Origin of the sequence: Actinophytocola xinjiangensis, assembly GCF_001921215.1 — a bacterium.
GTDB lineage: Bacteria > Actinomycetota > Actinomycetes > Mycobacteriales > Pseudonocardiaceae > Actinophytocola > Actinophytocola xinjiangensis.
Genome location: NZ_MSIF01000003.1, coordinates 459,529 through 514,981 on the forward strand (window position 1 = coordinate 459,529; position 55,453 = coordinate 514,981).

Below are 55,453 nucleotides of genomic sequence, written 5' to 3' on the forward strand. Positions count from 1 at the left end.
CAGGCCTGGCGGGTGCCGGTGCGCAGCACGTCGGCGGCGGCGAGCAGGGCGTCGCGGTGCTCACCCTCGGGCGGGGCGCCGTCGAGCACGACCAGACCGCCGGTCTCCCGGACGAGGGTGGCCGCGGCCAGGGCGGCGGCCGTCGGCTGCCGGAGCTGGATGACCGCGCACCGCGCGGCACGCAGGGTCGGCGCGGCCGAGGCGACGTCGTCCTCGGTGAGCTGGACCTCGGGGGGCAGGTGTTCGAGGTAGTGCCAGTCGCCGTGTGCGTCGGGGACGTCGACGGTCAGGCCGGTGGTGGCGCCCTCGCGGCGCACGACCGGCTCGACGTCCACGCCGTCGCGCCGGGCCCGGTTGAGCAGCGTGGCCGCGACGTGGTCGTCGCCGACGACCCCGAGCAGCGAGACCGGCAGGCCGAGCTGGGCCAGCGCCACGGCGATGTTGGCGCCCTTGCCGCCGAGCACCTCGCGGCGTCGCAACACGCGCGCGGTCTCGCGGGCGCCGGGTAACGCGTCGACCGACAGCACCAGGTCCCTGGAGATCTGCCCGACCACGACGGTGCTCGACATGGACCGGGGAGTACCCCCGATCGGGGGACTCACACCTCGCGCAGCTCCAGACAGTGCACGGGCTGGTCGCGCGGGGTCGGCAGGTCCACCACGACCGTGTCACCCCGGCTCGCCCAGTGCAGCGGTCGGCCGTGGCCGAGCAGCCGGACCCGGTGATCCCGCCGCAGCGGCGGCAGGTCGGCGGCCGGCAGCGTGACCGTCGTGCCGGGACGACCGAGCAGGAACACGTACACCCGTTCGCCGGAGTCCCTGGTGGTGTACCGGGTCTCCAGGCCATCGGCCGTCCGGCCGCGCTGGACCCGCCACGCCCGGGTGCCGTGGATCCCCTCGCCGTTGACCGACAGCCAGCGGCCCAGGCCGCGCAGCAGGGCGGTCTGGGTGTCGTCGATGGTGCCGTCGGCGCGCGGGCCGACGTTGAGCAGCAGGTTGCCCCAGTGCGCGACGGTGTCGACGAACAGGGTGACCAGCTCGTCGAGGGTCAGGTAGTCCTCGGCCGGCTCGTTGGTGTTGTAGCCGAAGGACAGGCCGCAGCCCCGGGTGTTCTCCCACTTGTGGTCCGGGCCCTGGCCGGTGTCGTGGTCGTACTCCTGGGTGTAGAAGTCGCCGTGCTGGCTCCTGACCTGGCCGAGACGGTCGTTGACCAGCACCCCGTCGCCGCGCGCGGCGGCCCGGTTGTAGTACCAGGCGACGAGTTCCCGGGTCCCGAAGTCCTCGGCGGTGGCCATCCAGTCGCCGTCGAGCCAGAGCATCTCGGTGCCGATGTCCTCCACCAGCTCACGCACCTGCGGCCGCAGCCACTCGCGCAGGTACTTCTCGCTCAGGTAGCCCGGGTGCGGGGCGTCGTACTCGGGCGCGTAGTAGTTGAGCAGCTGGTGGTAGGAGGGCGCGTAGTGCAGGCCCCTGGCGCGTACCGCGTCGCCGAGTTCGCGCAGGATGTCGCGCCGGGGGCCCATCGTGGCGCTGTTCCAGGTGGTGGTTGCGGTGTCCCACAACGGGAAGCCGTCGTGGTGGACGCCGACGGGGACGACGTAGCCGGCACCGGCGGCGGCGAACAGGTCGGTCCACTGCGCCGGGTCCCAGCGCTGGGCACGGAACATCGGGATGAAGTCGCGGTAGGCGAAGCCGGCGCCGTAGGTCTGCCGGTGGTAGGCGTGGGTGGGGTTGTTCGGGTCACGCATCCGGCTCGGGTACCACTCGGCGTACTCGCCGCGCGGGGCCCAGGCCGGCACGGAGAAGATCCCCCAGTGGACGAAGATCCCGAGCTTCGCGTCGTCGAACCAGGACGGCGGCCGATGGCCCCCCAGCGACTCCCAGGTCGGCTCGTACGGTCCACTGTGGACTAATGCCTGGGCTCTGAGCGGGGACGACGTACCCAGTCCGGCCGCGGCCAGCGGCGCGGCCGCCGATCCGGCGAGCAGACTCCGACGGGTGATCCGCTGGCTTCCGAGCACGAGGCACTCCCATCGCCGAGCCGATGTTCGCCTGATCCACCCATGCTAACGCCCAGCACTTGATCCGTTACCAAATATCGGTCAGACTACGCCGGGTCGGGCAGCCTCTACGGGAGAGAAACGTGGGATTAGCCGCCCGACTCGCGGGTTTCGTGCTGGCCGTCTGCCTGATCACCTCCACCGCCGCCACCGTGTCCTCGGCCAGCACCATCGGCGGTGACCTGTCGGTGCGCGCGCTGTCCACCCGCGCGAACCTGGTCAGCGGCGGCGACGTCCTGCTCCGCGTGCAGGTCCCCCGGCTGGTCGAACCGGTGCAGGTCACCGTGACCGCCGGCGGCCGCGACGTCACCAGCGCCTTCACCCGCAGCGGCAACGCCATGACCGGTCTGGTCACCGATCTGCCCGTCGGCACCACGATGGTCACCGCCAAGGCCGACCGGGGGCGGCTGACCGCCAACCTCGCGGTCACCAACCACCCGATCACCGGACCGGTCCTGTCCGGGCCGCACCAGCGCCCGTTCCTGTGCTCCACCACCGAGTTCCGCGTGCCGGTGGTCGGCGCGCCGCTGATCGGCCCGCTCGACGAGGACTGCTCGGCGGCGACCCGCGTGGACTACGTGTACCGCTCCACCGCCGGGCACTACCGGGCGCTGCCCGACCCGACCGCACGGCCGGCGGACCTGGCACGCACCACCAACAGCGAGGGCCGCACGGTCAACTACGTGGTGCGGATCGAGACCGGCACGGTCAACCGGGGCGTCTACGAACTGGCCCTGCTGCACGACCCGGTCGTCGACCCCGCCCCCGGCCCGCTGGCCCGCCCGGCCGGCTGGAACGAGCGGCTGATCTTCAGCTACGGCGGCGGCTGCCGCGCCGGCTACCACCAGGGCGCCGGGACGGTCACGTTCCCGCCGCCCGGCGGCCAACTGCCCGCGGTGCCCAGCCCGCTGACCGACGCGTGGCTCTCCCGGGGCTACGCCGTCGCGGTGTCCAGCCTGGCGGTGCTCAACACCACCTGCAACGACGTGATCGCCACCGAGACGACGATGATGCTCAAGGAGCGGTTCGCCGAGCGCTACGGCGTGCCCCGGCACACCATCGGCTACGGCCCGTCCGGCGGTTCGATGATCCAGCAGCTGACCGCGCAGAACTATCCCGGCGTGCTCGACGGCCTGCTGCCCAGCGAGAGCTTCCCGGACACCCTCGTCCAGCTGACGTCCACATCGGACTGTGCGCTGCTGCTGCGGGCGTTCGCGGCGGCCACCGAACCGTGGACCACCGCGCAACGCACCGCCGTCGCCGGCTGGGGCTCGCCCGACCACTGCGCCGACCCGTTCAGCGGCGACTGGGGGCGGGCGTTCCTGGCGACCACGGTCACCGAGCCGACCTGGAGCGGGTGCGCGGTCGACGTCCCGGTGTCGCTGGTCTACGACCCGGTCACCAACCCCGACGGCGCGCGCTGCACCTACCAGGACAACGCGGTCAACATCTACGGCCGTGACCCGGCGACCGGCTTCGCGCGCCGGCCGCTGGACAACACCGGTGTGCAGTACGGGCTCGACGCGTTCAACGCCGGCACGATCAGCGCCGAGCAGTTCGTCGAGCTCAACGAGCGCGCCGGCGGCTACGACCAGGACGGCAACCTGATGGCGGCCAGGACCGCCGGCAGCGTGGAGGCGGTCACCACCGCGTACCGCACCGGCCGGGTCAACAGCGGCGCGAACCTCGACAGCGTCCCGATCGTCGACTTCCGCACCTACCTCGACGACCGCCCCGACCCGCACGACATCGTGCGCGGCGACACCATGCGCGCGCGGCTGCTGGCCACCAACGGCTCGGCCGCCAACCACGTCATGCTCACCACGTCACCGTCGACCGCCGGGGCCGGCCGGCCCAGCGCCGTGGGCATCGAGGCGCTGCTCCTGCTCGACCAGTGGCTCAGCGCCGTGTCCGCCGACCAGAGCGCCGACCCGCTCGCGGTGAAGGTGGCCCGCAACCGCCCGGCCGCCGCCGTCGACGCCTGCTACACCACCGCCGGCACCCGGGTCACCGACCAGGCCCAGTGCCGCCAGCTCTACCCCCGCCACGAGAACCCGCGCCTGGCCGCCGGCGAGCCGCTGACCAACGACGTGCTGATGTGCGCCCGCAAGCCGCTCGCCGCCGCCGACTACGTCCAGCCGCTGACCGCCGACCAGCTCCAGCGGCTGGAGACCGTGTTCCCGGGCGGGGTCTGCGACTACGACCAGCCGGGCGTCGGACAGCAGCCGCTGGCCGGGACCTGGCTGAGGTACTGACGCCGGTACTGACGCCGGCACGGCGGTCGACCGGCTAGCGTGCTCACCGTGATCTCCTCTCAGGACGTGCCGATGGGCGACGGGCGGGTGGTCCGCGCCTACGCCAGCGGACCGGCGGGCGACGGGCCGGTCGTGGTGTGGCACCACGGGTCGCCGCAGACCGGGGTGTTGCTGGCGCCGCTGCTGGACGCGGCGGCCGGGCGCGGGATACGGCTGGTGTCGTTCGCGCGGCCCGGGTACGGCGGCTCCACCCGGCGCGCAGGTCGCACCGTGGCGGCGGTGGCCGGCGACGTGTCCCGCGTGGCGGACGCGTTCGGCGTCGGCCGGTACGCGGTGATGGGGGCGTCCGGCGGTGGGCCACACGCGCTCGGCTGCGCCGCCGCCGACCACGAACGGGTGACGGCAGCGGTGTCCCTGGCCGGGCTGGCGCCGTTCACCGACGAGTTCGACTGGTTCGGCGGCATGGTCGGCCACGGCGGCCTGCTGGCCGCGACCAAGGGCGCCGAGGCCAGGTTCCGCCACGCCGACTCCGCCGAGTTCGACGAGAACAGCTTCACCGACGCCGACCGCTCGGCCCTCGCCGGCGAGTGGGCGGCGCTGGGCACCGACGCGCAACTGGCCGGTGACGACGTCGAGGGCCACGTCGACGACGACCTGGCGTTCGTGACACCGTGGGGTTTCGACATCTCGGCGGTCACCGCCCCGACCCTGGTGGTGCAGGGCGGCCAGGACCGCGTCGTCCCGCCGGCCCACGCCACCTGGCTGACCGAGCACCTCCCCCGGGCCACGCTGTGGCGACGGCCGCCGGACGGCCACGTCTCGGTCCTGCGCGCGGTCGGCGAGGCGCTCGACTGGCTGCCCCGCTGAGTTCCTACTGGGCCACCGCCCCCACGATGCAGCCGAACGCGGCGAGGCCGAGGATCGTACGACCGTAGTGGAACCGTCGCCACACGACCCGAAGCCGCGCGGCGCCCTCGGGCGTGTCCCCCTCCGCCCGGCGCCGGAACCGCGCGTTGATCGGCTCGGCGACGACCAGCGAACTCACGATGATCACCCCGAGCAGCACCACCGCGACCCAGGTCAGCGTGGCCGGGCGACCCACGCTGTTGAGCGCGTACAACAACGCCCCGACGCAGGTCAACGCGCCCAGGATCGGCAACATCGGATCAACCCTGGCCAACGAACGACGAAAGTCGACGGCGTACTGGTCGACCGGCATCCGCCGCCACAGACTCGTCCGCTCAACGGCCACCACGAGGATGCCCCCCGCGAACAGACCACCGGCGGCGAGCATCAGCCAGGAACCGAGCAGGACCAGCGTCATAGGTCCATCGAACGGGGCATCTCGGGCGCCGGCAACGATCCTCGGCCAGGGTTCCAGACCTTCTCGACCAGGCCACGGGCCCACCCCGTAGCTATCCTGGCCCGATGGTGGACAGCCCGTTCGCTTGGCCCGAGGTGACCTCGGCGGCGGTGATCGCGGTACCGGTGTTGTTGGTCGCACTGTTGGTGGTCGCTGTCGGCAGCCGAAAACGCCTGCTGGCGGCACAGCGAGAACAACGCGACGAACTGACCCGCCTCCGCCAGGACCTGGCACGGCTGTCTCCTGGCCCGTCGCGGGTACCCCGAATCGGGGCCGAGGACCCGGTGTTCCAGATCGGCGAACGCGTCGCGATCGTGGACGGGCCGCACAGCGGGGACCAGGGGACGGTGGTGGACACGCCGGAGTGGGTCCGGCAGGGGTTCGTCTGTGTGGAGCTGGTTCGGGAGCGGGGGCGCAGGTTCATGCCGGTCGCCAAACTGTCTCGTTTGGACGAACCGGTCGGCTGATCCGCTAACGCATGTGCAGGCCGCCGTTGGCGTCCCAGCAGACACCGGTGATGGTGGCGGCGTGGGGGGAGGCCAGCAGGGCGACCATGTGGGCGATGAGGGTGGGGTCGCCCAGTGTGCCAAGCGGGATTCGGCTGGTGAAGGAATCCAGGTTGTCCTCGCCGATGATGGCGCGGACCATGGGGGTGTCCTGGGGGCCCGGGGAGATGGCGTTGACCGTGACGCCGTACGGGGCCAGTTCCCTGGCGAAGACCTTGGTGGCGGCCAGCACCGCTCCCTTGGACGCGGCGTAGTGACCGCCGGTCGCGGTGCCGCCGTTCTGGCCGGCGAGCGACGCGAGGTTGATGATGCGGCCACCGCCCTGGGCGGCCAGGTGGGCGCCGAAGATCTGGGAGGCGTAGAAGGTTCCGGACAGGTTCACGGCCATCACGTCGTCCAGGTCCTCCTGGGTGATGTCCATCAACGGTTTCGCCTGGGTGCGGGCGGCGTTGTTGACCAGCACGTGAACGGCGCCGAAGTCGGTGAGGACGGCCGACAGGAGGGCCTTGAGGGCCTCGCGGTCGCGGACGTCCACGGGGTACCCGCGGGCGTTCGGGCCCAGCTCGGCGGCCAGGGTCGCCGCTCTGGCACTGTCCACATCGGCCACCGCCACCCGGTGGCCCTCGGTGTGGAGGTGGCGGACGATGACCTCGCCCAGGCCGTTGGCGCCGCCGGTGACCACGGCCACTCGGGGGGTCACAGGAGGAATCCCGCCGCCGGGACGGGGGCGTCGCTGTTGATCAGCTGGATCACCTTCCTGGTGATGCGGTCCGCGTCCGGGCCCTCGGGGGACAGCCGGATGTGGTGGGTGACGTCGGCGGCCCACAGGTCGTGGCGGGATCGCTTGTAGGCCACCAGGATCTGGGCCGAGCGCAGCACGACCCCGGTGTCGGACACCGACTCCGGGACGAAGCGGGACACCGTTCGCACCGTGCGTGCGGCGTCGACCGCCGCTATCGCGTAGCCCTCGGTCAGCCGGCTCACCCTCAGGCGGCGCATCCGCGCGTCGTCGTAGACCATGTTGAGGGTGTTGGCGTGGTCGGTGGTGTCCGGGTCGATCGGGATGACGTAGAGGGCCTCCTCGGTGTAGAGGGCGTTCCAGCTCTCGTACTCGCGGCGGTCCAGCAACTCGGCCTCGCGCCAGGTCAGGGCGATCGCCCTCGACACCCTGGGGTCCTCACTCATCGGACATCAGCTGCTTCCACATGCGGTACGACGCGCGCATCCCCGTCTCGTCGGTGACGTGGGACGTTGGCCAGCCCTCGCCGTCGCGGGACTCGCGGGACAGGCCACGGTTGACCATGATCGGCAGGTCCGGAACGGCCTGGGCGCCGCGCTGGACGCGGTCCCAGCCCTCGGCGTCGTCGGGGGTGCCGAACCCGAAGGGGCCCTGGAAGTGTTCGTGGATGCGCAGGCGTTCGCGGTTGAGGGCGTCCAGCTCCGGCGGGCCGTCCGGGCCGATCGCGATGTGCTCCACCACCGTCTCGTCGACGGCGACCGGGCGCAGGACACGGAAGAACGAGCCGGACATCGCCACGTTGGGGAACAGGTTGAGGTTGAAACCCGTGCCGTGCACGGAACGGACCAGCCGGCGGACCTCGTCGTCGGGGAAGGTCCGCGACAGGTCCTCGACGAGCGGCGCGAACCGGGCGGGCAGCGGCTCGGTGCCGTCGTCGACCGCCAGGTCGGAGCGGTCGGGCACCATGCGCATGACGCTGTGGCCGTTGCCGAGGTCGTGGGTGACCGCGTCCTGATCAGTCATGAACGACATCATGTTCGCCGTCTCGGCGTCCACCGACGCCATCCACGATCGGTGCACGATCGGGAAATGGTAACCGTCGGTGGTGTTCTCCAGCTGGATCTTCCAGTTCCCCCGGTAGGTGAACCGGTGACGGCCGAGGACCTTGATCGGGAACCCACCGCCCTGGAGCATGAACCGGTCGATCCACCCGGCCGCGTCGCCGAGGAACTCGCGCAGCGGCACGGCACCGGGGTCGAAGGTCGCGAAGATCATCCCGCCGTGGGACTCGGTGCGCAGCGTCACCAGCGGCAGGTCGGCCTTCTCCAGCACACCCTCGTAGCCCGTCGGGTACGGCACGCCGCGCAATGTTCCGTCCAGGCCGTAGGACCAGGCGTGGTACGGACAGGTGAAGCCGTTGGCCCGACCGTTCTGCCGCTCGCACAGGCTCGCGCCCCGGTGCCGGCAGCGGTTCACCAGCGTGTGCAGGTCCCCGGCCCGGTCCCGGGTGACGATCACCGGCTGGGTGCCGACGTGGGTCGAGCGGAACGTACCGGGGCCGGGCAGCTCGCTCTCGTGCGCCACCCAGACCCAGGTCCGTTCGAAGATCCTGGTCAGCTCCCCGGCGAAGATCGCCGGGTCGGTGTAGAGGCTCCCGGCGACCCGGTCGCCGGACACCAGCTCACCCGGCCAGGTCATGGCGCGGTCCCGGGCAGGGTGACGTCCTCACGGACGGTGAGAGCACGGCCGATGCGGGCCTCGATCTTGGCGAAGCGCCACAGCTTCACCTCGGTGTCACCAACCTGGGTGGTGCGGAACAGGTTGCAGGCGGCCTTGACGGTCTCCTGGGTGTCGACGTCGGCCAGCAGGTAGCAGGTCCACGGCCAGCCGTCGGACGGGCCGACCATGTGCGAGTCGTCGTCCATGTCACCGATGAACTCCACCCCGGGCAGCGCCTTGAGCTGGTCCATCATCGAGACGAACGCCTGCCACACGTGACCGGTGGTGATGCCGCCGGCGGGCAGGTCGAAGAAGTTCTGGTTGATGCCGATGCAGAACAGCACCCGGAGCATGCGGTCTCCTCACGAAAGAGCGGGTCAGCGGAAACCGGGCGAGGTGGGCGGCAGGCCCATCAGCACCGCGCCGGCCGAGTCGTACATCTGCGGGCCGAGGAACGCGTGCTGCTTGGGCACCAGCGCGTCACCCAGCAGCCGCTGCAACGGGTGCTGGGTGAAGATCGGCGCGGTACCCGAGATCTCGACCAGCCGGCCGACCACGTCCGATGACGTCCTCGCCAGGTGCGCCGAGGCCAGCCGCAGGTGGGCGTTGCTCTCGTCGCTGACCGGGTCGCCGGCCAGCACGGTCTCCCACGCCTGCCCGGTGACCTCGTAGAACCAGGCGCGCGCCGAGCGCAGCGACGCCTCCGCGGCGGCGATCTCGGCGCGGTAGTAGGGCCGGTCGGCCAGCTTGGGCGCGCCGGTGACCCCGGCGTAGCCGGCCCCGACCTCCTCGGCGTGGTCCAGCGCCGCCCGCGCGACCCCGGCGCCGACGACCGCCAGCACCTGGGAGGCGTAGGCCAGCGCCGGGTAGCGGTAGAGCGGCTCGTCGATCGTCGGCTCGCCGCCACGGATGAACGTCCACTCGCGGGCCACCTCGACGTCCCGCACGACCAGGTCGAACGAGCCGGTGCCGCGCATGCCGACGACGTCCCAGTCGCGAACGATCTCGACCTGGTCGGGCGGCAGCACCGCGGTCCTCGGCTTGCCGGCGCTGGACTCGTCGCCGCCGATGCCCACACCGAGCAGGTCCGCCGCGACACAGCCGCTGGCGAACTTCCAGTGGCCGTTGACCAGGTACCCGCGCTCGGTCGGCGTGGCCGGCTGGACCGGGAACAGGCCGCCGGCGAACACCACGTCCGGCCCGTCGCGGTACATCGTCGCCTGGGTCTCCCGCGGCAGGGCAGCCAGGTAGACCAGCGAGGAGCCGAAGCTGGCGACCCAGCCGGTCGAGCCGTCGACCACCGAGATCCGCTCGATCATGTCCAGGAAGGTGGCGGGTGGCAGCGGGTCGCCGCCGAACTTCGCGGGCGTCGACGCCCGGTAGATCCCGAGTTCCTTCAGCCGGTCGACGAAGTCCCTCGGCACGTGTCGCTGCTCGTTGAACTCCCCCCGTCGCTGCTTGAGCTCGGCCAGCACGTCGTCGAACATCTCTGCTCCTCGTCGGTCCCGGGGCGGCCCCCGACGCTACGAAGACCTTACGGAAAAGCGAATCGGTACTGTCCGCCCGCCGCGTAGTGGATTTCTTCAGTACGCGCCACCCCCACCCCGCCCCTACCCTGACGAGGTGCAGGTCGACCCGCGCGCGCCGGAACTCACCACGGACGACTTCGTGGCGATGATGAACGCCACCCGCCTGTGCGTGCTGCTGCACGACGCGGTCACCAAGAAGATCCTGTGGGCCAACCCGGCGGCCTGCGAGATGCTCGGCTGGAGCGTCACCGAGCTGCGCCCACTCAAGGCCAACGACATGAGCAGCTCCGCCCAGCAGTACAGCCGGGTCATCGGGCGGGCGTGGCTGCAGGAGGCCGTGGAGAAGGGCGCCAGCCGCATCGAGTGGCACTACCGCAGCAAGGCCGGCCGGGTCATCCCGACCGACGCGCTGGCCGTGCGGGTCGAGCTGGCCCACGGCCCGGCGGTGATGGTCCAGTTCCGTGACATCGAGCGGGAACAGGAGATCGAGCACGAGCTGGCGATGACCACCTCCTACGTCGACGCGCTCGCCAGGCACACCTCGACCGTGGCGCTGATGCTCGACGCGGCCGGCGAGCTGCGGTTCGCGACCGACACCGCCGTCGAGCTGATCGGCGCGACGCTCAACGAGCCGCTGGGGCGGCTGACCGACCTCGGCCGGCTGCGGTTGGCCGGCCGGCCCGCGACCTGGCCACAGGTGCTCGCGCTGGCGGCGCCGGTGACCGCCGTGCAGTTGGAGATCCCGCGCGCCGACGGTGACCCGGTGTGGCTGGAGGGCAGTCTGGAACGGCTCACCGAACCGGACGGCGACGCGCTGCTGATGATCCTGCACGACGTGTCCGACCGGGTGCAGGACTCCGTGCGCCGCGAACGCGAGCTGCACCAGGAGAACTACCTGGCCCGCTACACGGCGATGGGCGACATGGCGATGGCGATCGCCCACGAGCTCGGCCAGCCGCTGTCGGCCGCCGGGAACTACCTGGCCGGGGTGCGCACCCGGGCCGGGGCGCTGGCGGGAGCGGACGACCTGGCCCACGGTCTGGACAGCGCGGTCCGCCAGATCGAGCGGGCCAGCACGATCGTCGACTCGGTGCGCGCGTTCGTCGGGCACCTGGAGCACGTGCGGCAGGTCGTCGACCTCAACGAGGTGGTCGAGGAGTGCCTGTACTTCGTGCGGCTGCGGGCGGCTCCGCTGCGGGTCAGGGTGGTGGCGCGGCTGCACCCGGGGGCGGTGGCGGTGCGCTGCGAGCGGGTGCTCACCGGCCAGGTGGTGCTCAACCTGTGCTTCAACGCGATCGACGAGCTGGCGGTGTGCGACCCGCGGCGCCGGGAGCTGACCATCACCACCTCGCGTGAGCCCGACGCCGGGGTGCTCACGGTCGACGACCGGGGGCGGGGCCTGTCGCACGACCCGTTCGCCGAGTCGTTCACCGCCAAGGAACACGGCAGCGGCATCGGGCTGGCGTTGAGCTACCGGATCATCACCCGCCAGCACGGCCGGATCTGGGCCGGGCGGCGCGAGGAGGGCGGCTCGCGGTTCGGCTTCGCGCTGCCGCTCGCGGAGGGACCGTGAGAACCATCCTGACCTGCTACAACGACACCCACGGGTACGGGTGGCGGCACGTGGACCTGTTCGTCTACGACGCGGCCGGGCACGAGGTGGACTGGGTCCACTGGGAGGTCGGCGCGGACGGACCGGAGGCGGCGGACGCGGTCACCGCCGAGGTGGAGCCGCTGCTGCGGCGGACCTCTCCGTGGCGGCACGGGGTCAGCGCCAGCGGCATGGACTACTGGGAGGCGGACGCGGAGTGGGTGGCGGCATGACCGACCTGTGGCGGCCGTGGCCGTTACGCGAAACCGAGAACGCGCTGGTCAGGTCGCGGACGCGGATCGCGGGGACCGAGGCGCGGCTGCGGGCGTGGGTGGAGCACGCGCCGGCCGCCGGGATCGCGCGGGGCGTTCCGCTTGGCGTCAAGGACATCGTCGACGTCGCCGGGCTGGCGACGCGCTGCGGCACGCCGCTGCGGGCCGATGCCGCGCCGGCCGAGGCCGACGCGGCGATCGTGGCGGCGTGGCGGCGGGCGGGGGCGGTGCCCGTCGGCAAGACCGTGACCACCGAGTTCGCGTACTTCTCCCCCGGCCCGACCCGCAACCCGGCCGCGCCAGGGCACACCCCCGGCGGGTCCTCCAGCGGCTCGGCGGCCGCGGTGGCGTCCGGGCAGGTGCCGCTGGCGACCGGGTCGCAGACCGCCGGGTCGGTCACCCGGCCGGCGGCGTTCTGCGGTGTGGCGTCGCTGGTGCTCAGCCACGGCCGGTTCCCGATGGACGGGGTCGTCGGCCTGAGCCCGAGCCTGGACAGCCACGGGGTGTTCGCCGCCGGGGTGGACGACCTGGCGCTGGCCTGGTCGATGCTGTCCGGCGAGCCCCCTCCGGCGCAGGGCCCGCCCCGGCTGCTGGTGTGGACGGCCGGGCCGCTGGGGGTCGTGCACCCGGCGATGGCCGGGGCGCTGGCCGCCGCGCGGACCCGGCTGGCCGAGGCCGGTGCCGTGGTCGACGACTTCGGCGAGGAGGACCTGGTCGCCGCGCTGGCGACGGCGCACCCGGTGGTGATGGCCTACGAGGCCGCCCGGGAACGGGCCGCCGAACTCGCGGTCGCCGACCGGCTCAGCGAGCAGCTCGCCGGGCTGCTGCGCACCGGCGCCGCGACCACCGACGACGAGTACCGGGCGGCGCGGACGGTGATCGCCGACGCCGCGCCGAGGATCGCCGGGCTGCTGGCCGGCTACGACGCCGTGCTGGGACCGGCCGCGCCCGGCCCGGCGCCGGCGGGGCTGACCGCCACCGGGGACCCGGTGCTGAGCCGGCCGTGGCAGGCGCTCGGGTTGCCGGCGGTCGGGGTTCCCGGCGCGCGCGACGCGGCCGGGCTGCCGCTGGGGTTGCAGCTCGTCGGGCCGGCGCGCGGGGAGGCCGGCCTGCTGGCCACCGGGTGCTGGGTGGCGGAGGCCCTCAGACCGTGATGCGGTGCAGCAGGATGTCGCGCACCAGCGTGCCGAGGCTCTCGGCGTCGGTCTTGGCCTTGATCCGGGCGCGGTGCACGTCGATGGTGCGCACGCTCGCGCCGAGCCGGCGGGCGATGAGCTGGCTGGGCTGACCGTCCACCACCAGCGCCAGCACCTCGCGTTCGCGCTGGGTCAGTGACTCGACGCGCAGCAGGACCTCGCGGCGGCGGGCGTGGTCGGCGAAGCGGCGGCGGGCCCGCTCCAGCTGGGCCTGGACGACGTCGATCATCCGCTGCGGCTGGTAGGGCTTCTCCAGGAAGTCGACCGCGCCGTGGGTCATCGCCCGCACCGACATGGGGATGTCGCCGTGCGCCGAGCAGAACACCACCGGCGCCGGGTAGTCCAGCTCGATCAGCCGCTCCTGGAGCTGGAAACCGCTGACCCCCGGCATGCGCACGTCGACGATCACCACGGCCGGCTCGGCGGGGTCGAACTCGGCGAGGAAGGTCGGCGCGTCCGGGTAGGTGAGGGCGGCCACGCCGACACTGTCCAACAGGAACACCAGCGACTGCCGCAGGTCCTCGTCGTCGTCGACGATGTGCACCACCGGGTCGGTCATGGCCCCATCAACACCGAGGTGGACGGGACGTGGCTGGGCCACCTCGGCGGCAGCGGCGCGACGAGCACGTTCTCCGTGCGGGTACGGGTGATCCGCCAGGTGTCGCCGACCGCGCGGAAGGTGTTGCACAGGCGGCTCGACCGCAGCACCCCGGTGCCGTCGGCGAACAGCCACGGTTGCATGTGGACCCACTGCCCGGTCGCCCGGTCGCCGTCGACGTGGATCTGCTCGGCGGTGAGGTAGTGGACGTTGAGCACCAGCGCGGGGTCCCGCTCGGTGCTCCAGAACGCCGCGAAGTGCTCACGGATCGCCGCCGCGCCCTCGGCCCGGCCGAACTGCCCGTCGTAGTACTCCCCCACGCCCTCCCAGACGGCGTCCTCGGTGTACAGCTCCATGATCAGGTCGACGCGGTGCTCGTCGTCCCGGACACCGAACTCGGGGCACGGTGTGTCGCACAGGAACATGTAGCGGGCCTGCACGCGGCGGATCTCGGCCTCCGCCTCCAGGACCGCGATCCGGCTGGCCAGCGCGGCGAACTCCCTGGTCCGGCGCGGCGAACGGAACCTCATGGGCAGACCCTACGCCCCGCCAACTTCCTCCTATCGGGTGTAACCGGGCCAGTCGATCACGCGCTACTGTCGCGGAGGGGAACAGGAATTCAGGGGAGTACGACCCTGCGGTATCTCCCGGGAACGCGATGACCGGGATGTGATCGGGTTGGTTCGTCCGGGAACGGCCTCGGCCGGGGTCGCGTCGTGAACATCGCGACGCTGGAGACACGCGTACGGTTCGACCGGTCGCTCGCGCCCGGCTCCGACCACGAGCACCGCACCCTCGACCAGGTGCAGGACGTCATCGGACGGCTGGCCCCGGCCTGGTCGGTCGGCGCCCGGGTCTGTGGGACCGCCGACCACACCCCGGTCCGTCTGGAGGACCCGGGCAGTCTCGCGGCGATCGTCGAGTCCAGGACGCGAGCGGACTTCGGGTTCCACGACGGCGCGGTGGAGCTGCGCGGCGCGACCCGCGAGATCGTCGTGCATGTCCGGGTCCACGACCACCCGGTGCGCGCCGTCGACGGCCGGCTGCCCATGCCCAACGGCGTCACCATCCAGTTCCCCCGCCGGTGCGTGGAAGGCCGGCGGGCCACCGAGTTCGCGCTGGACCTGCTGCACGGGCTGACCGCGACCCGGCCGCTGTGGGGGGCGGTGCACACCGACGAGGAGTACACCGCCCGGGGCGGTGAGCCGGACTTCGGCCGCTGCCTGCCCGGCCTGTTCGCGGTGAACTACCTCGACGAACGCTACGTCGACCTGGTCGGCGCCGACCGGTTCGGGGGGCTGGAGGGTCTGCGGTGGACCGAGTCCGGGCTGGTCCTGCCGGTCGCCGACCCGATCCGCTGGGAGACGTGCGCCGGCAGCTACGAGTCGGTGTTCGACGCACTGGGCCGGTCGTTGTTCTTCGACCCCGCCCGGCCCGACGCCCCGACGATCGCTCCTGTGTGGAAACGGCCCAACTCGCGGTCCGGGCGGCACTAGGCTGCGCGGAATGGACGACAGGACCATTCTCGACGTCATCGACGAGGAGCGGCTGGACGCGTTCGTCGACGCGGTGAACGAGGGCCTCGGCCAGTTCGGCGCCGACAACCAGGACGTGTTCGACGCCGTCGACCTGGCCGCCGGCTCGCCGTACGTCGAAGTGCTGACCTTCCCCACCCTGCCGCTGGCGCTGGCCTGCGTCGACCGGCCGGAGTCGGAGTGGGAGGACATCTGCCGCCAGCTCGTCCACGCCTGGGTCGACGGCACCGACCAGCGCGCGTGGATGACCGCCCAGCCCTTCGCCGAGGTCGCCGGCCTGCTGCGGCCGTGGCTGTCCCACAAACGCAAGGTCACCTTCCAGGGCGACCCCGACGGGCCAGAGCAGCCCTGGAGCGAGGAGCTGCTTCCCGGCTGCTGGCTGAGCCTGTTCCTGGACGCGCCGAGCGCGTCGCCGGAGTTCCCGGAGTACCCGGAGTTCGTACCCAACAAGGCGGTCGCGGCCTGGGGCGTGTCCTACGAGCAACTGCTGGACGCCACCCGCGACCGGCTGCGCACCCAGCCGCGTCCGCAGTGGCGCTCCGCGCGCTACCCGCACCCCGAGCAGGGCTACGAGATCGAGATGTACTCCCTGACGGAGCCGGAGGAGGCCGACCCGGTCGCGGCCGCCTGGCAGCTGGTGCTGGCCGAGGTCGCGCCGAAACCGCTGGTGCCGGACACGCTCATCGCCTCCCCTGTCCGGGACGTGCTGATGCTGTCCTACCCGGACCCCGAGCTGACCATCGAGCAACGGCGCGCGGTGTTCGACGGCTGGGCCGACCGCCTGTGGGGCGAGGAGGACCACACCGGCCGCCGCGTCCAGGGCTGGACGCTGCGGGTCGACCCCGACGACCACTGGCGCGTCATGGACGACGCTCACCAGCCGCCGGCGTGACCGCCGAACGGTGGTCCGAGACGCCCGCATCCTGACACAGACCCGCCACCATGTGGCAAGTGCTCCCACATCGCGGATCTCGTTGACAGCGTTCGGGGATCCCGGTGCGATGGAACCGTGCGCCCGACCACCCTCCTGCCAGGCACCACCCTGGTCGTCCAGCTGAGCATCGACCTGCCGGCCACCCCGGACGGGTTGAGCGCACTGGCCGACGTGCTGCACACCGTCAGCGCGTTACCCGGCGCGGCGGTCTCCCCCGCGCCACCGCACCTCCCCCCGCAGTCCACACAGGACATACCGGCGTCCAGGGACGGGTGGCTGCATATCCGGCCCAGCTCCCGGACGGTCCTGCGCGACGGCGAACCGCTGGACCTGACCCGCCTCGAGTACGACCTGCTGGAGTTCCTGGCCGCCCGACCCAACCAGGTGCACCGCCGGGGCGCGCTGATGACGCAGGTGTGGGGCGTGGCCGAGGTACGCGGCAGCCGCACGGTCGACGTGCACGTCCGGCGGCTGCGCGACAAGCTCGGGCCGTACCGGTCGGTCATCGCGACCGTCCGGGGCGTCGGCTACCGGTTCGACGAGACCCATCCGGTCATCCTGGATCCCGGACCCTCCACAGTGGAGCGCCGGCGGACGGGTCACTGACGGTCCCGACCGGCCGGTCGCCGTGTGTGCGAGGATTCCGGCGTGACCGACGCGCCCTCACCGCCGCCGCGCTCCGGCGCCCAGAGTGTCGAACGCGCCCTGAGCGTGCTGCGCTGCGTCGAGGGCGAGGACGACGGGGTGGGGGTCACCGAACTCGCCCAGCGGACCGGGCTCACCCCGAGCACCGCGCACCGGCTGGCCCGCGCGCTCACCGAGGCCGGCGTGCTCTCCCAGGACCCGAGGACCGAGCGCTACCAGCTGGGTCCGGCGCTGGTCGTACTGGGCCGCAAGGCCGAGCAGCGCCTGGGCTACCGGCAGGCGCTGCCGCTGCTGGAGGAGCTGGCGGAGGCCACCGGCGAGTCGATCAACCTCGGTATCCGGGCGGGCGACGAGGTCCGGGTGGTGCTCGACGTGGCGTCGCGCCAGCCGCTGCGGTTCTCCCAGGAGGCCGGCAGCCGGGTGCCGATGCACGTGTCGGCCATGGGCAAGTGCCTGCTCGCCAACAGCGGCGACATCGACGGGCAGATCACCGAGCTCGGCGACCTCGTCCGGGCGACCCACCGCACGATCACCGACCGGGACCAGCTGCGCGCGGAACTGGAGCTGGTGCGCGAACGCGGCTGGGCGCTCAACGACGAGGAACGCAACCCCGGGGTCCGGGCGATCGCCGCCCCCGTGCTGCGGCCGGGCGGCGGCGTGATCGGCGCGGTCGCGATCCAGGGCCCGACCGTGCGGGTCACCGACGACCGGCTGCCGGAGCTGGCCGAGCTGCTGGACAAGGCCACCCACCGGATCGCGGCGCTGCTCGACGCCCGGTGATCAGGTGATCGCCAGTGATCCGCCCCTGATCACCGGCAGGCCGGCCTGCTTCCACGCGCGGAACCCGCCGATCAGGTCGGTCGCCAGCGGCAGGCCGAGCGAGCGCAGGTCGCGGGCGGCGAGGCTGGAGGCGTAGCCCTCGTTGCAGAACACGATCACCTGGTCGTCGGCCGACACCTCGGGGACGCGGTCCGGGCCGTCCGGGTCAAGGCGCCACTCCAGCACGATCCGCTCGATCACCAGCGCGCCCGGGATCTCGCCCTCGGCCAGCCGGTTGTGGTAAGGGCGGATGTCCACCAGCAGCGCGCCCCGGCGCTGGAGCGTCACCGCGTCGTGCACGTAGACCCGGTCCAGCTCGGCGCGGGCGGTGGCGAGCAGTCCCTGGACGTTCACGTCGTCGCTCCGTTCAGGTCGGCCAGGCTCCGGTACTCGCGGGTGGGGACCAGCGGCGGCGAGTACGCGTGCACGCTCAGCGCCGCCTCGATCCCGGTGTTGGCCACGACGTGCGCGCGGCCGGCGCCGAACGCGACCGTCTCCCCGGTCCGCCGCTCCCCGCGCTGGACGGTGCCGCGCGGGTAGCGGAAGGTCTCGGTCAGGGTTCCGCGCAGCACGGTGAACGAGCCGGAGGCCCCGCCGTGGTCGTGCGGGCGGGTGGCCTGGCCGGGCAGCCACGACAGCAGCCACAGTTCGACGCCGCCGGTCAGTGCGAGCCTGGCCCACCAGCGCTGGTCGGAGCGGTAGCGGGCGGTGACCAGCAGGGCGGTGGTCAGCTCGCCGGCGACCTGGCCGGTGAGCGAGCGCAGCTGTCCGGCCGACCAGAGCTCACGCTCGGGGTGCAGCAGGGCACGCAGTTCTGGCAGGTCCACCTCGGCGAGGACCTCGGGCACATCGACGAGCGACGACGTCACGGTTTGCTCCTGGTTCCACGAATCGACACGACCGGCACGGCCCCTCAGCGGGGCGGGCGGCGGCGACAGGTGGACGAGGAGACCAGCAGCAGGTCGACCGTGCGGTCTCGCCAGGTGTGGACGGATCGGGACACGCCCAGATCGTGGCACCGGCCGGACCACGACCGCATCCGCGTTCACAATGTGGGAAGATCTACCACATTGCGACGACGGAGCGGTAGTGGTCCGGCGCGGTGATCAGCGGGCCGGACGTCGGCGGGTGCGCCGGGCGACCGCGAACAGGACACCGCCCACGACCGTCAGACCGGCGCCACCGACGACCAGCAACCCGGCCGGGAACCCGGTCTGGGCGAGCCCGGGGCCGGGCGGCGGCGCGGTACTCGTGGTGGTCACGGGCCCGGTTGTGGTGGGCTCAGTTGTCGTGGGCTCGCTTGTGGTGGGTTCAGTTGTGGTGGGTTCAGTTGTGGTGGGCTCGGTTGTCGTGGTCGGCCCGGTCGTCGTTGTGGTCGTGGTCGTCGTGGGGGGCGTGCCGCAGGGGGTGACGGTGCCCTCGAAGGGGGCGTCGTGGATCTCGCCGCCGTCGACGTCCGGGCCACCGGCGACCACGCTGCCGCCGTGCTGGAGTTCGCGGACGACGACGTTGCCCTCGATGTTGCCGACGGACAGGTCGACGAGCCGGGCGTCGGGCGCGTAGACGGTGCCCCACACGGTGTCGGACTCGGTCACCGGCAGGGTGACCGTGCCGGCGGAGGCGAGGTTCCACAGGATGTACCGAGCGTTGGCGTTGCCCTGGAAGCCGAGCTGGGGCATCTGCCAGTCGTAGCTGCCCTGGTCGGGGACGTTGACCACCAGGGTGGCCTCGCCGAGCGGCGCGCTGCCGGCGGCGAGGTTGAGGTTGGGCACGCTCGCCAGTTGGGCGGCGGTGGCGTTGACGACGTTCTGCCCGGGCCGCAGGCGGATCGTGGCGTTGCCGGCGCCGGGCCATGGCCCGTCGCCGTTCTGGTCGAGCAGTTCGATCGTGTTCGCGCACTGGGCGATCTCGCCGGCGAGCTCGCGGTAGAGCGCGAACAGGCCCGGCACGTCGAACCCGGCGTCGCGGGCCATCGACTCCGCTGACTGCGCCCGCTCGACCTCGATCGCCGGCCGGGCGTTCTGGTCGCCACCCGGCGGGACGACGTAGGTGATCCCACCACCTTCCACGACGGTCGCCCCGGCGAGCCCGGCGAAGTACCCGTTGGTGTTCTGGGTCACCTCCAGGGTCTGCTGACCGCCGGTCGAGCCGGCGAAGTCGATCGCGCCGAGCACCACCAGGCCGGCCGGGGCGTCCTCGCCCGGGACGGTGTACGGGGTCGACTTGGGCGCCACGTTGTAGCCGTCCCAGCTGACGTCGCCGCCGACGAGCACGGTGCCCTCCGCCTCGTGGCGGTAGAGCTGGCCGTCACCCTCGACGAGGACCAGGAAGTGGTGGCTCGGGTCGACGTCGGCGTCGGTCGGTGAGACGGGGCGGACCGGGTTCACCGGTACGCCGGGCGTCGCCTGGGCCGACATGACCAGTCCTACGCAGATCGCGAGCAGCCCCGACAGGGCTGTCGCCGCGCCGCTCGCCGCCAGTGTCCGACCTGTCCGCACGCTCCGGTGGTTCGCCATGTTCTCGAAACCTAGAAGCGGTGCCGCGACGCCACGGGAGGCCACGCCGTCGTTCACTCGATCGAGGCGCCGACCGTCCCAACAGGACACCGGCGAGGACCAGGGCCAGCCCGGAGAGCTGGCGTCCGGTGAGCGCCTCGGCGGCGATGGCGGTGCCCAGCAGCACCCCGGTGACCGGGTTGAGCAGGCCGACCAGCCCGACGGTTCCGGTCTGGAGGTGGCGCAGGCCGGCGAACCAGGCAACGAAGGCGAGCGCGGTGGCGATCACGGCGACGTAGGCGAACGCGGCGACGGCCGGGGCGTCCAGCGCCGGCGGCGCACCCTCGACGAGCACGGCGAAGGGCACCAGCACGAGCCCGCCCGCGACCAGCTGCCAGGACGTGGAGGCGAGCACGCCGACGCCGCCGCCATCGCCGCCGCCATCGCCGCCGCGCTCGCGGCCCCAGCGTTCGGCCAGCAGGTAGCCGAAGGAGGACATGACCATCGCGCCGGCCGAGGCCAGCACGCCGCCGAGGTCGACGGTGCCGGTGCCGGCCAGCAGCATCAGCGCCACCCCGGCGATGCCCAGGCCGGCGCCGGCCAGGTGGCGCACCGGCGGTGGGTCGCCGAGCAGCAGCCAGGCGAACAGCATCATCACCACCGGCGAGGTCGCCATCACCGTCGAGGCGACACTGCTGGGAAGTTGTTGCGCGGCAACGTAGACGAGGACGAAGAAGGCGCCGACGTTGAGCGTGCCGAGCACCAGCGAGCGCCACCACCACACGCCCCGGGGCAGCCGCCGGCACACGGCGAGCAGCAGCAGGCCGGCCGGCAGGGCGCGGATCAGCGCGCCCCACAGCGGGTGGCCGGCCGGCAGGAACGCGTGGGTCACGTAGTAGGTGGAGCCCCAGGCGACGGGCGCGATCGCGGTGACCAGCACCCAGCGCGGGTTGGCTTCCATGGAAGACATTATACCTTCCTGGGAAGCTATAATCGAGGGCATGCCGGAACACCCCGATCACGTCGCCCGCATCCAGGCCGAGTGGGCGCGCGAACGCCCCGACCTCGACGTCTCCCCCCAGGGCGTGATCGGCCGCCTGCACCGGCTCGCCGGCCACCTCACCGAACAGCTGTGCGTGGTGTACCGCCGCTACGGCCTCGGCGAGGGCGAGTTCGACGTGCTCGCCACCCTGCGCCGCGCCGGGCCACCGTTCGAACGCGCCCCCGGCGAACTCGCACGGTTCACCATGGTCACCACCGGCGCGATGACCAAACGCCTGGACCGCCTCGAACGCGACGGCCTGGTCACCCGCCGACCCAGCACGGCCGACGGCCGGGGCCGGGTGGTCGCGCTGACCACCGCCGGCCGCGAACTGATCGACCGCGCGTTCACCGACCACATGGCCAACGAGCACCGCCTGCTGGCCGCGCTCGACGCCGACCAGGCGAGCCAGCTCGAAGGACTGCTCCGGACCTGGCTCGCCGACGTCGAGGAGCCCGATCCGTCCTGACGCGCTCACCCCGTGTGGGACCATCGACACATGGGGTTCCGATCTCCGGTCAGGGTCGAGCTGCCCGATCACGGCGCGGCCGACTTCGTCGCCGCCGCCGAGGCCTACGCCCTGCGGCTGCGCCAGGTCTACGACCTGCGCGCCACCTGGCACCGCCGGCTCTACCGGCTCAGCGGGATCCTGGTGATCATCGCCGGCGCCGGCCTGCCGCTGCTGGTCAGCGTCGACTACCAGGCCAAGGACATCGTCATCGCGATCACCGGGGTACTCGTCGCGGCGATCACCTCACTGCGCGCGTTCTACCGCTGGGACCAGTCCTGGATCCTGCTGCGCAAGACGGAGATGGCCATCACCTCGGCACTGTGGGCGTGGCGCTGCCGGGAACCGGGCACCGACCACGAGGCCGTCGTGGAACTCATGAAACGGGTGCACGAGATCCGCGAGTTCGAGGCGGAGTCGTTCTTCAAGGACCTCGCGTTCCCGGTGCAGCGCGGCGAGGCCACCCCTCAGCGGTAGACCTCGGGCAGGTACCCGGAGAAGAAGAACCCGTCGGCCAGCCGGCGGGCGGTGGCCTCCTCGGCGGGCGAGTGCGCGGTGTAGGCGATCACCGGACGTTTCCCGTTGCGCCAGAAGGAAACGAACCGGTCGGGTAACTCGGTCAGCTCGTAGGTCAGGAAGTCCGGGCGGGTGAACGCGTTGGTCACCATCGTCCGGCCGACCGCCCGGACCACCGGCGACACCGAGCGCAGCGACCCGGACGCCTGACCGACGCCCAGCCCCGGCAGCAGCCGGCGCAACCGGCGCAGCGCGAACGGATCGAACGACTGCACGACCGCCTCACCCCGGTAGCCGCGCAGCCGGTCGGCCACCGCCCGCTCCAGGCCCGGCGAGTGCCGCAGGCCCCAGCGGCGCACGTCGACCACCATCGGCACCCGGCCGTCCACCAGTTCCAGGACCTGGTCGAGCGTGGGCACCGGCTGGTCACCCGGCAGGCGCAGCGCGCCCACCGCGCGCGCGTCCAACTCGTGCACCCCGGTGGCGGTGCCGGTGATCGCGGCCACGTCGGCGTCGTGCAGCACCACCGGCTGGCCGTCGCTGGTGAGCTGGACGTCGAACTCGAACGGCACGCCACGCGACGCCGCGTGCTCGAAGGCCGGCAGCGAGTTCTCCGGGCGGCCCTGCTCGTCGTCGTAGAGCCCACGGTGCGCGACAGGGCGGCTGGTCAGCCATGCGAGTTCCGGCACGTCGGAGAACATACCCGGATCCGCCGCCGGTATGGGCTACAGTGGACGACGGCGGCGCACTCCCGCACCGCACCGGACGAGCGTGTCGTACCCGGCCAGGCAAAGACGACACGTCCTCCATCATGCACTGGATCGTTCTCGTCGTTTCCGGCCTGCTCGAGACCGTCTGGGCGATCGCCCTCGGCAGGAGCGCCAACTTCACCCGCCTCGTTCCCACGCTCGTGTTCGGCGTCGCGCTGGTGGCCAGCATGGGCGGGCTCGGTTTCGCCATGCGCAGCATCCCGATCGGCACCGCCTACGCGATCTGGGTCGGGATCGGTGCCGTGGGCACCGCCGCGTACGGCATGGTCTTCCTCGCCGAACCCGCCACGGTCCTGCGGCTGCTGTGCCTGCTGCTGATCGTCGCCGGGGTCGTGGGACTCAAGTTCGCCCACTGAGTCGCGGCCCTTTCTGTTGATGTGAACCACCGAACGGAGGTGCCCTCCGCCGTCACCGTCTCCTTACGTTGGCATTACCCGGGTCGAGGGCCCCGGGCCGACAACAGGAGACGCAACCATGAGAGCACGATCCCTGCTCGTGACCCTGGTCGCCACGACCGCCGCGGTGATCGGCGGGCTGATGACGCCCGCCGCCGCGGCGGCCGAGACGCCCCAGGACGTCACCCCGTTCATCGTGGGTGGCGGCAACGCGACCGAGACCTACTCGTTCATGGCCTCACTGCAGAACAGCGCCGGCGGCCACTCCTGCGGTGGGTCGCTGATCACGTCGAGCTGGGTGGTCACCGCCGCCCACTGCGGTACCCCGTACCAGGTGCGGGTCGGCACGACCAACCGGACCAGCGGCGGCACGGTGGCCAGGGTCACCCGGCGTGTCGGCCACCCGAGCGCCGACCTGGCCCTGCTCCAGCTGGCGACCCCCGTCGGCCAGGCGCCGATCACGCTCGCCTCGACCTCCGGCGCGGTGGGCACCCAGACACGCATCATCGGCTGGGGCCAGACCTGCCCGACCCGGGGTTGTGGCTCGGCGCCGGTCATCCTGCAGGAGCTGAACACCTCGATCGTCAGCGACGGCGAATGCCTCGGCGGTGGTATCAGCGGGCCGAGTGAGATCTGCACCGACAATCCGAACAACTCGCGGGGCGCCTGCTACGGCGACTCCGGCGGCCCGGAGGTCAAGCGGGTCAACGGGGTCTGGCAGCTGGTGGGGGCCACCAGCCGCTCCGGTGGCAGTGCCACCTGTGCCCGGGAACCCTCGATCTACGTGGACGTCCCGTACTTCCGCTCCTGGATCAGCCAGTACGCCGGAGCCGTTTAACCCGACAGAGTGATATTTCTGCCCGTTCCGGTTTCTTGTCACTGATAATTCCTACGCACGGCAAGTAATTCGGCCTAACCCATACTTCGGTCGGGTATTCGCTATTCGATCCGTACTCTCTGCCTGCGGTGTGCGAAAGCCGTTGTGGCGGCGAGGTTTCCAGGGGGTTGGGTCGAAGTGCCGGGTTACGTCGAACTCGCGGTGTCCGTCGCGGCCTATGCCGCGGGCATCGTCGCGCAGTCCGTCGCCGCCCGGCGTGCGCTGCGCACCGGGGCGCGCGGCAACCTCGGGCTGCTCGGCCGCCTGGCCGGCGATCCCCTGTACCTGCTGGGGTTCGCCGGACAGGTGACCGGGTTCGCGTTCGCCTTCCTCGCCAGGGCACAGCTGCCGCTGTTCCTGGTGCAGGCGGCGGCCTGCGGCGCCGTCGGACTGGCCACCGTCTTCGGTGCGCTGGTCCTGCGCTGGCGCGTGCGGGCCGTCGAGGTGGCGATGCTGGTCGTGCTGGCGACCGGGATCTCGCTGCTCGCCTCGGCCGCCTCCCCGGCGGTGGCCAGGGACATCCCGACCACCGCCGGTCTGCTCCTGCTGGGGCTGCCGCTGCTGGCCGGCCTCGCGCTCACCCGCGGCGGCCGGACCAGTTCGACCACCGCACTCGCGACCCTTGCCGGCACGGCGTTCGCCGTGCTGGCGATCAGCAGCCGGTCGCTGGCCGACGAGCCACTGTCGGGCCTGCCGCTCAACCCACTGGCGTGGTTGGTGCTGCTGGCCGCGGTGCTCGGTCAGGCCTGCCTGGCCAGTGCGCTGGCCAGGGGCTCGGCGACCGCCACGGTCGCGATCATGGACTCCGTCACCATGGTCGCGACCTCCGTGGTCGGTCTCGCCGTGCTGGGCGACCGGACAGTGCCGGGGCGGGAATGGGCGGTCGGGGTCGGGCTCACGCTGGCGGTCGCCGGCGTGCTCGTCCTCGGCCTGTCCGCCCGCCCCGGCACGACCTCCACCCCCGCCACCAGCGCCACCCGCGAGCCGGTATGAGCGCACGCCCGACCGCCAGCGTGTCGGTCGACCTGGACAACCTGTGGGCCTACCTCAAGACCCACGGCGACCCCGGCTGGGAACGGCTGCCCAGCTTCCTGCCGGCGGCCGTGCCCCGCCTGCTCGACGTCCTCGGCGAACACGGCGTGACGGCGACGGCGTTCGCCGTCGGCACCGACGCCGAGCGCGCGGACGGGGCGGCCGCCGTGGCCGCGTTCGCCGGTGACGGCCACGAGATCGGCAACCACTCCCACCGCCACGAGCCGTGGCTGCACCGGTACTCCCGCGCCGAACTCGTCGAGGAGGTCGCCAGGACCGAGGCCGCGATCGTCGCGGCCGGCGCGCCCGCGCCGACCGGGTTCCGTGGCCCCGGCTACAGCGTCTCCCCCACGTTGCTCTCGGTCCTCGCCGAGCGCGGCTACGTCTACGACGCGTCCACGCTGCCCACCTGGATCGGGCCGGTCGCGCGCGCCGTGCACAACCGCACCGCGCCGGTGGTGGACGAGCGGCTGGCCGGGCTCTACGGCGGGTTCTCCCGGGTGTTCGCGCCGAACACCGCGCACCGCTGGCTGGTGGGCGATGGCCCCGGCCTGGTGGAACTTCCGGTGACCACGATGCCGCTGCTGCGGGTGCCGATCCACGGCGCCTACGTGCTGACCCTGTACCGGATCTCGCCGCGTCTGGCCCGGCGCTACGTCGCCACCGCGCTCGGGCTGTGCCGGCGGCTGGGGGTCGGTCCGTCGCTGCTGGTGCACCCGACCGACGTGCTCGGCGCGGGCGAGGCGCCGGGGCTGGAGTTCTTCCCCGGGATGGACGTTCCGGCCGCCGAGAAGGTCGCCCTGCTGGGCTGGACGCTGGCGGCGGCCACCGCCCGGTTCGACGTCGTGGGCACCGGCGAGCACGTCGCCCGTACCGGACTCCCCCGCCGGGCGAGGACGGCCGCGCGGTGACTCGTGTGCTGCCCGCGTTGGCCTGTCTGACGGTCGCGCTCGCGCCGCTGGAGGGCTACCTGGCCGCCGTGCACCGCGACCTGGGCAAGGTGCCGGCCGCGCTGCTCGTGGTGGTGTGGGCGGTGACCCGGCTGCGGGAGCGCCGGCCGCCGGCCTGGCACCCGGTGCACCTGCTGCTGGCCGGGCTGACCCTGGTCGCGTTGCTGTCCTCGGCGGTGCACGCCGGGGAGCCGTTCACCGCCGAGTACCTGGGGCGGTGGCTGCCGTTCCTCGCGCTGACCGTGGTGCTGGCCGACGTCGCGGCGCGGGAGGCCGCCGTGGTGGCGCTGCTGGCCTCGGCGGTCGCCGGGGCGTCGGTGGCCGGGGCGGGCGCGCTGGTCAGCGTGGCCGCCGGGGCGGCGCGGGCCACCGGTCCGCTGCCCGACCCGAACGACCTGGCCTTCGTCCTGGTGGCGGCGCTGCCGCTGGTGGCCGCGGTGCTGCCCGGCCGGCCCTCGCCGGTGGAGCGGGTGTTGGCGGCCGGCGCGGTGGGGCTGTTGGTGGCCGGGACGCTGGCGACCTTCTCCCGGGGCGGGTTGTTGGCGCTGGCGGCGGCCGTGGTGTGGCTGGTGTGGCGGCGGGTGCTGCCGGTGCGGGTGCTCGCCGTGTCGGTGGCCGGGCTGGCGGTGGCCGGCGTGGCGGCGATGGCGGCTCTCGGGCCGGCGCTGACGAGGGCGTTGCGGGAGAAGAGTTTCATCGCGGAGTCCAATGTAGACACACGGGAGCTGCGGTGGCGGGCGGCGGCCCGCATGCTCGGCGAGAACCCGGTCCTGGGCGTCGGGCCGGGCGGGTTCCGCAGCGAGTACGTGACGGCCTCGCGCAACGCGGAACTGGCCGAGCCGACGCCGGTGGCGCACAACATGTACCTGGAGGTGGCCGCCGAGTTCGGGCTTCCCGCGCTGGTGCTGTTCCTCGGGTTGGCCGCCGCCGCGCTGGTGGCGACCGAACGCGCGGTGCGCCACGGCCCCGACCGGCGCACGGCTCTCGCCGTGCAGGCGAGCCTGGTGGCCGTGCTGGTCGCCGCGACGTTCCTGTCCGAGCAGTACTACCTGCCGCTGTGGCTGCTGGTCGCCGTCGCCCTGTCGATCGAGAAGGAAGGAGCGGCCCGTGCGGGTACTGCACGTGATCACTGAGATGGGCACCGGCGGCGCGGAGACGCTCGTCGCCGGGATGGCGCTGGCCGGCGACCAGGCCGACTGGACCTCGGCCGTGGCCAGCGCCGGCGGCCACCGCGCCGACGCGCTGCGGGCACGCGGGGTGGCGACCTTCGCCGTGCCGGCCCCGCACCGCCGGGCGACCGGGGTGCTGCGCGCGGCGCACGCCACCCGCTGGGCGGTACGCGAGTTCGCGCCCGACGTCGTGCTGGCGCACAACATCTCGGCCAGCGTGGTGTCCCGGCTGGCGGTCACCGGCCGCCGGATCCCCGTGGTGACGGTGTTCCACGGCGTCGCGCACGTCGACTACCCGGCCGCCGCGCGGATCCTGCGACGCACCTCGCGCACGGTGGTCGCCGTCGCCGACTCGGCCGCCGCCGGGCTGCGCGCCGCCGGCCTGCCCGAACCCGTGGTGGTGCCCAACGCCGTGTTCGACCAGCCGCCGGCCCGCGACCGCGCGACCGTGCGCGCCGACCTCGGACTCGACCCGACGGTGCCGGTGGCGCTGTGCGTGGCCCGGCTGGAACCCCAGAAACGCCACGACGTGCTGCTCGCCGCGTGGGCTCTGCTCGACGACGCCGTCCTGCTGCTGGCCGGTGACGGCAGCCGCCGCGCGGCACTGGGCGCGCGCTGCGCCGAACTGGGACTCACCGGCCGCGTCCGGTTCCTGGGCACCCGCCGGGACGTGCCCGACCTGTTGGCCGCCGCCGACCTGACCGTGCTCACCAGCGACTGGGAGGGCATGCCGGTCGCCGTGCTGGAGTCGCTGGCCGCCGGCCGCCCGGTCGTGGCCTCCGATGTGGACGGTGTGCGGGAGGTGCTCGCCGGCGGCGGCGGGCTGCTGGTGCCGCCCGGCGACGCGGTCGCCACCGCGGAGGCGTTGTGCGCCTTGCTGTTCGACCCGGCCGCGCGCGCCACGGCGGCCGCCGCCGGCTCCCTGTACGTCCACACCAGACACAATCCCGAGACGCTGATGAAGACCTACAACGAGATCCTGGCGACCGCCGTGGCCGGAGGAACCAGATGAGTACCGCGACCGCCCCCGCCCCCGTCGAGTCGGCCCGCGTGCCGGTGGATCCCGGCCGGACCCCCGCCCTGCGGCGGATCGCCGGGCGGCTGGGCCGCCCGGTGGTGGCCGGCACGCTGGCCGCCGTGCTCACCGGCGGCGGCGTACTGGCCACCACCGAACTGGCCGGCGAGCAGTACGAGGGCCGGGTCAGCCTGGTCGCCGGTCCGGTCGCCGGCGGCGGCGCGGCCCAGTACGGCGAGGTCGTCTCGTTCACCCTGCCCGCGCTCGCCGAACTGGCCCGCAGCCCGTCGGTGCTGCGCACCGCCGCCGCCGACACCGGCGGCGACGCCGAGGTCCTGGCCAACGGGGTGTCGGTCGAGCTGGTGCCGGCCTCCGGGCTGGCCAGGCTGACCGTGCGGGTGCCGTCCCGCGAACTCGCCGGCGACGCCGCCAGCGCGATCGCCCGCGCGATGATCAAGGCCGACCTGCTGGCCCCCGCCGCCGCGCTACGCGTGCTCGACCAGCGCCCGGACGTCATCCAGGTCTCCCCCGACCGCCCGTTCGGCCTCGGTCTCGCGCTGACGGTCGCGGCGGCGGCCGGGGTCGCCGTCGGGTCGCTGCGCCACCTGCGCCGCACGTCCGCCCTGGCCGCCGTGCGCACCGCCCTGCCGGACCGGCCGCCGGTGGTGATCCTGCGCGCCGACACCGACGACCTGACCGAACGGCTCGCCCGGCTGTGTGTCGTCGCCGCGCGCCCACCCCGGGTGCTGGCGGTCGCCGCCGACGTCGAATCGACGGCGCGGGCACTGGACAACCGGCTGTCCAGGCGGCTGGGCGGTGAGCTGACCGCCCCGGACGGCCGGCACACCCCCGACCCCGACCCGGTTCTCGGGGAGGCGGTGGTCGCGGTGACCCGGGGCGCGCGGCGCCAGGACCAGCTCGCGACCGTCGCGGCGCTGCTGCCGGAGCCGTCGGTACTGATCGCGGTGGTGCTGGCGTGACCGCCCGACGGGCCGGGCTGGTCGCGGCGGCCGTGGCCGGGGTGCTCGGGGCGTGGTGGGCGCTGCGGGCGTCCTGGCAGGTGCCGTTGCCGACCGCCGGCAACGAGGCCGAAGTGCGGATGCAGGACTTCCGCGACGCGCTCTACTTCCCCGTGCGGGAGTTCCTGGCCGGCGGCAACCCGTACGACCCGGCGACCATGTTCGCGCACTGGCCGGTGCGCCAGAACTTCAACCTGTACCAGCCCTACCACCTGGTGGCGCACCTGCCGTTCGCGCTGCCCGGCTACCGGACCGGCGCCGTGCTGTTCGCGCTGACCTCGTTGGTACTGCTGGTGGTCCTGGCCGCGATGGCCGCCAGCCGGGTCCGTACCCGGGTGCCGGTGCCGATCGTCACCGGCACGGTGGTGATCGCCGCGCTGCTGGTGCTCAGCCAGGTCGGCAAGGCACAGCTCTACCTCGGGCAGGTCAACCCGCTGGTGGCCGTCGGCGCGGCCGGGGCTCTGCTGACACGGTCCAGCAACCCCCGGCTGGCGGTGCTGGCGCTCGCGGTGGCCTGGCTCAAGCCGCAGTTCGGGCTGCCGCTGGCGGTGGTGCTGTTCGCCAGGGGTTCGCGCGGGGTGGCGCTGGGCGGGACGGCGGTCGCGGCGGTGGCGAGCCTGCCGGTGCTGGCGGTGCTGACCGTGCGCGGCGGCGGGCCAGGGTCGGTGCTGGACACGCTGGCCGCCAACCTCGCGCACGCGTCGAACACCGGCTACGGCGCGGTCGACTCGCTGACCGCCCAACGCGTCGACCTGCCGGCCGTGCTGTTCCGGCTCACCGGGTGGCTGCCGCCGCTGGTCGAGCCGCTCACGCTGGTCGCGGTACTGGCGGTGAGCGCGGTGCTGGCGCGCCGGCTCGACCGGCTGCCCGACCCGGACGCCCCGGCGGTCGCCGACCTGCTCACGTGCCTGGCCGTGGTGGTGGCGCTGGTGCACCAGCCGGGTGACGTGCTGTTCGCGGTGCCGGCCGCCGCGCTGGTGGCGGCCGTGTGGTGGCGCCGGCGCGCCGAACGCGGCTGGCAGTGGCTGGTGGTGGCGCTCGCCGCGACGGCCGTGCCGTTCGCGCACCTGTACGCGGCGGACTCGGTGATCCGGTCGGTGCTCGGCGAACGGGCCTCGGTCACGGTCGACGGCGTGGCGCTGGTCGCGGCGTGGGCGCTGCTGGTGACCTTCGCGCTGCGGCGCACGGCGGTGCGACGACCGGACGTCGTGGGCGTTCCGTGAGTGTTCTGGGGGCGCGGGCCGTCCGGGGGACGTTGTGGCTCGGGCTGGTGAACCTGGTGAGCAAGGGCAGCCAGGTGGCGGTGACGGTGGCGCTCGCGGCGTTCCTCACCGAGGACGGGCTTGGCGCGGTGGCGCTCGCGGTGGCGCTGGTGAACATCGGCCAGGTCGTGCAGGCGATGGGGGTCTACGACGTCGTCGGGCGCACCACCGGTGACCCGCGGCGGCTCGCCGCGACCGTGCTGACGCTCAGTGTCGGCACCGGGATCGTGCTCGCCGCCGTGCTGGCCGTGGCCGCCGGGCCGCTCGCCGCGCTGCTGGGCAGTCCGCAGGCGGCACCGCTGCTGCGGCTGGCGGCGGTGAGTCTGCCGTTCTCGGCCGCCGGTGGGGTGCAGTTGGCGTTGATGCACCGGCGGCTGGACTTCCGTCGCCGGCTGCTGCCCGACGCGGGCAGCGCGGTGCTCGGCGCGGCGCTCACCGTCGCGCTGGCCGCCGCCGGGATCGGGCCGTTGTCGCTGGTCGCCGGGTTGCTGTGCACCTCGGTCACGCTGCCGGTGCTGGCCTGGGCCGTCGGGGTGCCGCCCCGGCCGGGATGGGACCGCGCCGCCGCGGCCGAGGCACTGCGCTGGATCGCGGTGGTCGGCCCGGCGGCCGTGGTCGCGATCCTGCTGACCACCGTGGACTACCTGGCGATCGGGCACGTGCTCGGCCCGGCGGCGGTCGGGGTGTACTCGCTGGCGTTCCGGATCGCGTGGATGCCCTACGTGCTGGTGGCGGTGGTGCTGGCCGCGGTGGCCTTCCCGGTCTACACCCGGCTGGTCCGCGACGGCGAGGGTCTCGCGGCGGCGACCGCCCGGTTCACCCGGGCCACCTCGGTCGTCTGCGGCGGGCTGTACCTGGTGGCCGCGCTGCTGGCCGACCACGTGACGGTGCTCGGCCAGCGGTGGGCCCCAGCAGGACCGGTGCTGGTGCTGCTGTGCGGCTACGGCCTGGCCATGAGCCTGCTGCAGACCTGGTACCAGACGATCAAGGCCGCCGGTCCGGCGCGGCGCTACCTGCTGCTGGAGCTGACGCACCTGGCGGTGCTGGCGGCCGCGCTGGCGGCGGGCACGCGCCACGGGCTGGCGGTCGTCGCCGGCGCGCAGGCCGTCGTCGCGTGGCTGCTGGTCGTGCTGACCTGGCGGACGCTGGTCCGCGCCGGACTCGCGTTCCCGGCGGCCGACCTGGCCGACATCGCCGTCGGGGTCGTGGCGGCGGCCGTGCCGTGCGTGGCCGTCGCGCTGCTGTCCGACTGGTGGCTCGGACCCCCGGCGTCGGTGCCGGCCGCGCTGGCCGAGGCGCTGGTGCTGGCCGCCGTCTACACCGGGGCGTCGCTGCTCACCCACCGGGGCGCGGTGCGGGAACTGCGGGCGAGAGGCGGGGTGCGGTGAGGATCGTGCACGTGAGCCAGCCGGTGACCGCCGGCGTGGCCGAGGTGGTCCGCCAGTTGGCGACCGCGCAACGCGACCGGGGCTGGGCGGTCACCGTGGTGTGCCCGCCGGCCGGGTGGCTGCCCGACCACTGCCGCGCGGCCGGCGTCGACGTGGGTGCCTGGCCGGCCAGCCGCACGCCCACGCTCGCGGACCTGGTGCGCCTGCGCCGCACCCTGCGCCGGCTCGACCCCGACGTCGTGCACCTGCACAGCTCGTCGGCCGGTCTCGCCGGGCGGCTGGCGCTGCGCGGCCGGTGCCCGACGCTGTTCCAGCCACACCTGTGGTCCTTCCAGTCCGCGCCGCGCCCGCTGCGCGGCCCGGCCGTCGTCTGGGAGCGGTGGGCCGCCCGCTGGACCCGGCACCTGGTCTGTGTCAGCGACGACGAGCTGGCCGCCGGCCGGGACGCCGGGATCGACGCCCCGGCCGAGGTGGTGTGCAACGGCGTGGACACCGACCGGCTGCGCCCCGCCGACCGCCGGGCCGCCCGCCGCCTGCTGGGCCTGCCGCCGGACGTGCCGATCGCCGTGTGCGTCGGCCGGCTGGCGCCGCTCAAGGGCCAGGACCAGCTGCTGGCCGCGTGGCCGGCGGTCCACGCGCGGGTGCCCGACGCCCGGCTGGTCCTGGTCGGCGACGGTGCCCTGGGCGCCCGCTGGCGCGCGACGATCCCCGCCGCCACCCACGACTCGGTCCTGTGGTGGGGCCACAGCGACGAGGTGGCCGCCCACTACGCGGCGGCGGACGTGGTGGTGGTGCCGTCCCGGGCCGAGGGCATGGCCCTGGTCCCGCTGGAGGCGATGGCCTGCGGCCGGTCGGTGGTGGCCTTCGACGTCGGCGGCGTCCGGCAGAGCGTCGCCGGGGCGGGCGCGGTGCTCCCGGCCGGTGACCTCCCGGCCCTGGCCGACGCCGTCGCGTCGCGGCTTCGCCACCCCGAGGTGGCCGACCGTGAGGGCCGCGCGGGCCGGGGCCGCGCGGCGGACCTGTTCGCCGCCGCCCAGGCCACCGACCGCCTCTGCGTGCTGGCCGAGAAGGCCCACACCGGAGCGCCCGGGTGAGGGTCGCGTTCGTCCTCACCCAGGACAGCGGTGGGCCGGTGGACGTGACCGTCGCGTTGGCGGTGGCGTTGGCGCGCGACGCGGAGGTCCGGGTGTTCGGGCCGACGCCCCGGCGTGGGGCCGAGCGGATCGACGGGCGGCACGAGCTGGTGACGGTGTCCCGCAAGGGAGATCTGCGCGGTGCGCGACGGCTGCGGGCCGCCGTCGTGGCGTGGCGCCCGCACGTGGTGCACGCCCAGGACCGCCGGGCCGGGCTGGTGACCGCCGCGCTGCGCCGGGTCGTGCCGGTCGTGCACACCTACCACGGGGTGCCCGACGACGTGGCCGAGCCGTGGCTGCGGGGACTCCCGCGCGCGCCCGCGCCCCGCGGGTACACCCGGGGCGTTCTCGCGGGGGACGCGGTGGTGGCGCGGTTGATGAGCCGCACGGTGGTGCCCGCGCCGGCGATGGCCACCTTCCTGCGGACCCGCCTGCGGGTGCCGGCGCACCGGCTCGCGCACATCGACAACTGCGTCGACCTGCCCGAGCCGTCACCTCCGGCCGGGCCGGTGCGGCGGCTGGTGTTCGCCGGGTTGTTGGTGGAGCGCAAGGGGCTGCTCGACCTGCTGGACGCGCTGGCCATCCCCGGGACGATGCCGGCGGACGCCACGCTGACGGTCATCGGCGACGGGCCGCAGCGGCCGGTGGCCGAGCGGGCCGCGCGCCGCGACGCGCTGGCCGGGCGGGTGCGGTTCCTCGGCTTCCGCGGTGACGTCCCCCGGTTGCTGCGCGAGCACGACGCGTTGGTGCTGCCCTCGGTCATGGAGCAGCAGCCGCTGGTCGTCGCCGAGGCGATGGCCGCCGGGAAACCGGTGGTGGCGACCGACACCGGCGGGGTGGCCGACATGCTGACCGTGCCGGGGACGGCCCCGTTGCTGGCCGTCCCCGGCGACGTCGCCGGGCTCGCGGTGGCGCTGCGTGCCCTGTTCGCCGACCAGGACCCCGGCGGCACCGGCCGGCTGCTCGCCGACGGCGCGCGGCGGCGGTTCGCCCCGGACGTCAGCGCCCGGCGCCACCTCGCGCTCTACGACGGTCTCAGCGGGGCGGCGGGGCCGCCTGCTCCTGGGGCTTGACCAGGACCACCCCGTCGGCCGCCGCCAGGTCGACCTGGGTGACCGGGTTGCCCTCCAGGTCGACCAGACCCGCCGGCGGGGTGACGGCCGCGGCCGCGCCGGTCGGGTTGACCGCCACCCAGCCGTGGGTGAACGTGCGGGTCCACACCCCGCTCGGTTCGCGGCCGGCCCAGTCGACGGCCTCGCCAAGGCCGGCGTCCTGCAGCGTCGACCACTCGGGATCCAGGTAGTTGGGGGTCGAGGACTTCGTCCAGCAGCTGTACGGGCCGGCCAGCAGCGCCGCGCTCGCGTACCCCGCCCGTTCCTGGCGGGCGTCCTTGGTGTGGGTGACCAGCAGCAGCCACGACTCGCCGAGCGCGGCCTGCGCGCGCAGCTCCTGCCACTGGTTGCCCTGGAAGGTCAGCAGTCCGCCGCCGCCCCCGTCGTCGCGGAAGCCGAAATTCTCCTCCATGGCCCCGCTGTAGCGGCTGTGCGCGGTCCATCTGCCCGGCCGCAGGAACGTCTCGGAGACGTTGGGGACGAACATCTTTCCCTTGTCCCGCAACGTGTCGCCGACCTTGCCGAGGAACACGTCGAGGCCGTCGCGCAGCTTCTGGTCGGTCTCCTCCCGGCTGGCGGTGCCCTGCAGCAGGACCGGTGAGTAGTGGGACAGCGTGTTGAAGTCGTTGTCCGCCAACACCCCGTCCCAGCCTTCGCGGACGACCTCCTCGGTGACCGCGTCGGTCCACGCCTGCTGGTAGTTGGTGTCCCACACGGTCATCTGCCAGTGCTGCGGGAAGCCCTCCCAGCCGATCCGGGAGCCGGCGGAGTCCAGCGCGAACCACTCCGGGTTGCCGCGCTCGGCGGCGTAGTAGCCGATGCCGGTGGGCAGCAGCGGCGCGTCCTGGTCGCCGATGACCGCGCCCTCGTAGTTGCGGGTGCTGGAAAGGTCCTTGTACACCAGCACCTTCACGTCCGGGTTGAGCTCGCGGAGCTTGTGCAGGGCGTCCAGCTCCCACGCGTTGAGCACCACCACCTGGTACCGCCGCGCGGCCAGTTCGATGTCCGCGTCGGTCGGCTTGTCGCCGATGCCGTACCACCAGGCGCACGGGGCCAGCGGCGTGGGCGGCGGGGCGGCGTTGGTCGCCCAGCCCGGTCCGCAGGCCGCCGTGACCGCCCCGGCCGCTCCCAGCGCGGCGACCAGGCGCCGCCACCGGGCGGTCACCGGCCCCACCTGAACAGCAGCTCGCCGACGGTCATGACGACGATCTTCAGGTCCAGCCACAGTGACCAGTTGGCGATGTAGTAGTTGTCGTACCGGGACCGCTCGGCGATCGAGGTGTCCCCGCGCAGGCCGTGCACCTGGGCGAGCCCGGTCAGCCCGGTCGGCACCCGGTGCCGCGCCCAGTACAGCTCGTGGATGCTGGAGAACTGGCGGACGAACCCCGGCCGCTCCGGCCGGGGGCCGACGACCGACATGTCGCCGCGCAGGATGTTCCACAGCTGGGGCAGTTCGTCGATCGAGGTCCTGCGCAGGAAGCGGCCGACCGGGCCGACCCGCGCGTCGCCGTCGACCGACCAGGTGCTCTGCGAGTCGTCCACCTCGCCCTGGCGGACGCTGCGCAGCTTGTACAGCTGGAAGGTGCGGTCGTCCATGCCGACCCGCACCTGGCGGAAGATCACCGGCCGGCCGCTCTCCACGAGTACGGCCAGCGCGCACAGCCCGATCAGCGGGGCCAGCACGACCAGGGCGGAGGCGGCCGCCAGCACGTCCAGTGCGCGCTTGACCCACCAGCTGGGCCGGGTGGTCGGCGCGGTGCTCAGCCGGATCAGCGGGTAGCTGCACACCCGCTCGATGTCCGGCCCGTCCTGGTACAGCTCGTACATCCGTGGCACGACCAGGACCGTGCAGCCGAGGCGGTGCGCGGTGATCGCCGCGTCGACCACCGGCGACTCGAGGGCGTGCGAGAACGCCAGGACCACGGTGCCGACCCGCAGCCGGGCGATCGCCTCGGACAGGTCCTCGGCGAGCAGTTCCACCGGCAGGTCGGCGTGGTCGGGGCTGGGTTCGGCGTCGACGAAGCCCACCGGCGCGAGGCCGTACTCGGGGTGGCGGGCCATGGTCGCGGCGAGGTCGGCGCCCACCTTGCCGGCGCCGACGACGATGGTGCGGTCACAGCGGCCAAGGCGGCGCCGGCACCAGCGGCCGAAGGCGAACACCGCCAGGCGCACCGGTTCGCTGAGCGCGGCGGCGGCCACCACGGTCCACTGCACCGACCGGGTGGTCTGTTCGTCCAGCCCGGCGACCAGGGCGATCCCGGTGAGCAGGGCGAAGGCGACCAGGGTCGCGCCGGCCGAGCGGGGCAGGTCGTGCAGCCACGACAGCCACAGGCGGCGCCGGTAGAGCCGGGCGCACGCGCGGGCGCCGAGGACGGTGACCGAGACGGCCACCGCCCAGCCGGCCGGTGGGGTGGTGGGGACGGCGGCCAGCGCGGCGGCCAGCGCGCCGACGTCGACGGCCAGCAGCAGCACGGCGACGGCGTTCACCCGGCTGAGCCACTCGTGGCCGGGATCGGGTTTGAGACGTACGCCCGGCATCCAGGTGGGCCGGCGACGCGTGTGCGGCGGCGCGGGTCGGGTCGCCAGCACGCGCGACCTCGCGCTCGACGATGTGTCGGTCAGCATCGCTCACCTTCCTTGACCGGCCACTCAGGACCGGTCGCACAACGTTCACCCATTCAAATTCACCCGAAATAGCTCAAAGTCATCTCTGCGTATATGCCCCTTCGGTTTCTCGCCGATTTTTCACACTTTCGAGAGTTCACCGCGCTCACCTCTCCAGGACTCGATCAGCAGTCCGCGCCAGCCTGTTCTTCGCCCGTCACTCGATTTTCGCGGAACCTGCCGGAATTCGCCGGGGGGACTCGCCAGCAAACGGACGGGCCAGGTCGATAATTCTCCTGTTTCCCGAAGTCGATCATTGGTGAGGGGTCTGCCGTGGCAGTCGAAGAGGTCCAGGTGATCTACACACCGGAACCGGTCGTCCAGCCGACCGCGCGCACCGTCGAGCCCCGGCTGCGCGGCCACGCCCACGTCGTCCTGCCCGCCTACAACGAGGAGGCCGCGCTCCCCGCGCTCCTCAAACGACTCGCCGTCCTGGCCCGCACCGAGGAGCTGACCGTCTGGGTCGTCGACGACGGCTCCACCGACCGCACCGCCGACATCGCCGCCATCGGCCTGTCCGGCCTGGCCGTGCGGCTGATCCGCCACGAGACCAACCTCGGCCTCGGCCAGGCCGTCCGCTCCGGACTACAGGCCGTGCTGGCAGCCGCCGGGCCGGAGGACGTCGTGGTCGTCATGGACGCCGACGACACCCACGACCCCACGCTGATCCCCCCGTTGCAGGACCAGATCCAGGCCGGCGCGGACATCGCCATCTGCTCGCGGTTCGTACGCGGCGGCGACGACAGCAGCGCGCCCGGACTGCGCCGGCTGCTGTCCAGGACCGCCGCGCTGGTCCTGCGCCGGCTGCTGGGCCTGGCCGACGTGCGCGACTTCACCAGCGGCTTCCGCGCCTACCGGGTGGCCGTCCTGGAGCGCGCGACCCACCACTGGGGCGAGCGGCTGATCGAGGAACGCGGGTTCGCCTGCATGGTCGAGCTGCTGATCAAGCTGCGGCACTGCGAGCCGGTGGTCACCGAGGTCCCGCTGCTGCTGCGCTACGACCGCAAGCCGGGCGGCAGCAAGCTCGCCCTGGGCACCACCCTGGTCCAGTACCTGCTGCTGCTGGTACGCACCCGCCTGGCTCCGCCGCCCTACCGGGACCTGTGATGGCGCCACCGGAGTCCGTCGTGGTCGTCGGCGGCGGCATCTGCGGGCTGGCCGCCGCCTACCGGCTCGCCGGCACCGGCCGCCGGGTCACGCTGCTGGAGGGCAGCGACCAGCTCGGCGGGCTCGGCACGTTCTTCCCGTCCCGCCAGGGCTGGGTCGAGCGGTTCTACCACTGCGTCATGCCGACCGACGACGACCTGCTGGCGCTGCTCGGCGAACTCGGCCTGCGGGAGACGATCCGCTGGCGGCCCACCACCATGGGCATGGTCGTCGACGGCCGCCACCACCCGTTCAACAGCGCGGCCGACCTGCTGCGGTTCAGCCCGCTGCGCCCACTGGACCGGGTCCGCTTCGGCGCGGTCTCGGTCCTGCTGCGCCGCCTCGGCCGCCACCGCGACCTCGACAACACCCGCACCGAGGACTGGCTGCGCGGCCTCTACGGCGACGCCGCCTGGGACACGCTGCTCGCCCCGCTGTTCGGCGCGAAGTTCGGCCACGCGTTCCCGGACGTGCCGGCGCTGTACGTGTGGCAACGCCTGGGCCGCGAACGCAACGTCGCCACCCGGGGCTACCCGGCCGGCGGCTACAAGTCGATCATCGACGGGTTGCTGGCCGCGCTCGTCGCCGCCGGCGTCACCGTCCGGACCTCGACCCCGGTCACCGCGCTGTCGGTCGCCGCCGACCGGGTGCGGGTCGAGTTGCCCGGCGGGGAACGGATCGAGGCCGACCGCGCGGTCAGCACGCTGCCCCTGCCGCAGCTGCGCCGGCTGGCCGACGCCCCGCTGCTCGCCCGGCTGCCCAGCGCGCTGGTCGCCTACCAGGGTGTGGTGAACGCGCTGTTCTTCCTGCGCCGCCCGCTCGCCGGACACTACTGGACCCCGGTCGTGCGCTCGGGCACCGACTTCGACGGCGTCGTCGAGATGTCGGCGCTGGCCGGTGTCGAACCCTACGGCGGGCGGCACCTCGCCTACGCGATGCGCTACGCCGACCGCGACTCGCCACTGTTCACCGAGGACGACGCGACCGTCGCGGCCCGCTGGACCGACCAGCTGTGCACCCTCTACTCAGGACTGGGCCTGTCCGCGACGGACGTCGACGAGGTACGCGTCTTCCGCGCGCCGTTCGTGGAACCGGTGTACCCGTTGGGATATCTGGACCAGCGCCCGCCGGTCACGGTCGCCGGGACACCGCTGCTGCTGGCGACCACCGCGCACGTCTACCCGGAGGTCACCAGTTGGAACTCCAGCGTGCGCCTGGCCAATCACGTCGCCGCGACCATCGGCGCGGACATCACCGGCGGGGCCACCAGCCGGCGCACGGCCGCCGCGATCCGCGCCGACGGCGAACCGTCACCGTAGGGCGAGGGGATCGCCGCGAGCTGCGCGCGGCGGGCGGGGACGTCGTCGAGCCAGCGCAGGACCTCCTGGTGGATCCGCGGCCCCGGCGGCACCAGCGTGCCGAAGGTGCCCTCGATCTCCGGCCGTTCGGTGCTGCGCCGCACCACCACGACCGGGCGTTTGAGCACGCTCACCTCCTCCTGGATGCCACCCGAGTCCGACACCACCACGGCCGCCCCGCTCACCAGCGCCAGGAACGCCGGGTAGGCCAGCGGCTCGACCACGCGCAGCCCGTCCAGCAGAGCCGCCAGACCGAACTCCGCCACCCGCCTGACCATCCTGGGGTGCGCCGGGACGACCACCGGCAGCGGCAGCGCCGCCAGCTCACGCAGGATCAGCTCCAGGTTGTGCCGGTCGTCCACGTTCTCCGGGCGGTGGATCGTCGCGACGACGTAGCCGTCGGCCGCCAGACCCAGCCGCGAGAGCATCCCGTCACGGGCGGCGGAGTCCGGGGCGGCGGTGCGCAGCGCCTCGACGACCGTGTTGCCGGTGACCACGATCCGCTGCGCCGGCACCTTCTCCACGAGCAGGTTCCTGCGGTTGAGCTCGGTCGGCGCGCAGCACAGGTCGGACAGGTGGTCGATCGCCACCCGGTTGTGTTCCTCGGGCATCGCGCGGTCGTAGCTGCGCAGCCCGGCCTCCACGTGCACCAGCGGCAGGTTGTTGGCGTTCGCGGCGAGCGCCCCGGCCAGCGCGGAGGTCGTGTCGCCCTGGACCAGCACGGCCGCCGGTGGCGCGCCGCCGAGGATCTCGTCGACCGCGGCGATGGCCGCGCCGAGCTGCCGGCCGCGGCGGGTCCCACCGAGTGCGAGCTCGTGGAACCGGCCGGGTCTGGCGATGTCGCGCAGGATCTGGTCGTACATCGAGGAGTCGTAGTGCTGTCCGGTGTAGATCACCGACACCCGCTCGCCGAAGTACCGGATCAGCGGGCCACACTTGATCAGTTCCGGGCGGGTGCCGCAGACCAGGGTGACCGGGTCGCAGGCCGCGCCGGTGCCCAGCCGCAGCTCGACCGGGCGGCGGCGGCCCGAGCCGAGATAACCCTCGTAGTGCTCCTTGAACGCGGTGAACGGGACCCAGAACCGGGTGCCGGGACAGGCGACGAGATCGGCCGAGCCCTGGAAGTCGGCCGGGATGACCTGGCGGGGCACGGGCGGGGCGCTCTGGCCGGCCGTGCCCCGGTCGTTGACCAGGGTCAGTCTCGACCCCTCGGCGTAGACCACCCCGACCCGCCGGCCGCACCGGCCGCTGTCGCACCCGCAGCGGACCACGATGACCACCTCGAGCCCGTTGTCCGGCGCATTGTCCGCCCCGTTGTCCGGCGCGTTGTCCGGCCCGTTGTCCGGCCCGTTGTCCGCTGCCGCGACGTCCACCCTGGAGTTCATCTCCGGTGACCTTCTTCCTCCGCCGTGCACACCGCCCGACCGGGGCAGCTGTCGAGCAGCCGAACCACCGGCGGCGCCGTGATGACCGCCGGCGCCTGTCGCGCACCGTCAGGCCACTGGACCGAGACCGAGATCGAGGACGAGTTGTTCGTGTAGTCCTTCTCCAGCAACGTGCGGTCGGCGTTCACGGTGTTCACCACGTCGTACACCCCGGAGGGCACGGTGGTCAGGTCGAGCCACTGGAAGTCGACGGTGTGGCGGTAGTCATCCCCCTTGCCGACCGAAACTCCCATGGTGACGTCCAGGGCGTCCGTTCGGTGGTGACCGCACATGTTGCCGCGCAACTGTTGCGAAAGGGCGACCGCGCCGCCCTTGTACGGCCGGCCGGACAGGTCCGCCCAGTCGCGGGTGTTGAACCGGTCACCGAGGCAGAAACCGTTCTTGCGGTCCACGAGCAGGGTTTCGCCGGCGGGCGTGCGCAGTTGGTAACGCTCGAAACCCATGAGGTGCCAGTGTTCGTGACTGGCCGCCGGTTCGTAGTAGGTGTAGGTCGCCGTGGCACGCTGGGCGGCGTCGAAGGTCGCCGGAACGGAATTGTCCGCGCTGCTCTGGAAGGCCTGCCGAACGGTCATCCTCGGCTGTTCGGTGCTCTCACGGTGGGCGTGGAACAGCAGCGGCCCGTCACCGACGTTGTCCTCCGAGGAGGTGAACCGCAGACGGACGGCGGCGATCGTTCCACTCGTCACACAGGGGCCGCCGGACGCGCTGGCGTCGGCGACCGGACAGACGTCCCAGTCGGTGCACTCGACCGGATCGCCCCGGAATCCACCGGGACAACCGACCGGCGCCTGACGCATGTCCGGCAACAGCCACGACGTGTCGGCGGGCGCACTCGGCCCGGAAACAAAGGTCATCGCGGCCAGCGCGGCGGACACGCCGACGCCGTACTTCCTGAACATCGCACCCCACATGTGGCATCCCGGCGGCACCGTCGCACCGGGTCGGTCATGAACAGCGACAACCTAGCGATCGGGAACCATGGCGCCGACGCGCCGCTCCACCTCGATCGGGTGACCTGCCTCGATTTTAGCGACGTTATCCGGTAGGCACCAGCATCGTGACTGTTCGGTTGATCCGATACGCCCAGGCGGAGGGTTCTGTTCGCGTTTCCGAGTCGCCTGTGTGAATGTTTCCCGTCACCCACGGAATCCACTGTGGGCAGAAGGGGTGTAACTGGTCCACTTTGGCGTGACGCAGGGACCACTGGTGGTAATTCGCGGTAATTTACAAGCGTCCGGGACGACGGACGATAGTCCGCTAGACCACTTCGTAAGGAGACAGCAATGTCCAAGTTGGCTGGCCGCAGTGTGCTCTTCGCGGCCCTCGCCGTACCGATCGCCATCCTGGCCGGTCCGCTGACCGCGTCCGCCGAGACCGCGGACGTACCTCCGGCCGACCAGGTGACGGTAGGCGCGGACGCCACGACTTCCCGGGGATCCGAAGGTTGCTGTGCCGGTGACGACACCGACGTCAACGTCGACACCACCATCAACGGCATCCACCACAACAACACCGACACCGACCTGAACGTCGACGTCCACGACCACGGGTACGACGGCTACAGCACCTTCGCCGACTACCAGCCGCTCAAGCCGGCTCCGGCCGTGGTCGCCGACACCCAGGACCAGGGCGCCACCGAGGCCGTCACCGACGTGCCCCAGGTCGCCCCCGAGGTCGCGCCTGAGGCCGCCGCGGTTCCGGAGGTCGCTGGTCTGGTCGGGCCTCGCGACGGTGGGCCCAGCCTGGACATCGAGTGGTACGACGCCCAGGGTGCGGTCGCCGGTGCCGTCGTGGACGGTGCCGCCGGCGGCTCGGCCGAGGGCGGCTCGGTCTCGGTCGGCCGTGACGACCACCCGGACCAGCACGGCCAGCAGCAGGACCAGCAGCAGGACCAGCAGCACGGCCAGCAGCAGGGTCAGCCGCAGGACCAGCAGTTCGGCCAGCAGCAGGGCGAGCAGCACGGTCAGGGCGAGCAGCACGGTCAGCAGGGCCAGCAGTTCGGCAACGGCCACGGCCAGCAGAACGCGTTCGGTGGCGGCCACGGCGGCGACCTGGAGGCCTCCTGGTTCGACGGCTGGGGTGCCTACGCCGGCATCGGTGGCGCCTGGGGCGGGGGCGGCGAAGGCGGCATGATCAGCGTCGGCTGACCAGCTTGGCCTTCCCGGCACGACGGAGTCACCAGCACGCCGTCACCCGCACGACACAGAGTCACCGGCACGACAGGGCGCCGGCTCCCACCACGTGGGAGCCGGCGCTTTCTCGTCCGGTCAGTTGTTTCGTCTGGGGGGTCGTACGCGTTCGAGGTCCCGCTGGTCGAACGTGTCGAACTGGGTCAGGCTCGGCGCGAGCTTCACCAGGCAGCGGATGACGATCTGCGAGACGTTCGAGGACGAGGTGTTCATCCTGGTGGCGATCTCGCCGACGCTCAGTCCCTCGAACAGCCGCAGCCGGGTGATCTGCCGCTGCCGCTCGGTCATGTACCCCATGACGCGCAGGATCCGCTGCCGCACCTCGCCGGCGGCGACCCGGCGCAGGGCGACGGCGGCGGTGTCCTCGACCGGCTCGTCGTCGACCACCGGCTCGGTGTGACCCACGCAGAACTCGGCCATCCGGGTGGTGAGCAGGTGCGGCCAGTCGGGATCGCCGGCCGGCGGGTCGGCGAGCACGGCGACGAACGCCTCGTGCACGAGGTCGGCGGCGTCCACGTCCGACCGGTCACCCGTGCGTCGCGACGCCACCTCGATCATGGCCGGCCCGTGTTCGGTGTAGATCTGCTCCCAGTTCACCGGGGCGCGGTCCTCCCAGCTCCTCCGCGCTGGCACGTCCGGTTCAGGAAGCGTTCTCCGGAGACTGGGGGGCGACGACCTTGGGCCCCATCTCACCGGCGTTGTGCACCACCGGAAGTTGCGGCAGCAGACCGCCGATGGGCCCGGTGTGCGGGTCGTCGTCATGCGGGTCGATGCGCTGTGGGTCGATGCGCTGTGGGTCGAACCGGTGCGGAACCGGCGAGGGCACGACCCGGTCGTCGATCGGGCCGCGGGGCGGGGGCATGTGGGCCAGCGCGCCGCTGTCGAACAGCCGGCGCAGCGCGGCCTCGCTCTCGCGCAGACCACCGAGCAGGGTCTCGGCCTTGTCCAGGGCGTCGCGGACCAGGTCGCGGGCCTCCTCGGCGGCCTTGGCCCGGCACGCGTCGGCCTCGCGCTGGGCCTGGTCGATCAGCTCAACCCGGTGGCGCAGCAGTTCCTCGGCGCGACCGGTGCACTCGCTGGCCGACTGCGCGGCCTCCTCACGGATGCGGCGGGCGTCCTCCTCGGCGGTCTCGATCAGCCACTGCACGGTGGCGGACGCCGGCACGCCGGTCCGGTCGCTGCCCTCGACGGCCAGCGCCCGCGCGACGGCGCGGTCCCGCTCGGCCTGCGCGTAGTCGAGCGCGACGCGCAGCTCGTGCAGCTCCCACTCGACCGCGTTCCGGTCGTAACCACGGAAACGGATGGGGAAGGCGAGAGCGTCCTCAGACAATGTGTGCCCCTTGTTCGATTCAGTGTGTGGAGAGACGGAGAGGCAGGACCGGCGGACCGGCCCTGCCTCCTACCCACCAAGGTGACGGACTCAGTAGTCCTGAACCGTGCCGCCATTCGTCAGGCTGCGGGACGCGCAGTTCTCCGGCGTAGCGCCGATCGCGTCACTGCTACCGGGGGAAACGACCGACACGTTCGCGCCGTTCGTGACATCCTCGACCGGTACCTGAACGCCAACCGCGTTGACGTTGAGGTCACACGCCCCGACGGCCACGTCGTTCCCTCGTCCGGTCGCCGCCGAAGCGGTACCGCCAGGGGGTGACGTGCCGACGAGGAGCTGATGAAACACCTGAAAGCTAACCTCTCAATGGTGGGCGACGACGGGAAGCCCCGTCGTCGAGGGGGAGATCAGGCGCGTCAGTTGTTGCCCTGGATCGAGCCGCCGTCCTCAAGGCTGGCGGACGCGCAGTTCTCCGGGTTGGCGCTCTGGCCGGCGTCGCTGGCCGGGGACAGGATCGGCACGCCGATGCCGTTGGCGACGTCCTCGATCGGCACCTGGATGCCCAGAACGTTGATGTTGTTGTCGCAGACGCCCACAGCAGCATTGACGTTGTGCAGGATGTCAGTGTTGTTGAGGTTCAGCAGACCGTTCTGGTTCTGGATGCTGCCGCCGTCACCGGGGCCGCCACCGGCCTCGGCCGAGGCGAACCCGCTCATCATCGCCATGCCGGCGGCTACGCCCGCCGTGACAAAGCCAATCTTCTTCAACATTTGGATATTCCCTCGTTTCATAACGCGATCAACTTGGTCCGATCTTGCTGCGACCGGACGCGACATTAGCGCGCGCACGTTCCTCCGATCCACCTGCGGAATCCTTTCGAGTGCTGTAATCCTTCGTTGTTGTTAATCTCGCTGTTTTCGACCACGATCCGTGCATAATTCCCCGTGCCAATGTCACCTGTTGGAGCGAAGAAATACCCGAACGTGGTCGTGTCGCGGCCGTGTCGTGCGGAACCCGGTACGCACCGGGGTCGCCGGAGGGCCTCCGAGGGGACGCCGGGGACCACTCCGGGGTGACCGAATTCCTGGCGCCACGTGCCCGACCGTCCCGCTGGGACGGTGGTGAGTTGCCGTCGTGTTGCTGGCGAAATCCGGGCAACATAGCCTTGAACAGTGCGTTCGTCGGGTTTGGTTCGTGACGCGCGGGGACTGGGACCCCACGACCACCTCTGCTGGCGCTACGACGGCCCGGCGGAGCTGAGGCCACGGGTGCGGGAGTTCCTGACCGAGGGTCTGGCCATCGGGGAGCGGGTCGGGTGGGCCGGTTTCGGCCCGGTCACCCGGCTCGTCGACCAGCTGCTCGCCGTCGAGGGCATGGCCGAGGCACTGGACCGGGGAGCCGCCCAGGTCGTCCCGCTGAGCGCGACCGGCGCGGTGATCGAACCCTCCGCCCAGGTCCGCGTCTACGCCGACGCCACGGCGGCGGCCCTGGCCGCCGGGTTCACCGGGCTACGCGTGGTGGCCGAGTCGACCCCGCTGGTCCGCACCGCCACCCAGCTCGACGCGTTCGCCCGGTACGAGCACCTGGTCGACCAGTACCTGGCCGGCCACCCGTTCTCCTCCATGTGCGTCTACGACGGAGCCGAACTGGCCCAAGGCGTGATCGAGCAGCTGGCCTGCCTGCACCCCACGTCCAACCAGGACTCCGTCGGCTTCCACCTGCACGCCTCGACCGCCGAGTTCTTCAGCGGCACGCTCAGCGGGGAACTCGACCTGTCGACGGCGGACCTGTTCACCACGGCGCTGGACCGCACCGCGCTCCCGCTGCGCGGCATGGAACTGGTCGTCGACGCGAGAGGACTGGACTTCATCGACCACCGCAGCCTGCTCCGCCTGTTCGACCACGCGCGACGCCGGTCGGCACCCCTGGTGCTGCACGTGTCCCGCACCGGCCCGGCACGCATCGTGAACGTGCTCGACGTCGCCGACGTCCGAGTGGAACTCCATCAGGAACGCGTCGCATGAACCCCACCACGTCAGCTGACCATGACGAGTTCGTCCACCCCGCCCTGCTCTACCGCACCGACGCCGAGTACCTGGACCTGCTGGTGCCGTTCATCAGCGACGGCCTCGCGGCCGGGGACCCGGTCGCGGTGATCGTGCCCGGCCCCCGGCTGCGGCAGCTGGACGCCGCCCTTGGCGTCTCGGCCGAGCGGGTGCACCGGATCGACATGACCGTCGCCGGACGCAACCCGGGCCGGATCATCCCCAGCGTGCTGCACTTCGCCGACACCCACCCCGGCCGGCACGTGCGGATCGTCGGCGAACCGGTGTGGCCGGGGCGCTCGGCCACCGAGTACCCGGCGTGCGCGCAGCACGAGGCGCTGGTGAACACGTCGTTCGCCGGGCGGGACATCACCATCGCCTGCCCGTACGACGCCGCCGGCCTCGACCCGGGAACCATCGCCGACGCGCGGGCGACCCACCCGCTGGTCTGGGAGGCCGACCAGCGGTACTCCAGCGCCGAGTACGCGCCCGACCGCGTGGTCGCCCGGTACAACGAGCCACTGCACCACTCCCCCGCCGACGCCCACCGCCACCTGATCGCCGCGCCGACCGACCTGCGCCCCGCCCGCCGGGCGATCGCCGACCGGGCCAGTGCCCTTGGCCTGCCGGCCCACCGGGTGGCCGACCTGGAGCTGATCGCCACCGAACTGGCCACCAACAGCCTCGTGCACGCCGACGGCCCCTGCGAACTGCGCGTCTGGAGCGACGGCCGGGACATCGTGTGCGAGGGCCGCGACACCGGGCGGCTCACCGACCCGCTCGCCGGCCGCCGCCCGGCCAAACCGAGCGACAACTCCGGCCGCGGCCTGCTGATGATCAACGACCTGGCCGACCTGGTCCGCACGTACACCAGCCCGCAGGGCACCACCATCCGCGCCTACCTGCGGGTCAGGTGACGATCACGCCCAGCGCGCGCCGTAGGCCAGGCCCGGGGTCAGCTGGTAGAAGCGCAGGTGCAGCTCGCCGGTGGGGTCGACCGGGTGCCGGTTGCCGTAGGGCGCCGGGCCGGACACCGCGGTCGGGGCCGCGCCGGACAGCGTCCACACGCGCGGCGCCCGGCCGCCGAACCGCACCCGCAGGTCGAACAGCTCGCACGGCAGCGACGGCACGCACACCAGGTGGGGCCGCACCGCCTGCACGGCCGGCAGGCGGAACCGCACCTCGAACTCGTGGGTCTCGCCACGGGCCAGCGGCCGGGGCAGCACCAGGGCGAACCGGCCGTCACGCTCGACCAGGGTGCCGCCGTAGAACACGCACACGTCCAGGTCACGGCGCGAGGCCGGCAGCAGCGGGGTGAGGTCCACCTCGCGCAGGCCGTCCTCGTCGACGACGATCCGCCGCTGCTCCAGCGCCTCCGGCTGGGCGCGGTCCAGCGCGGCGACCACCCGCAGCCGGGTGGTGTGCCAGCCGTGGGTCCGGTCGGCGGTGCGGCCGCCGGCCGCGCCGGTCGCCAGGTCGGCGATCTGGGCGATGGCCTCGTCGACCCGCCGGCGCACCGTGCGCGGGTCGCGGTCGGCCCTGAGCGCGGCCCAGTGCACCCGGTCCTGGTAGAGCGGCAGCCGGGCGTCCGGGGCGACGGCGAACGCGGCGAGCGTGGCGTCACGCAGGTCCTCGGACAGCAGATCGGCCAGCTCCCTCAGGCGCGCGGCCACCTTGTCCCTGGTCGTCACCGGGCCGTCGGTCTCGGCGACCCGGCAGGCGGCGCGCAGGGCGGGCCCGATGCGCTGCTCGATCCCCCCTGCCAGCAGGCCACGGCCCTTGCGCAGGGACTTCAGCTCGCGCACCAGCTCCGCCCGGCCGCTAGACATGGTCGCTCCTCGGTCCGAGGGTGATCGAGACGGTCAGCGCCGTGCCCAGCCGGATGCCGTCGCGGCCCAGGAACAGGCGCCGGGTGCCGATCCGGTCCAGGGTGCTCCGGTCCGCGTCGCCGAGTCCGAAGGCGACCATGTGCGGGCGGGTCGTCCAGGCGGGGTCGGTGAGCGCGGCGAACGCGGCCGGCCACGTCACCGGGTCGGTGGGCTGGCCGTCGGAGGTGAAGAAGACGATCGGACGACGCACGGCCAGCCGGTCTCGTTTGAGCAGGCGCACGTCCCGGTCGATGGCCTCGCGCAGGAAGGCGAACGCCGGCCCGAAGTTGGTGCCGGTGCTGGTGACCGGGTCGGCCACGTCGGACAGTTCGGTCGCCGGGCGCAGCGGTTGCAGCATCGTCGGTTGTTCGGCGAACCCGACCACGCACACCCGCACCCGCGCGGCGGCGGCCGGGTCGGCGTGCACGGCGCCGCGGAACTCCCGCAGGCCGGCGTTGAGCTCGTCGAGGTGGTCGGTCATCGAGAACGACACGTCGCAGACCACGTAACAGGGCAGCACGTCGGATTCCATGCGGCGGAGAGTGACCGGTCGGTGTCGATCAGACGTGGACGAAACGCTGATTCGCCCTCCTCCGACCTTTCAGGCGCGAGTTCATTTTCGCGGACACCGACGTCTGGGAGGCAATGTGGATTTTCGGATGCTGGGACCGCTGGAGGCATGGCACGACGGGAACCAGGTGCCTCTCGGGGAACAGCAGCAGCGTTTCGTGCTGGTGGTACTTCTGTTGAACGTCAACAAGCCCGTGTCCAACGACAAGCTCACCGACATCGTCTGGGACGGCAACATCGAGCGGCGCACACTTATCCGGGGCTACATCAACAGGCTGCGCAACGCCTTCCGTGAGGCAACCGGGGATCCGCTGATCGAGCGGACCCCGACCGGCTACCGGCTGGGCATCGACGAGGCGTGGGTCGACGTCAAGCGGTTCGACCGGCTGCGCGACCAGGCCCGGGCGGCCGGCGACCCGCACCGGTCGGTCGAGCTGCTGCGGGCGGCCGTGGACCTGTGGCGCGGAGAGTTCCTGGAGGACATCGACATCGACCGGATCGGCGGCACCGACGTCGTCCGGCCGGACGTCGACCTCCTCGACACGGTCGGTGACCTGGCCGAACTGGAACTGGCGATCGGCGAGCACCGCGCGGCCAGGGACCGGCTGCGGCGGGTGGTGCCCACCGACCCGTCCCAGCAGCGGCACGCCGAACTGCTCATGCGCGCGCTGCTGGCCAGCGGCGACCGGGTCGCGGCCATCCGGATCTTCCGGGGGACGGCGGCCGCGCTCGCCGAGCAGGGCATCGAGCCGGGGACCGTGCTGCGCAACCTGGCGGCGCGGGCCGAACGCGGTGAGCCGGCCAGTTCGCTGCCGGCCGTGCCCGGCCCGTTCCTGGGCCGCACCACCGAGTTGGCGGCGATCGAGGCGGCCGCCGCCGCGCCGGGCGAGCGGCGCACGGTGTGGTTGAGCGGCGCCCCGGGCGTCGGCAAGACCGGGCTGGCGGTGGCCGCCGCGCATCGGCTGCGCGACCGGTTCCCGGACGGGCAGCTGATGGTGCGGCTCGACGCGCCGGTGACCGTCGGCGACGCGCTGACCCAGCTGCTGGGCGAGCTGGGCGTGCCGCCCGAACAGATCCCGGCCACCGACGGGCGCAAGACCACGCTGTTCCAGACCGAGCTGTACGGCACCAGAACGCTGGTCCTGCTGGACAACGCGGCGTCGCTGGAGCAGGTGCGGCCGCTGCTGCCGGAGGCGGAGGGCTGTCTGACGATCGTCACCAGCCGGCGGATGGGTGAGCCGGGAACCGGCACCCACCTGCGGCTGGCCCCGCTCGCGCGGCAGGACGCGGTCGCGCTGTTCACCGCGCTGAGCGACCCGGTGCGGGTGCGGGGCCGCGCGACGGAGGTCGCCGAGATCGTCGGCCGCTGCGCCCACCTGCCGATCGAGATCTGGGTGGCGGCGGCGCTGCTGCGCCGGCACACCACCTGGTCGCTGGACAAGCTGCTGACGCTGCTCGGCACCGGCAGCTTCGCGGCGGTGTCGGTGTCCTACCGCCAGCTCACCGGCGCGCAGCGGGACCTGTTCCGGCTGCTCGGGCACCTGCCCGGCCGGGACCTGGACGTGGCGGGCGCGGCGGCGCTGGCCGGGCTCACCGTCGACGACGCCCGGGTGGTCCTCGACGACCTGCACGAGGTGTGCCTGCTGGAGGAGGTGGCGATCGAGCGCTACCGGATGCTCGACCCGATCAGGGAGTTCGCCGCCACCGAGGCCGGGGCGCCGCCGGGGCTCGACGAGGCCCTGGTCCGGCTGCTCGACCACTACCTGGTGACGCTGGCCCGCGCGGTCGCCACCGGCTACCCGTTCGACCGCGACCAGCAGCCCTCGGTCGACCGGCCGGCCCCGGTCGCGCCGGAGTTCGACGGACCGAGGGAGGCGCTGGCGTGGATCGAGACCGAGCGGGACAACCTGGTGGCCGCCATCCGCCACGCCGCCGGCAACGACCTGTCCGACCACGCGTGGCGGCTGGCGGTGCTGCTGTGGCGGTACTTCCACACCACCAGCCAGCTCGAGGACTGGCTGTCCACGATGAACCTGGCGCTGGAGATCGTCTCGGGGCCCGGTTCCGGTGACGTCTACGGCCAGGCGCACGTGCTGCTGCGCCTGGCGACCGCGCACGACCGGCTCGGCCGGCTGGCCGAGGCGACGGACCTGGCGCACCGGGCGCTGTCGCGGTGGACCGACCTCGGCGACGTGCGGGGCGAGGCGGCGACGCTGTGCGCGCTGGCCGTGTCGGCCAGCCAGCTCGGCCGCCACGACGAGGCCGTCACCCGGCTCCAGGCCGCGCTCGCCGGGTACCAGCGGTGCGCCGACCGGCGCGGGCAGGGACACGCGCTGAGCATGCTCGGCTACGTCAACGGTCTGCGCGGGAACCTGACGCAGGCGCTGCGCCAGCAGCAGGAGGCGGTACCGATGCTGCGGGAGGTCGGGCACACGCAGGGCCTGGCGCACGTGCTGAACAACCTCGGCACGGTGCAGCACCGGCTCGGGCTGCTCGACGACGCGCTGGCCAGCCACCAGCAGGCCCACGAGCTGGCGACCTCGGTCGGTGACCTGTGCGTGGTGGCCTACGCGCTGAGCAACCTCGGCAACGTGCACCGCGCGGCCGGGCGCCTCGCCGAGGCCACCCGGCACCAGTCGCGGGCGATGGAGGTGGCCGCCGCCCTGTCCGACGCGGACCTGCGCACCCAGCTGTACCGGGACCGGGGCGCCACCGCCCAGGCCAGGGGTGACCGGGCGGAGGCGCTGAAATCGTTCCTGTCGGCGGTGGACCTGGCGACCGGGACCGGCAACCGCACCCACCGGGCGCACGCCCACCGGGGCGCGGCCAGAACCCTGCACGCGGCCGACCTCCACGACGACGCCGTCGATCACTGGCGGGCGGCCGAGGACGAGTTCGCCGCGCTGGGGCTGCCGGAGGCGGTGGAGGTGCGCACCGAACGGGCGAAGCTGCGGTGCGCCTGCGGCTAGCTGTACTGCCAGTGCCGTTGCAGGACGCGGTTCAGGTCGGGGTAGAGGTCGCGCACGCCCGGGTGCCCGCGCCAGCGGTTGAGGGTGCGGGCGAGGTCACGCAGGTCCAGGCGGACGGTGGCGGAGTCGACGTGGGCGGCGTCGTCGAGGGTCCCCGGCAGGGACGCGCAGCACTGGTCGAGGTCGCCGGCCAGGGCGTGGGCCAGGGCGGCCCTGGCGCCGAAGCGGGCCCTGGTGCGCCGCGAGGTCGCCGGGACGGCCACCAGCGCGCGGTCGAGGACCTCGGCGGCCTCGGCTGACCGGCCGAGGTCGAACAGCGACCAGCCCCTGGCCAGGCCGATCGGGTCGGGGGCGGTCGAGCCGAGGACCGGGTAGGCGGAGTCGGCCGCCGGGGCGTCGGCCACCAGCTCCGCGGCCCGGTCGAAGGCGCGGGCGCAGGCGTCGCGGTCGCCGGCCAGGGCGTGCCCCTGGGCCTCCCGGCGCAGCGCCAGGCCCAGGGTGCGGGCGCCGGACAGGGGCATCCGCTGGGCCTGCCTGGCCAGGCCGATCGTGGCGGCGGCGTCGTGGCGGTAGAAGGCGAGGCCGGCCTCGCGGACCAGCGAGTAGCCGGCGATCTCGCGGTCGCCGCCGGCGCGGGCGAGGTCGGCGGCGTCGCGGGTCCAGCGCAGGGCCTGCTCGTCGTCGCCGGCCTCCTGGTACATCCAGCCGGTGTGCTCGGCGATCCTGGCGGCCAGCAGCAACAGCCGGGTACGCACCGGCTCCGGGTTCTCCCTGGCCAGCGCGTGCACCGTGCGCACCTGGGCGACCAGCGGTTCGATCACCACGGCGGGACTGGTGTGGGTGGCGAGCTGGCGCAGGTGTTCGAAGGTGGTCCGCAGGCCGGTGACCACGCGTTCGTCGGGCACCGGGCGCGGGCCGCCGGTGAACGCCATGCCGAGCACGGCGCCGGCGGTCAGCACCTGGCGGCGGTCCAGCTTCCCGGAGCGCTCGCCGGAGCACTCGCGGGCCGACTCGATCAGCGCGCCGCCCGCGTCCAGCGCGGCGTCGCACAGCCGGGCGACGGTGGCGTTGGGCGGTTTGAGGTCGTTCTCCAGCTTGGACAGGTAGCTCTTGGAGTAGTTGACCCGCACGGCCAGCGCGGACATGGAGATGCCGGCGGCCGACCGGCACCGGCGCAAGAGGTCACCAAATGTCTCGACCACCGGAAGCCTCCCTTTCCTTTATTCATCTCTGTCAGATTGCCGGGTCGCCCGGGAAATGTCCACGGGCGACCCGGCGGAATTGTCGGGAGAGCTCAGCCGTGCCACGGGTTGTCGTTCGGCGCGGGCGTGGTCGTGGTGGCCGGCGGCGGCGTGGTGACACCGTCGTCGGACAGCGCGACGGAGGACATTCCCGAGGCGGCGGCGGTGATGCAGAGCGCGGCGACCGACGTACCGGCCACGGCCAGGAAACGGGACACGGACATGACGAAACCTCCATTGTGGAATGGTATTTGTGAGGGCCGGAAGAATTCCTTGCCCACCACCAGGATTCGTCGTCGACACCATCCCCGACAAGGTGTTGACCGTTGACCGGATCGACGGTCAACAGGACACCCGCGGGTTTCCACTCCGTATCCACGTCCGGTCCACACCCGGTGTGGATGCTGCGCCGGTCAACCACGCCGGCCACGGGGCCGGCATCGAGCAAGGAGTAGCCCATGGACGAAACCGCCACCTACGACATCGCCGTGTCGTTCACCGAGGAGCAGCGCGCCGCCGCAGGTGAGGTGGTCGAGGCGTGCCGGCAGCGCGGGCTGACCGTGCTGTACGGGCCCGACCACACCCACGAGTGGTGGGCCCGCAAGACCGACGGCGACCTGCCGGACGCGCGGGTGCTGTTCTTCCTTCCGTTCGTGTCCACCACCGACGAGTTCACCTCGGCGATGCTGCGGGCGGTGCGAGCCGGCGACGAGCACGTGCTGCCGGTCCTGGTCGACGGCGTCGCCGTGCCGGCCGGGCTGCTGCACCCGCACATCACCTACCTGCGGTCGGTCGAGTACCGGGCCGACCAGCTCGCCGAGGCGCTCGGCGAGCGCGTCGAGGCCGCCGAGTGGGAGCGCGCGGCGGTGGGCGACGTGGTCGCCCGGGTGCTGGCGTCGGCGTCACCGGCCGAGGAGAAGCCGGCGGAGGTCGCCGTGCCGGCGACGTTCAGTCGGTACACCGAGCAGGACAGGACGCTGCGCTACCTGGGTGAGCAGTTCGCGGCGGCCATGCCGAAGCTGACCCGCGACGGCCTGGTCGGCACGGTCAACTCGGGCCACTCGCGGATCGCGGTGCGGGTCGAACGCGCCGGCGACATCGTGTACGCGCTGGACATCCAGCGCGGCGGCATCGGCGGCGACGAGACGGTGAACTTCGTCGTCGGCCGGCACGACGCGGGCAGCGTGTGCAGCAACGGGTGGGCGCGCCCGGTGTACGACACGGCCGCCGGGCGGACCGCGCTGGAGCTGCACGACCTGTCGGTGCTCGGCGGCGGGTCGACCCAGCCGCGCAACTACACCGGCGAGGACCTGTTCGCCGCGCTCTGGCAGCGGATCGAGGCGGCCGCCGCGACCGTGGTCTGAGTCGCCGGCACTGGTCGCCGGCACTGATCGCCGGCACGACGAAGGACGCGCCCCGGGCCAGCGGGGCGCGTCCTTCGTCTGTCCTGGTGGGCCTGGTCAGTCCTGCCGGGCGCGGTCGAGGACCTCCTCCAGGCGCAGGGCGCTCGGCGGGTGGTGGCTCAGGCACATCGGCGCCCGCATCCTGGTGAACCCGTGGCCGTCGCCGGTGACGTAGAACCGGCCGCGTTCCAGCCGCGCGATGTCACCGACCGACGCGCTCTTGGCCCTGGCCAGCTCGGTGGCCGCGGCGATCTGCGCCGGGCTGTTGAGCCGGCCGAAGAACTGGGTGGTGGCGTTCCCGCTGACCTGGTTGTGCACGCCCTTGGGCGCCTGGGTGGCGAACACCAGGCCAAGGCCGTACTTGCGGGCCTGGGAGGCGAGCAGGATCGTGCTCTGGGTGCTGGCCGTCCAGGTGCCGGAGGGGGCGACGGTCTGCGCCTCGTCGAGGACGAACAGCCCGCCCAGCGGCCGGTCGGTGGCCGGGTGGCGTTTGATCCAGGCGAAGACCTCCAGCTGGAGCTGGCTGGTGAACGCCTGCCGCTGCTCGTCGTTGGGCAGACCGACGAAGCTGATCACCGAGATCCGCGCCCGCCGCCCCGGGGTCGGGGTGAGCAGCAGACCGGGGTCGACCGGTGCGCCGGTGCCGCCGAGCAGCGGGTCGTTGACCATGGCGGCGCGCAGGGTCTCGGCCAGGTCGGCGGCCGTGGCGGTCGCGGTGGCCAGACGGCTCACGCCCTCGGGCAGCGCGGCCAGCACGTCGACGAACCCGGCCAGGTCACGCC

The 55,453-nt window shown here is 73.0% G+C and carries 58 protein-coding genes and 1 riboswitch (2 of these 59 running past the window's edge); of the genes, 30 read left to right on the forward strand and 28 right to left on the reverse strand.

The genetic code is table 11. The features are described from left to right. Positions 1–569 carry the 5' portion of a PfkB family carbohydrate kinase gene (locus tag BLA60_RS09855; protein ID WP_075132468.1) on the reverse strand. It extends 370 nt beyond the left edge of the window, so the window shows 569 of its 939 coding nt (coding positions 1–569); its start codon is at positions 567–569; the stop codon falls past the left edge of the window. Between the two features lie 29 nt (positions 570–598). Then, a complete protein-coding gene (locus tag BLA60_RS09860) occupies positions 599–2,020 on the reverse strand; it encodes an alpha-L-fucosidase (RefSeq protein ID WP_075132469.1) in 1,422 nt (473 codons plus the stop codon). Positions 2,021–2,142: 122 nt separating this feature from the next. Here BLA60_RS09860 and BLA60_RS09865 point away from each other — a divergent pair, with 122 nt between their 5' ends. Continuing rightward, positions 2,143–4,314: a DUF6351 family protein gene (locus BLA60_RS09865; protein WP_075132470.1), complete on the forward strand. Its 2,172-nt coding sequence runs from the start codon at positions 2,143–2,145 to the stop codon at positions 4,312–4,314. Positions 4,315–4,362: 48 nt separating this feature from the next. After that, positions 4,363–5,181 (forward strand): alpha/beta fold hydrolase, encoded by an 819-nt coding sequence (locus BLA60_RS09870; protein WP_342744720.1) that lies wholly within the window; start codon positions 4,363–4,365, stop codon positions 5,179–5,181. A 4-nt stretch (positions 5,182–5,185) separates the two neighbouring features. Here the strand turns inward: BLA60_RS09870 and BLA60_RS09875 are convergent, their stop codons facing one another. Beyond that, entirely contained in the window at positions 5,186–5,638 is a 453-nt protein-coding gene (locus BLA60_RS09875; RefSeq protein WP_075132472.1) for an anthrone oxygenase family protein, read from the reverse strand. Between the two features lie 104 nt (positions 5,639–5,742). Between BLA60_RS09875 and BLA60_RS09880 the strand changes: the two genes are divergently transcribed. Next, positions 5,743–6,144, forward strand: a complete 402-nt coding sequence (locus BLA60_RS09880; RefSeq protein ID WP_154814241.1) for a hypothetical protein — start codon at positions 5,743–5,745, stop codon at positions 6,142–6,144. Between the two features lie 4 nt (positions 6,145–6,148). Here BLA60_RS09880 and BLA60_RS09885 read toward each other — a convergent pair whose 3' ends face one another. Genes BLA60_RS09885 through BLA60_RS09905 form a run of 5 tightly spaced genes read right to left on the reverse strand, consistent with a single transcriptional unit; the run spans position 6,149 to position 10,128 of the window. Continuing rightward, complete coding sequence (locus BLA60_RS09885; RefSeq protein ID WP_075132474.1) at positions 6,149–6,883, reverse strand: SDR family NAD(P)-dependent oxidoreductase; 735 nt, start codon at positions 6,881–6,883, stop codon at positions 6,149–6,151. Continuing rightward, positions 6,880–7,368: an aromatic-ring-hydroxylating dioxygenase subunit beta gene (locus tag BLA60_RS09890; protein ID WP_075132475.1), complete on the reverse strand. Its 489-nt coding sequence runs from the start codon at positions 7,366–7,368 to the stop codon at positions 6,880–6,882. Before BLA60_RS09890 ends, BLA60_RS09885 begins: the two co-directional genes overlap by 4 nt. Next, positions 7,361–8,620, reverse strand: a complete 1,260-nt coding sequence (locus BLA60_RS09895) for an aromatic ring-hydroxylating dioxygenase subunit alpha (protein ID WP_075132476.1) — start codon at positions 8,618–8,620, stop codon at positions 7,361–7,363. The genes BLA60_RS09890 and BLA60_RS09895 overlap by 8 nt, the downstream gene beginning before the upstream one ends. Continuing rightward, positions 8,617–8,994: a hypothetical protein gene (locus BLA60_RS09900; RefSeq protein ID WP_075132477.1), complete on the reverse strand. Its 378-nt coding sequence runs from the start codon at positions 8,992–8,994 to the stop codon at positions 8,617–8,619. The genes BLA60_RS09895 and BLA60_RS09900 overlap by 4 nt, the downstream gene beginning before the upstream one ends. Positions 8,995–9,018: 24 nt before the next feature. Beyond that, complete coding sequence (locus BLA60_RS09905; protein ID WP_075132478.1) at positions 9,019–10,128, reverse strand: acyl-CoA dehydrogenase family protein; 1,110 nt, start codon at positions 10,126–10,128, stop codon at positions 9,019–9,021. Positions 10,129–10,264: 136 nt separating this feature from the next. On the opposite strand from BLA60_RS09905, the gene BLA60_RS09910 reads away from it, so the two are divergent. From BLA60_RS09910 to BLA60_RS09920, 3 genes are read left to right on the forward strand one after another with little or no spacing between them, the layout of a single operon-like run. Next, positions 10,265–11,743, forward strand: a complete 1,479-nt coding sequence (locus BLA60_RS09910; RefSeq protein ID WP_075132479.1) for a PAS domain-containing sensor histidine kinase — start codon at positions 10,265–10,267, stop codon at positions 11,741–11,743. Beyond that, positions 11,740–11,994, forward strand: coding sequence for a hypothetical protein (locus BLA60_RS09915; RefSeq protein WP_075132480.1), 255 nt, complete (start codon positions 11,740–11,742; stop codon positions 11,992–11,994). The genes BLA60_RS09910 and BLA60_RS09915 overlap by 4 nt, the downstream gene beginning before the upstream one ends. Next, on the forward strand, positions 11,991–13,187 hold the full coding sequence (locus tag BLA60_RS09920) for an amidase family protein (RefSeq protein WP_075132610.1): 1,197 nt from the start codon (positions 11,991–11,993) through the stop codon (positions 13,185–13,187). The genes BLA60_RS09915 and BLA60_RS09920 overlap by 4 nt, the downstream gene beginning before the upstream one ends. On the opposite strand, the gene BLA60_RS09925 is transcribed toward BLA60_RS09920, so the two are convergent. Beyond that, positions 13,177–13,788: a response regulator transcription factor gene (locus tag BLA60_RS09925; protein WP_075132481.1), complete on the reverse strand. Its 612-nt coding sequence runs from the start codon at positions 13,786–13,788 to the stop codon at positions 13,177–13,179. The genes BLA60_RS09920 and BLA60_RS09925 overlap by 11 nt on opposite strands. After that, complete coding sequence (locus BLA60_RS09930; RefSeq protein ID WP_075132482.1) at positions 13,785–14,357, reverse strand: nuclear transport factor 2 family protein; 573 nt, start codon at positions 14,355–14,357, stop codon at positions 13,785–13,787. Before BLA60_RS09930 ends, BLA60_RS09925 begins: the two co-directional genes overlap by 4 nt. Before the next feature lie 186 nt (positions 14,358–14,543). Here BLA60_RS09930 and BLA60_RS09935 point away from each other — a divergent pair, with 186 nt between their 5' ends. From BLA60_RS09935 to BLA60_RS09950, 4 genes are all read left to right on the forward strand, one after another. Beyond that, positions 14,544–15,323, forward strand: coding sequence for a hypothetical protein (locus BLA60_RS09935; protein ID WP_075132483.1), 780 nt, complete (start codon positions 14,544–14,546; stop codon positions 15,321–15,323). A 10-nt stretch (positions 15,324–15,333) separates the two neighbouring features. Then, positions 15,334–16,254, forward strand: coding sequence for a hypothetical protein (locus tag BLA60_RS09940; RefSeq protein WP_075132484.1), 921 nt, complete (start codon positions 15,334–15,336; stop codon positions 16,252–16,254). 117 nt (positions 16,255–16,371) lie between these two features. Then, positions 16,372–16,902 (forward strand): winged helix-turn-helix domain-containing protein, encoded by a 531-nt coding sequence (locus BLA60_RS09945; protein ID WP_075132485.1) that lies wholly within the window; start codon positions 16,372–16,374, stop codon positions 16,900–16,902. A 42-nt stretch (positions 16,903–16,944) separates the two neighbouring features. Further along, complete coding sequence (locus BLA60_RS09950; protein WP_162292935.1) at positions 16,945–17,721, forward strand: IclR family transcriptional regulator; 777 nt, start codon at positions 16,945–16,947, stop codon at positions 17,719–17,721. Here BLA60_RS09950 and BLA60_RS09955 read toward each other — a convergent pair whose 3' ends face one another. From BLA60_RS09955 to BLA60_RS09970, 4 genes are all read right to left on the reverse strand, one after another. Then, positions 17,722–18,114: a rhodanese-like domain-containing protein gene (locus BLA60_RS09955; RefSeq protein ID WP_075132486.1), complete on the reverse strand. Its 393-nt coding sequence runs from the start codon at positions 18,112–18,114 to the stop codon at positions 17,722–17,724. After that, a complete protein-coding gene (locus tag BLA60_RS09960; protein ID WP_075132487.1) occupies positions 18,111–18,629 on the reverse strand; it encodes a cysteine dioxygenase in 519 nt (172 codons plus the stop codon). Before BLA60_RS09960 ends, BLA60_RS09955 begins: the two co-directional genes overlap by 4 nt. A gap of 237 nt (positions 18,630–18,866) precedes the next feature. Then, positions 18,867–20,177, reverse strand: coding sequence for a collagen-binding domain-containing protein (locus tag BLA60_RS09965; protein WP_154814243.1), 1,311 nt, complete (start codon positions 20,175–20,177; stop codon positions 18,867–18,869). Continuing rightward, complete coding sequence (locus BLA60_RS09970; RefSeq protein WP_075132489.1) at positions 20,068–21,216, reverse strand: EamA family transporter; 1,149 nt, start codon at positions 21,214–21,216, stop codon at positions 20,068–20,070. Before BLA60_RS09970 ends, BLA60_RS09965 begins: the two co-directional genes overlap by 110 nt. 40 nt (positions 21,217–21,256) lie before the next feature. Between BLA60_RS09970 and BLA60_RS09975 the strand changes: the two genes are divergently transcribed. Together BLA60_RS09975 and BLA60_RS09980 are read left to right on the forward strand one after the other, a co-directional pair. Further along, positions 21,257–21,766 (forward strand): MarR family winged helix-turn-helix transcriptional regulator, encoded by a 510-nt coding sequence (locus tag BLA60_RS09975; RefSeq protein ID WP_075132490.1) that lies wholly within the window; start codon positions 21,257–21,259, stop codon positions 21,764–21,766. A 30-nt stretch (positions 21,767–21,796) separates the two neighbouring features. Beyond that, positions 21,797–22,282, forward strand: coding sequence for a DUF4231 domain-containing protein (locus BLA60_RS09980; RefSeq protein ID WP_075132491.1), 486 nt, complete (start codon positions 21,797–21,799; stop codon positions 22,280–22,282). Here BLA60_RS09980 and BLA60_RS09985 read toward each other — a convergent pair. Next, positions 22,273–23,010 carry a glycerophosphodiester phosphodiesterase family protein gene (locus BLA60_RS09985; protein ID WP_075132612.1) on the reverse strand — a complete coding sequence of 246 codons (738 nt, stop codon included), beginning with the start codon at positions 23,008–23,010 and terminating at the stop codon, positions 22,273–22,275. The two genes, BLA60_RS09980 and BLA60_RS09985, sit on opposite strands and share 10 nt — an antisense overlap. Before the next feature lie 48 nt (positions 23,011–23,058). After that, positions 23,059–23,125, forward strand: a riboswitch (guanidine-III (ykkC-III) riboswitch). 7 nt (positions 23,126–23,132) lie between these two features. Here BLA60_RS09985 and BLA60_RS09990 point away from each other — a divergent pair. The 11 genes from BLA60_RS09990 (at position 23,133) to BLA60_RS10040 (ending at position 34,404) form a co-directional block, all read left to right on the forward strand. Next, positions 23,133–23,447, forward strand: coding sequence for a DMT family transporter (locus tag BLA60_RS09990; RefSeq protein ID WP_075132492.1), 315 nt, complete (start codon positions 23,133–23,135; stop codon positions 23,445–23,447). A gap of 118 nt (positions 23,448–23,565) precedes the next feature. Then, positions 23,566–24,324, forward strand: coding sequence for a S1 family peptidase (locus tag BLA60_RS09995; protein ID WP_075132493.1), 759 nt, complete (start codon positions 23,566–23,568; stop codon positions 24,322–24,324). 177 nt (positions 24,325–24,501) lie between these two features. After that, the gene (locus BLA60_RS10000; protein WP_075132494.1) at positions 24,502–25,356 is read left to right on the forward strand and encodes a hypothetical protein; all 855 of its coding nucleotides are present in this window, start codon (positions 24,502–24,504) and stop codon (positions 25,354–25,356) included. After that, on the forward strand, positions 25,353–26,306 hold the full coding sequence (locus BLA60_RS10005; protein ID WP_075132495.1) for a polysaccharide deacetylase family protein: 954 nt from the start codon (positions 25,353–25,355) through the stop codon (positions 26,304–26,306). The genes BLA60_RS10000 and BLA60_RS10005 overlap by 4 nt, the downstream gene beginning before the upstream one ends. Then, positions 26,303–27,478: an O-antigen ligase family protein gene (locus BLA60_RS10010; protein WP_075132496.1), complete on the forward strand. Its 1,176-nt coding sequence runs from the start codon at positions 26,303–26,305 to the stop codon at positions 27,476–27,478. The genes BLA60_RS10005 and BLA60_RS10010 overlap by 4 nt, the downstream gene beginning before the upstream one ends. After that, positions 27,453–28,526 (forward strand): glycosyltransferase, encoded by a 1,074-nt coding sequence (locus BLA60_RS10015; protein WP_245811902.1) that lies wholly within the window; start codon positions 27,453–27,455, stop codon positions 28,524–28,526. The genes BLA60_RS10010 and BLA60_RS10015 overlap by 26 nt, the downstream gene beginning before the upstream one ends. After that, positions 28,523–29,509: a hypothetical protein gene (locus tag BLA60_RS10020; protein WP_154814244.1), complete on the forward strand. Its 987-nt coding sequence runs from the start codon at positions 28,523–28,525 to the stop codon at positions 29,507–29,509. Before BLA60_RS10015 ends, BLA60_RS10020 begins: the two co-directional genes overlap by 4 nt. Then, a complete protein-coding gene (locus BLA60_RS10025) occupies positions 29,506–30,771 on the forward strand; it encodes a glycosyltransferase family 87 protein (RefSeq protein ID WP_245811903.1) in 1,266 nt (421 codons plus the stop codon). Before BLA60_RS10020 ends, BLA60_RS10025 begins: the two co-directional genes overlap by 4 nt. Next, positions 30,768–32,198, forward strand: coding sequence for an oligosaccharide flippase family protein (locus tag BLA60_RS10030; RefSeq protein WP_075132498.1), 1,431 nt, complete (start codon positions 30,768–30,770; stop codon positions 32,196–32,198). The genes BLA60_RS10025 and BLA60_RS10030 overlap by 4 nt, the downstream gene beginning before the upstream one ends. A gap of 11 nt (positions 32,199–32,209) precedes the next feature. Continuing rightward, positions 32,210–33,292, forward strand: a complete 1,083-nt coding sequence (locus tag BLA60_RS10035; RefSeq protein WP_245811904.1) for a glycosyltransferase family 4 protein — start codon at positions 32,210–32,212, stop codon at positions 33,290–33,292. Then, complete coding sequence (locus tag BLA60_RS10040; RefSeq protein ID WP_084734788.1) at positions 33,289–34,404, forward strand: glycosyltransferase family 4 protein; 1,116 nt, start codon at positions 33,289–33,291, stop codon at positions 34,402–34,404. The genes BLA60_RS10035 and BLA60_RS10040 overlap by 4 nt, the downstream gene beginning before the upstream one ends. Here the strand turns inward: BLA60_RS10040 and BLA60_RS10045 are convergent. Beyond that, positions 34,367–35,608 (reverse strand): putative glycoside hydrolase family 15 protein, encoded by a 1,242-nt coding sequence (locus tag BLA60_RS10045; RefSeq protein ID WP_245811905.1) that lies wholly within the window; start codon positions 35,606–35,608, stop codon positions 34,367–34,369. The two genes, BLA60_RS10040 and BLA60_RS10045, sit on opposite strands and share 38 nt — an antisense overlap. After that, positions 35,605–37,068 carry a sugar transferase gene (locus BLA60_RS10050; RefSeq protein ID WP_245811906.1) on the reverse strand — a complete coding sequence of 488 codons (1,464 nt, stop codon included), beginning with the start codon at positions 37,066–37,068 and terminating at the stop codon, positions 35,605–35,607. Before BLA60_RS10050 ends, BLA60_RS10045 begins: the two co-directional genes overlap by 4 nt. A gap of 312 nt (positions 37,069–37,380) precedes the next feature. Between BLA60_RS10050 and BLA60_RS10055 the strand changes: the two genes are divergently transcribed. Together BLA60_RS10055 and BLA60_RS10060 are read left to right on the forward strand one after the other, a co-directional pair. After that, a complete protein-coding gene (locus BLA60_RS10055) occupies positions 37,381–38,214 on the forward strand; it encodes a glycosyltransferase (RefSeq protein ID WP_245811907.1) in 834 nt (277 codons plus the stop codon). Further along, on the forward strand, positions 38,214–39,572 hold the full coding sequence (locus BLA60_RS10060) for an FAD-dependent oxidoreductase (protein ID WP_075132500.1): 1,359 nt from the start codon (positions 38,214–38,216) through the stop codon (positions 39,570–39,572). The genes BLA60_RS10055 and BLA60_RS10060 overlap by 1 nt, the downstream gene beginning before the upstream one ends. On the opposite strand, the gene wecB is transcribed toward BLA60_RS10060, so the two are convergent. Continuing rightward, positions 39,476–40,996 (reverse strand): non-hydrolyzing UDP-N-acetylglucosamine 2-epimerase, encoded by a 1,521-nt coding sequence (gene wecB / locus BLA60_RS10065; protein ID WP_084734789.1) that lies wholly within the window; start codon positions 40,994–40,996, stop codon positions 39,476–39,478. The genes BLA60_RS10060 and wecB overlap by 97 nt on opposite strands. Next, complete coding sequence (locus BLA60_RS10070; RefSeq protein WP_075132619.1) at positions 40,993–41,955, reverse strand: lysyl oxidase family protein; 963 nt, start codon at positions 41,953–41,955, stop codon at positions 40,993–40,995. The genes wecB and BLA60_RS10070 overlap by 4 nt, the downstream gene beginning before the upstream one ends. Positions 41,956–42,339: 384 nt before the next feature. Between BLA60_RS10070 and BLA60_RS10075 the strand changes: the two genes are divergently transcribed. Next, positions 42,340–43,203, forward strand: coding sequence for a hypothetical protein (locus tag BLA60_RS10075; protein WP_075132501.1), 864 nt, complete (start codon positions 42,340–42,342; stop codon positions 43,201–43,203). 120 nt (positions 43,204–43,323) lie between these two features. Here BLA60_RS10075 and BLA60_RS10080 read toward each other — a convergent pair whose 3' ends face one another. From BLA60_RS10080 to BLA60_RS10095, 4 genes are all read right to left on the reverse strand, one after another. Continuing rightward, positions 43,324–43,842: a sigma-70 family RNA polymerase sigma factor gene (locus BLA60_RS10080; protein WP_075132502.1), complete on the reverse strand. Its 519-nt coding sequence runs from the start codon at positions 43,840–43,842 to the stop codon at positions 43,324–43,326. A 43-nt stretch (positions 43,843–43,885) separates the two neighbouring features. Further along, entirely contained in the window at positions 43,886–44,575 is a 690-nt protein-coding gene (locus BLA60_RS44190; protein WP_075132503.1) for a hypothetical protein, read from the reverse strand. Between the two features lie 90 nt (positions 44,576–44,665). After that, complete coding sequence (locus tag BLA60_RS10090) at positions 44,666–44,848, reverse strand: hypothetical protein (RefSeq protein ID WP_075132504.1); 183 nt, start codon at positions 44,846–44,848, stop codon at positions 44,666–44,668. Between the two features lie 143 nt (positions 44,849–44,991). Continuing rightward, on the reverse strand, positions 44,992–45,345 hold the full coding sequence (locus BLA60_RS10095) for a hypothetical protein (RefSeq protein WP_075132505.1): 354 nt from the start codon (positions 45,343–45,345) through the stop codon (positions 44,992–44,994). 402 nt (positions 45,346–45,747) lie between these two features. Between BLA60_RS10095 and BLA60_RS10100 the strand changes: the two genes are divergently transcribed. Together BLA60_RS10100 and BLA60_RS10105 are read left to right on the forward strand one after the other, a co-directional pair. Further along, positions 45,748–46,599, forward strand: coding sequence for an MEDS domain-containing protein (locus BLA60_RS10100; RefSeq protein WP_084734791.1), 852 nt, complete (start codon positions 45,748–45,750; stop codon positions 46,597–46,599). Further along, positions 46,596–47,537: a sensor histidine kinase gene (locus BLA60_RS10105; RefSeq protein WP_075132507.1), complete on the forward strand. Its 942-nt coding sequence runs from the start codon at positions 46,596–46,598 to the stop codon at positions 47,535–47,537. Before BLA60_RS10100 ends, BLA60_RS10105 begins: the two co-directional genes overlap by 4 nt. 3 nt (positions 47,538–47,540) lie before the next feature. On the opposite strand, the gene BLA60_RS10110 is transcribed toward BLA60_RS10105, so the two are convergent. Together BLA60_RS10110 and BLA60_RS10115 are read right to left on the reverse strand one after the other, a co-directional pair. Beyond that, on the reverse strand, positions 47,541–48,449 hold the full coding sequence (locus BLA60_RS10110) for a hypothetical protein (protein WP_245811908.1): 909 nt from the start codon (positions 48,447–48,449) through the stop codon (positions 47,541–47,543). Continuing rightward, the gene (locus BLA60_RS10115; RefSeq protein ID WP_075132508.1) at positions 48,442–49,020 is read right to left on the reverse strand and encodes a vWA domain-containing protein; all 579 of its coding nucleotides are present in this window, start codon (positions 49,018–49,020) and stop codon (positions 48,442–48,444) included. The genes BLA60_RS10110 and BLA60_RS10115 overlap by 8 nt, the downstream gene beginning before the upstream one ends. Before the next feature lie 127 nt (positions 49,021–49,147). Between BLA60_RS10115 and BLA60_RS10120 the strand changes: the two genes are divergently transcribed. After that, on the forward strand, positions 49,148–52,027 hold the full coding sequence (locus tag BLA60_RS10120) for an AfsR/SARP family transcriptional regulator (protein WP_075132509.1): 2,880 nt from the start codon (positions 49,148–49,150) through the stop codon (positions 52,025–52,027). On the opposite strand, the gene BLA60_RS10125 is transcribed toward BLA60_RS10120, so the two are convergent. Together BLA60_RS10125 and BLA60_RS43100 are read right to left on the reverse strand one after the other, a co-directional pair. Then, on the reverse strand, positions 52,024–53,229 hold the full coding sequence (locus tag BLA60_RS10125; protein ID WP_075132510.1) for a helix-turn-helix domain-containing protein: 1,206 nt from the start codon (positions 53,227–53,229) through the stop codon (positions 52,024–52,026). The genes BLA60_RS10120 and BLA60_RS10125 overlap by 4 nt on opposite strands. Positions 53,230–53,321: 92 nt before the next feature. Beyond that, entirely contained in the window at positions 53,322–53,492 is a 171-nt protein-coding gene (locus BLA60_RS43100) for a hypothetical protein (protein WP_154814246.1), read from the reverse strand. Positions 53,493–53,726: 234 nt separating this feature from the next. Between BLA60_RS43100 and BLA60_RS10130 the strand changes: the two genes are divergently transcribed. Further along, positions 53,727–54,632, forward strand: a complete 906-nt coding sequence (locus tag BLA60_RS10130) for a hypothetical protein (protein WP_075132511.1) — start codon at positions 53,727–53,729, stop codon at positions 54,630–54,632. 96 nt (positions 54,633–54,728) lie between these two features. Here the strand turns inward: BLA60_RS10130 and BLA60_RS10135 are convergent, their stop codons facing one another. Beyond that, positions 54,729–55,453, reverse strand: partial view of an ATP-binding protein gene (locus BLA60_RS10135; protein ID WP_075132512.1) — the 3' portion only. Its footprint extends 2,347 nt past the window's final position; the window shows 725 of its 3,072 coding nt (coding positions 2,348–3,072); the start codon falls outside the window, past its right edge; the stop codon is at positions 54,729–54,731.

Excerpts from the sequence above, each read along its gene's own strand:
- BLA60_RS09875 (WP_075132472.1), bottom strand. The coding sequence starts at position 5,638 with ATGACGCTGGTCCTGCTCGGTTCCTGGCTGATGCTCGCCGCCGGTGGT.
- BLA60_RS09880 (WP_154814241.1), top strand. The coding sequence starts at position 5,743 with ATGGTGGACAGCCCGTTCGCTTGGCCCGAGGTGACCTCGGCGGCGGTG.
- BLA60_RS09890 (WP_075132475.1), bottom strand. The coding sequence starts at position 7,368 with ATGAGTGAGGACCCCAGGGTGTCGAGGGCGATCGCCCTGACCTGGCGC.
- BLA60_RS09895 (WP_075132476.1), bottom strand. The coding sequence starts at position 8,620 with ATGACCTGGCCGGGTGAGCTGGTGTCCGGCGACCGGGTCGCCGGGAGC.
- BLA60_RS09900 (WP_075132477.1), bottom strand. The coding sequence starts at position 8,994 with ATGCTCCGGGTGCTGTTCTGCATCGGCATCAACCAGAACTTCTTCGAC.
- BLA60_RS09905 (WP_075132478.1), bottom strand. The coding sequence starts at position 10,128 with ATGTTCGACGACGTGCTGGCCGAGCTCAAGCAGCGACGGGGGGAGTTC.
- BLA60_RS09920 (WP_075132610.1), top strand. The coding sequence starts at position 11,991 with ATGACCGACCTGTGGCGGCCGTGGCCGTTACGCGAAACCGAGAACGCG.
- BLA60_RS09925 (WP_075132481.1), bottom strand. The coding sequence starts at position 13,788 with ATGACCGACCCGGTGGTGCACATCGTCGACGACGACGAGGACCTGCGG.
- BLA60_RS09930 (WP_075132482.1), bottom strand. The coding sequence starts at position 14,357 with ATGAGGTTCCGTTCGCCGCGCCGGACCAGGGAGTTCGCCGCGCTGGCC.
- BLA60_RS09940 (WP_075132484.1), top strand. The coding sequence starts at position 15,334 with ATGGACGACAGGACCATTCTCGACGTCATCGACGAGGAGCGGCTGGAC.
- BLA60_RS09965 (WP_154814243.1), bottom strand. The coding sequence starts at position 20,177 with ATGTCGGCCCAGGCGACGCCCGGCGTACCGGTGAACCCGGTCCGCCCC.
- BLA60_RS09970 (WP_075132489.1), bottom strand. The coding sequence starts at position 21,216 with ATGGAAGCCAACCCGCGCTGGGTGCTGGTCACCGCGATCGCGCCCGTC.
- BLA60_RS09975 (WP_075132490.1), top strand. The coding sequence starts at position 21,257 with ATGCCGGAACACCCCGATCACGTCGCCCGCATCCAGGCCGAGTGGGCG.
- BLA60_RS09980 (WP_075132491.1), top strand. The coding sequence starts at position 21,797 with ATGGGGTTCCGATCTCCGGTCAGGGTCGAGCTGCCCGATCACGGCGCG.
- BLA60_RS09990 (WP_075132492.1), top strand. The coding sequence starts at position 23,133 with ATGCACTGGATCGTTCTCGTCGTTTCCGGCCTGCTCGAGACCGTCTGG.
- BLA60_RS09995 (WP_075132493.1), top strand. The coding sequence starts at position 23,566 with ATGAGAGCACGATCCCTGCTCGTGACCCTGGTCGCCACGACCGCCGCG.
- BLA60_RS10005 (WP_075132495.1), top strand. The coding sequence starts at position 25,353 with ATGAGCGCACGCCCGACCGCCAGCGTGTCGGTCGACCTGGACAACCTG.
- BLA60_RS10020 (WP_154814244.1), top strand. The coding sequence starts at position 28,523 with ATGAGTACCGCGACCGCCCCCGCCCCCGTCGAGTCGGCCCGCGTGCCG.
- BLA60_RS10050 (WP_245811906.1), bottom strand. The coding sequence starts at position 37,068 with ATGCTGACCGACACATCGTCGAGCGCGAGGTCGCGCGTGCTGGCGACC.
- BLA60_RS10060 (WP_075132500.1), top strand. The coding sequence starts at position 38,214 with ATGGCGCCACCGGAGTCCGTCGTGGTCGTCGGCGGCGGCATCTGCGGG.
- wecB (WP_084734789.1), bottom strand. The coding sequence starts at position 40,996 with ATGAACTCCAGGGTGGACGTCGCGGCAGCGGACAACGGGCCGGACAAC.
- BLA60_RS10070 (WP_075132619.1), bottom strand. The coding sequence starts at position 41,955 with ATGTTCAGGAAGTACGGCGTCGGCGTGTCCGCCGCGCTGGCCGCGATG.
- BLA60_RS10075 (WP_075132501.1), top strand. The coding sequence starts at position 42,340 with ATGTCCAAGTTGGCTGGCCGCAGTGTGCTCTTCGCGGCCCTCGCCGTA.
- BLA60_RS10095 (WP_075132505.1), bottom strand. The coding sequence starts at position 45,345 with ATGTTGAAGAAGATTGGCTTTGTCACGGCGGGCGTAGCCGCCGGCATG.
- BLA60_RS10105 (WP_075132507.1), top strand. The coding sequence starts at position 46,596 with ATGAACCCCACCACGTCAGCTGACCATGACGAGTTCGTCCACCCCGCC.
- BLA60_RS10110 (WP_245811908.1), bottom strand. The coding sequence starts at position 48,449 with ATGTCTAGCGGCCGGGCGGAGCTGGTGCGCGAGCTGAAGTCCCTGCGC.
- BLA60_RS10115 (WP_075132508.1), bottom strand. The coding sequence starts at position 49,020 with ATGGAATCCGACGTGCTGCCCTGTTACGTGGTCTGCGACGTGTCGTTC.
- BLA60_RS10120 (WP_075132509.1), top strand. The coding sequence starts at position 49,148 with ATGCTGGGACCGCTGGAGGCATGGCACGACGGGAACCAGGTGCCTCTC.
- BLA60_RS43100 (WP_154814246.1), bottom strand. The coding sequence starts at position 53,492 with ATGTCCGTGTCCCGTTTCCTGGCCGTGGCCGGTACGTCGGTCGCCGCG.
- BLA60_RS10130 (WP_075132511.1), top strand. The coding sequence starts at position 53,727 with ATGGACGAAACCGCCACCTACGACATCGCCGTGTCGTTCACCGAGGAG.